This window comes from Bdellovibrio sp. BCCA (genome assembly GCF_037996825.1).
In the GTDB taxonomy this organism is placed as follows: domain Bacteria; phylum Bdellovibrionota; class Bdellovibrionia; order Bdellovibrionales; family Bdellovibrionaceae; genus Bdellovibrio.
In genome coordinates this window covers 3,545,550-3,601,309 of the sequence record NZ_JBBNAC010000001.1, presented here as the reverse complement: position 1 = coordinate 3,601,309, position 55,760 = coordinate 3,545,550, and the positions used below count along the sequence as shown (strand labels likewise).

General features: G+C 43.4%; 60 protein-coding genes and 2 other RNA genes (2 of these 62 cut by a window edge). 36 read left to right on the top strand and 26 right to left on the bottom strand.

The genetic code is table 11. The annotated features are described in order from the left end of the window. A protein-coding gene (locus AAAA78_RS17495; RefSeq protein WP_340593421.1) for a GH3 family domain-containing protein crosses the window boundary here: on the bottom strand, positions 1 to 987 show its 5' portion. Its footprint begins 570 nt before the window's first position; 987 of the gene's 1,557 nt are visible here — the first part of the coding sequence; the start codon lies at positions 985 to 987; its stop codon lies off the left edge, out of view. After that, positions 984 to 3,782 (bottom strand): FG-GAP-like repeat-containing protein, encoded by a 2,799-nt coding sequence (locus AAAA78_RS17490; RefSeq protein ID WP_340593420.1) that lies wholly within the window; start codon positions 3,780 to 3,782, stop codon positions 984 to 986. Before AAAA78_RS17490 ends, AAAA78_RS17495 begins: the two co-directional genes overlap by 4 nt. Positions 3,783 to 3,883: 101 nt before the next feature. Between AAAA78_RS17490 and AAAA78_RS17485 the strand changes: the two genes are divergently transcribed. Both AAAA78_RS17485 and AAAA78_RS17480 read left to right on the top strand, forming a co-directional pair. Beyond that, the gene (locus AAAA78_RS17485) at positions 3,884 to 4,636 is read left to right on the top strand and encodes a hypothetical protein (RefSeq protein WP_295903566.1); all 753 of its coding nucleotides are present in this window, start codon (positions 3,884 to 3,886) and stop codon (positions 4,634 to 4,636) included. Positions 4,637 to 4,757: 121 nt separating this feature from the next. Then, positions 4,758 to 5,291: a YceI family protein gene (locus AAAA78_RS17480; RefSeq protein ID WP_340593419.1), complete on the top strand. Its 534-nt coding sequence runs from the start codon at positions 4,758 to 4,760 to the stop codon at positions 5,289 to 5,291. 23 nt (positions 5,292 to 5,314) lie between these two features. Here AAAA78_RS17480 and AAAA78_RS17475 read toward each other — a convergent pair whose 3' ends face one another. Then, on the bottom strand, positions 5,315 to 6,319 hold the full coding sequence (locus AAAA78_RS17475) for a fatty acid desaturase family protein (protein WP_340593418.1): 1,005 nt from the start codon (positions 6,317 to 6,319) through the stop codon (positions 5,315 to 5,317). 15 nt (positions 6,320 to 6,334) lie between these two features. On the opposite strand from AAAA78_RS17475, the gene AAAA78_RS17470 reads away from it, so the two are divergent. The 3 genes from AAAA78_RS17470 (at position 6,335) to AAAA78_RS17460 (ending at position 11,916) form a co-directional block, all read left to right on the top strand. Continuing rightward, on the top strand, positions 6,335 to 7,042 hold the full coding sequence (locus tag AAAA78_RS17470; protein WP_340593417.1) for a phosphatase PAP2 family protein: 708 nt from the start codon (positions 6,335 to 6,337) through the stop codon (positions 7,040 to 7,042). Between the two features lie 2,160 nt (positions 7,043 to 9,202). Further along, entirely contained in the window at positions 9,203 to 10,693 is a 1,491-nt protein-coding gene (locus AAAA78_RS17465) for a hypothetical protein (RefSeq protein WP_340593415.1), read from the top strand. Further along, positions 10,693 to 11,916, top strand: coding sequence for a spinster family MFS transporter (locus AAAA78_RS17460; RefSeq protein WP_340593413.1), 1,224 nt, complete (start codon positions 10,693 to 10,695; stop codon positions 11,914 to 11,916). Before AAAA78_RS17465 ends, AAAA78_RS17460 begins: the two co-directional genes overlap by 1 nt. Here AAAA78_RS17460 and AAAA78_RS17455 read toward each other — a convergent pair. Next, entirely contained in the window at positions 11,854 to 12,963 is a 1,110-nt protein-coding gene (locus AAAA78_RS17455; RefSeq protein WP_340593412.1) for a hypothetical protein, read from the bottom strand. The genes AAAA78_RS17460 and AAAA78_RS17455 overlap by 63 nt on opposite strands. 29 nt (positions 12,964 to 12,992) lie before the next feature. Between AAAA78_RS17455 and AAAA78_RS17450 the strand changes: the two genes are divergently transcribed. The 5 genes from AAAA78_RS17450 to AAAA78_RS17430 all read left to right on the top strand — a co-directional run bounded on the left by AAAA78_RS17450 (position 12,993) and on the right by AAAA78_RS17430 (position 17,208). Next, the gene (locus AAAA78_RS17450) at positions 12,993 to 13,877 is read left to right on the top strand and encodes an acyl-CoA desaturase (protein ID WP_340593410.1); all 885 of its coding nucleotides are present in this window, start codon (positions 12,993 to 12,995) and stop codon (positions 13,875 to 13,877) included. 12 nt (positions 13,878 to 13,889) lie between these two features. Beyond that, the gene (locus tag AAAA78_RS17445; RefSeq protein WP_340593409.1) at positions 13,890 to 14,750 is read left to right on the top strand and encodes an acyl-CoA desaturase; all 861 of its coding nucleotides are present in this window, start codon (positions 13,890 to 13,892) and stop codon (positions 14,748 to 14,750) included. Beyond that, positions 14,734 to 15,555: a fatty acid desaturase gene (locus AAAA78_RS17440; protein ID WP_340593407.1), complete on the top strand. Its 822-nt coding sequence runs from the start codon at positions 14,734 to 14,736 to the stop codon at positions 15,553 to 15,555. Before AAAA78_RS17445 ends, AAAA78_RS17440 begins: the two co-directional genes overlap by 17 nt. Before the next feature lie 178 nt (positions 15,556 to 15,733). Beyond that, entirely contained in the window at positions 15,734 to 16,465 is a 732-nt protein-coding gene (locus AAAA78_RS17435; RefSeq protein ID WP_340593406.1) for a L,D-transpeptidase, read from the top strand. A gap of 104 nt (positions 16,466 to 16,569) precedes the next feature. Further along, positions 16,570 to 17,208 (top strand): hypothetical protein, encoded by a 639-nt coding sequence (locus AAAA78_RS17430; RefSeq protein ID WP_340593405.1) that lies wholly within the window; start codon positions 16,570 to 16,572, stop codon positions 17,206 to 17,208. On the opposite strand, the gene AAAA78_RS17425 is transcribed toward AAAA78_RS17430, so the two are convergent. Beyond that, the gene (locus tag AAAA78_RS17425; RefSeq protein WP_340593403.1) at positions 17,209 to 17,505 is read right to left on the bottom strand and encodes a hypothetical protein; all 297 of its coding nucleotides are present in this window, start codon (positions 17,503 to 17,505) and stop codon (positions 17,209 to 17,211) included. It lies immediately after the preceding gene. A gap of 142 nt (positions 17,506 to 17,647) precedes the next feature. Next, entirely contained in the window at positions 17,648 to 18,223 is a 576-nt protein-coding gene (locus AAAA78_RS17420) for a hypothetical protein (RefSeq protein WP_340593401.1), read from the bottom strand. A gap of 126 nt (positions 18,224 to 18,349) precedes the next feature. Between AAAA78_RS17420 and AAAA78_RS17415 the strand changes: the two genes are divergently transcribed. Further along, positions 18,350 to 18,919 carry a histidine phosphatase family protein gene (locus tag AAAA78_RS17415; protein WP_340593400.1) on the top strand — a complete coding sequence of 190 codons (570 nt, stop codon included), beginning with the start codon at positions 18,350 to 18,352 and terminating at the stop codon, positions 18,917 to 18,919. A gap of 56 nt (positions 18,920 to 18,975) precedes the next feature. Here the strand turns inward: AAAA78_RS17415 and AAAA78_RS17410 are convergent, their stop codons facing one another. From AAAA78_RS17410 to ffs, 8 genes are all read right to left on the bottom strand, one after another. Next, positions 18,976 to 19,368, bottom strand: coding sequence for a hypothetical protein (locus AAAA78_RS17410; RefSeq protein ID WP_295904204.1), 393 nt, complete (start codon positions 19,366 to 19,368; stop codon positions 18,976 to 18,978). A gap of 67 nt (positions 19,369 to 19,435) precedes the next feature. Further along, positions 19,436 to 19,963, bottom strand: a complete 528-nt coding sequence (locus AAAA78_RS17405) for a 4'-phosphopantetheinyl transferase family protein (protein WP_340593399.1) — start codon at positions 19,961 to 19,963, stop codon at positions 19,436 to 19,438. Between the two features lie 22 nt (positions 19,964 to 19,985). Next, the gene (gene nadA, locus AAAA78_RS17400) at positions 19,986 to 20,951 is read right to left on the bottom strand and encodes a quinolinate synthase NadA (RefSeq protein ID WP_445292007.1); all 966 of its coding nucleotides are present in this window, start codon (positions 20,949 to 20,951) and stop codon (positions 19,986 to 19,988) included. Positions 20,952 to 21,065: 114 nt separating this feature from the next. Next, complete coding sequence (mglA, locus tag AAAA78_RS17395) at positions 21,066 to 21,659, bottom strand: GTPase MglA (protein WP_063205482.1); 594 nt, start codon at positions 21,657 to 21,659, stop codon at positions 21,066 to 21,068. After that, positions 21,659 to 22,273: a recombination mediator RecR gene (gene recR, locus AAAA78_RS17390; protein WP_340593393.1), complete on the bottom strand. Its 615-nt coding sequence runs from the start codon at positions 22,271 to 22,273 to the stop codon at positions 21,659 to 21,661. The genes mglA and recR overlap by 1 nt, the downstream gene beginning before the upstream one ends. 53 nt (positions 22,274 to 22,326) lie before the next feature. Continuing rightward, positions 22,327 to 22,650: a YbaB/EbfC family nucleoid-associated protein gene (locus AAAA78_RS17385; RefSeq protein ID WP_295904211.1), complete on the bottom strand. Its 324-nt coding sequence runs from the start codon at positions 22,648 to 22,650 to the stop codon at positions 22,327 to 22,329. Positions 22,651 to 22,652: 2 nt separating this feature from the next. Further along, entirely contained in the window at positions 22,653 to 24,494 is a 1,842-nt protein-coding gene (gene dnaX, locus AAAA78_RS17380) for a DNA polymerase III subunit gamma/tau (protein ID WP_340593392.1), read from the bottom strand. A gap of 19 nt (positions 24,495 to 24,513) precedes the next feature. Beyond that, an RNA gene (gene ffs / locus AAAA78_RS17375) (signal recognition particle sRNA small type) lies at positions 24,514 to 24,612 on the bottom strand. Between the two features lie 374 nt (positions 24,613 to 24,986). On the opposite strand from ffs, the gene AAAA78_RS17370 reads away from it, so the two are divergent. The 3 genes from AAAA78_RS17370 (at position 24,987) to AAAA78_RS17360 (ending at position 27,081) form a co-directional block, all read left to right on the top strand. Next, entirely contained in the window at positions 24,987 to 25,355 is a 369-nt protein-coding gene (locus AAAA78_RS17370; protein WP_340593391.1) for a hypothetical protein, read from the top strand. A gap of 56 nt (positions 25,356 to 25,411) precedes the next feature. After that, positions 25,412 to 26,305: a hypothetical protein gene (locus AAAA78_RS17365; RefSeq protein WP_340593390.1), complete on the top strand. Its 894-nt coding sequence runs from the start codon at positions 25,412 to 25,414 to the stop codon at positions 26,303 to 26,305. A 170-nt stretch (positions 26,306 to 26,475) separates the two neighbouring features. Then, the gene (locus tag AAAA78_RS17360; protein ID WP_340593389.1) at positions 26,476 to 27,081 is read left to right on the top strand and encodes an ankyrin repeat domain-containing protein; all 606 of its coding nucleotides are present in this window, start codon (positions 26,476 to 26,478) and stop codon (positions 27,079 to 27,081) included. A gap of 55 nt (positions 27,082 to 27,136) precedes the next feature. Here the strand turns inward: AAAA78_RS17360 and AAAA78_RS17355 are convergent, their stop codons facing one another. Continuing rightward, positions 27,137 to 28,363 (bottom strand): NADP-dependent isocitrate dehydrogenase, encoded by a 1,227-nt coding sequence (locus tag AAAA78_RS17355; protein ID WP_340593388.1) that lies wholly within the window; start codon positions 28,361 to 28,363, stop codon positions 27,137 to 27,139. A 175-nt stretch (positions 28,364 to 28,538) separates the two neighbouring features. Continuing rightward, positions 28,539 to 29,861, bottom strand: coding sequence for a hypothetical protein (locus AAAA78_RS17350; protein WP_340593387.1), 1,323 nt, complete (start codon positions 29,859 to 29,861; stop codon positions 28,539 to 28,541). Positions 29,862 to 30,263: 402 nt separating this feature from the next. Between AAAA78_RS17350 and AAAA78_RS17345 the strand changes: the two genes are divergently transcribed. The 4 genes from AAAA78_RS17345 to AAAA78_RS17330 are packed head-to-tail and all read left to right on the top strand — an operon-like array spanning position 30,264 to position 33,641. Continuing rightward, complete coding sequence (locus AAAA78_RS17345) at positions 30,264 to 31,091, top strand: DUF4382 domain-containing protein (protein WP_340593386.1); 828 nt, start codon at positions 30,264 to 30,266, stop codon at positions 31,089 to 31,091. A gap of 20 nt (positions 31,092 to 31,111) precedes the next feature. Continuing rightward, entirely contained in the window at positions 31,112 to 31,963 is an 852-nt protein-coding gene (locus AAAA78_RS17340; protein WP_340593385.1) for a DUF4423 domain-containing protein, read from the top strand. Positions 31,964 to 31,968: 5 nt separating this feature from the next. Beyond that, the gene (locus AAAA78_RS17335) at positions 31,969 to 32,808 is read left to right on the top strand and encodes a hypothetical protein (RefSeq protein WP_340593383.1); all 840 of its coding nucleotides are present in this window, start codon (positions 31,969 to 31,971) and stop codon (positions 32,806 to 32,808) included. 44 nt (positions 32,809 to 32,852) lie between these two features. Next, positions 32,853 to 33,641: a M48 family metallopeptidase gene (locus tag AAAA78_RS17330; protein WP_340593382.1), complete on the top strand. Its 789-nt coding sequence runs from the start codon at positions 32,853 to 32,855 to the stop codon at positions 33,639 to 33,641. A gap of 29 nt (positions 33,642 to 33,670) precedes the next feature. Here AAAA78_RS17330 and AAAA78_RS17325 read toward each other — a convergent pair whose 3' ends face one another. Continuing rightward, entirely contained in the window at positions 33,671 to 34,273 is a 603-nt protein-coding gene (locus AAAA78_RS17325; RefSeq protein WP_340593380.1) for a TetR/AcrR family transcriptional regulator, read from the bottom strand. Positions 34,274 to 34,337: 64 nt separating this feature from the next. On the opposite strand from AAAA78_RS17325, the gene AAAA78_RS17320 reads away from it, so the two are divergent. Next, positions 34,338 to 34,784 carry a DoxX family protein gene (locus tag AAAA78_RS17320; protein WP_340593379.1) on the top strand — a complete coding sequence of 149 codons (447 nt, stop codon included), beginning with the start codon at positions 34,338 to 34,340 and terminating at the stop codon, positions 34,782 to 34,784. Next, complete coding sequence (locus AAAA78_RS17315) at positions 34,781 to 35,362, top strand: NAD(P)H-dependent oxidoreductase (RefSeq protein WP_340593377.1); 582 nt, start codon at positions 34,781 to 34,783, stop codon at positions 35,360 to 35,362. The genes AAAA78_RS17320 and AAAA78_RS17315 overlap by 4 nt, the downstream gene beginning before the upstream one ends. Before the next feature lie 32 nt (positions 35,363 to 35,394). Here the strand turns inward: AAAA78_RS17315 and AAAA78_RS17310 are convergent, their stop codons facing one another. Together AAAA78_RS17310 and AAAA78_RS17305 are read right to left on the bottom strand one after the other, a co-directional pair. Beyond that, a complete protein-coding gene (locus AAAA78_RS17310) occupies positions 35,395 to 35,694 on the bottom strand; it encodes a hypothetical protein (protein ID WP_295902167.1) in 300 nt (99 codons plus the stop codon). Positions 35,695 to 36,115: 421 nt separating this feature from the next. Continuing rightward, positions 36,116 to 36,982, bottom strand: a complete 867-nt coding sequence (locus tag AAAA78_RS17305) for a LysR family transcriptional regulator (RefSeq protein ID WP_340593376.1) — start codon at positions 36,980 to 36,982, stop codon at positions 36,116 to 36,118. Between the two features lie 224 nt (positions 36,983 to 37,206). On the opposite strand from AAAA78_RS17305, the gene AAAA78_RS17300 reads away from it, so the two are divergent. Next, entirely contained in the window at positions 37,207 to 38,016 is an 810-nt protein-coding gene (locus tag AAAA78_RS17300) for an extracellular medium-chain-length polyhydroxyalkanoate depolymerase (protein WP_340593374.1), read from the top strand. Here AAAA78_RS17300 and AAAA78_RS17295 read toward each other — a convergent pair. Then, positions 38,007 to 38,984, bottom strand: coding sequence for a serine/threonine protein kinase (locus AAAA78_RS17295; protein WP_340593373.1), 978 nt, complete (start codon positions 38,982 to 38,984; stop codon positions 38,007 to 38,009). The genes AAAA78_RS17300 and AAAA78_RS17295 overlap by 10 nt on opposite strands. Positions 38,985 to 39,044: 60 nt before the next feature. Between AAAA78_RS17295 and AAAA78_RS17290 the strand changes: the two genes are divergently transcribed. Next, a complete protein-coding gene (locus tag AAAA78_RS17290) occupies positions 39,045 to 39,821 on the top strand; it encodes a M48 family metallopeptidase (protein ID WP_340593372.1) in 777 nt (258 codons plus the stop codon). Here AAAA78_RS17290 and AAAA78_RS17285 read toward each other — a convergent pair. Then, positions 39,818 to 40,510, bottom strand: a complete 693-nt coding sequence (locus AAAA78_RS17285; RefSeq protein WP_340593371.1) for a phosphatase PAP2 family protein — start codon at positions 40,508 to 40,510, stop codon at positions 39,818 to 39,820. The genes AAAA78_RS17290 and AAAA78_RS17285 overlap by 4 nt on opposite strands. A 124-nt stretch (positions 40,511 to 40,634) precedes the next feature. On the opposite strand from AAAA78_RS17285, the gene AAAA78_RS17280 reads away from it, so the two are divergent. From AAAA78_RS17280 to AAAA78_RS17255, 6 genes are all read left to right on the top strand, one after another. After that, positions 40,635 to 41,987, top strand: a complete 1,353-nt coding sequence (locus tag AAAA78_RS17280; RefSeq protein ID WP_340593369.1) for a hypothetical protein — start codon at positions 40,635 to 40,637, stop codon at positions 41,985 to 41,987. 238 nt (positions 41,988 to 42,225) lie between these two features. After that, complete coding sequence (locus AAAA78_RS17275) at positions 42,226 to 43,125, top strand: hypothetical protein (RefSeq protein WP_340593368.1); 900 nt, start codon at positions 42,226 to 42,228, stop codon at positions 43,123 to 43,125. 161 nt (positions 43,126 to 43,286) lie between these two features. Further along, positions 43,287 to 44,426, top strand: coding sequence for a TIGR02147 family protein (locus AAAA78_RS17270; protein WP_340593366.1), 1,140 nt, complete (start codon positions 43,287 to 43,289; stop codon positions 44,424 to 44,426). Between the two features lie 486 nt (positions 44,427 to 44,912). Further along, positions 44,913 to 45,258, top strand: a transfer-messenger RNA (tmRNA) gene (gene ssrA, locus AAAA78_RS17265). Between the two features lie 164 nt (positions 45,259 to 45,422). Next, positions 45,423 to 45,776 carry a four helix bundle protein gene (locus tag AAAA78_RS17260; RefSeq protein ID WP_340593365.1) on the top strand — a complete coding sequence of 118 codons (354 nt, stop codon included), beginning with the start codon at positions 45,423 to 45,425 and terminating at the stop codon, positions 45,774 to 45,776. Positions 45,777 to 45,781: 5 nt separating this feature from the next. Next, complete coding sequence (locus tag AAAA78_RS17255) at positions 45,782 to 46,228, top strand: restriction endonuclease (RefSeq protein WP_340593364.1); 447 nt, start codon at positions 45,782 to 45,784, stop codon at positions 46,226 to 46,228. Between the two features lie 197 nt (positions 46,229 to 46,425). Here AAAA78_RS17255 and AAAA78_RS17250 read toward each other — a convergent pair whose 3' ends face one another. Continuing rightward, positions 46,426 to 47,163: an SDR family NAD(P)-dependent oxidoreductase gene (locus tag AAAA78_RS17250; RefSeq protein WP_340593363.1), complete on the bottom strand. Its 738-nt coding sequence runs from the start codon at positions 47,161 to 47,163 to the stop codon at positions 46,426 to 46,428. 11 nt (positions 47,164 to 47,174) lie between these two features. Then, on the bottom strand, positions 47,175 to 48,482 hold the full coding sequence (locus AAAA78_RS17245; protein WP_340593361.1) for a family 1 glycosylhydrolase: 1,308 nt from the start codon (positions 48,480 to 48,482) through the stop codon (positions 47,175 to 47,177). Between the two features lie 170 nt (positions 48,483 to 48,652). Here AAAA78_RS17245 and AAAA78_RS17240 point away from each other — a divergent pair, with 170 nt between their 5' ends. From AAAA78_RS17240 to AAAA78_RS17220, 5 genes are all read left to right on the top strand, one after another. Further along, entirely contained in the window at positions 48,653 to 49,654 is a 1,002-nt protein-coding gene (locus AAAA78_RS17240) for a PAS domain-containing protein (protein WP_340593360.1), read from the top strand. Between the two features lie 137 nt (positions 49,655 to 49,791). After that, the gene (locus AAAA78_RS17235; protein ID WP_340593359.1) at positions 49,792 to 50,238 is read left to right on the top strand and encodes an SRPBCC family protein; all 447 of its coding nucleotides are present in this window, start codon (positions 49,792 to 49,794) and stop codon (positions 50,236 to 50,238) included. Between the two features lie 3 nt (positions 50,239 to 50,241). Further along, positions 50,242 to 51,099, top strand: a complete 858-nt coding sequence (locus tag AAAA78_RS17230) for a class I SAM-dependent methyltransferase (RefSeq protein ID WP_340593358.1) — start codon at positions 50,242 to 50,244, stop codon at positions 51,097 to 51,099. A 9-nt stretch (positions 51,100 to 51,108) separates the two neighbouring features. Next, on the top strand, positions 51,109 to 51,303 hold the full coding sequence (locus AAAA78_RS17225) for a hypothetical protein (RefSeq protein ID WP_340593357.1): 195 nt from the start codon (positions 51,109 to 51,111) through the stop codon (positions 51,301 to 51,303). A gap of 69 nt (positions 51,304 to 51,372) precedes the next feature. Continuing rightward, a complete protein-coding gene (locus AAAA78_RS17220; protein ID WP_340593355.1) occupies positions 51,373 to 51,651 on the top strand; it encodes an SDR family NAD(P)-dependent oxidoreductase in 279 nt (92 codons plus the stop codon). A 60-nt stretch (positions 51,652 to 51,711) separates the two neighbouring features. Here the strand turns inward: AAAA78_RS17220 and AAAA78_RS17215 are convergent, their stop codons facing one another. Both AAAA78_RS17215 and AAAA78_RS17210 read right to left on the bottom strand, forming a co-directional pair. Next, complete coding sequence (locus AAAA78_RS17215) at positions 51,712 to 52,128, bottom strand: VOC family protein (protein ID WP_340593354.1); 417 nt, start codon at positions 52,126 to 52,128, stop codon at positions 51,712 to 51,714. An 18-nt stretch (positions 52,129 to 52,146) separates the two neighbouring features. Beyond that, positions 52,147 to 52,500 carry a GFA family protein gene (locus AAAA78_RS17210; protein ID WP_340593353.1) on the bottom strand — a complete coding sequence of 118 codons (354 nt, stop codon included), beginning with the start codon at positions 52,498 to 52,500 and terminating at the stop codon, positions 52,147 to 52,149. An 81-nt stretch (positions 52,501 to 52,581) separates the two neighbouring features. On the opposite strand from AAAA78_RS17210, the gene AAAA78_RS17205 reads away from it, so the two are divergent. Beyond that, positions 52,582 to 53,205 (top strand): TetR/AcrR family transcriptional regulator, encoded by a 624-nt coding sequence (locus tag AAAA78_RS17205; protein WP_340593352.1) that lies wholly within the window; start codon positions 52,582 to 52,584, stop codon positions 53,203 to 53,205. A gap of 59 nt (positions 53,206 to 53,264) precedes the next feature. After that, positions 53,265 to 53,762, top strand: a complete 498-nt coding sequence (locus AAAA78_RS17200) for an FBP domain-containing protein (RefSeq protein ID WP_340593351.1) — start codon at positions 53,265 to 53,267, stop codon at positions 53,760 to 53,762. Here the strand turns inward: AAAA78_RS17200 and AAAA78_RS17195 are convergent, their stop codons facing one another. Next, positions 53,763 to 54,536 carry an exodeoxyribonuclease III gene (locus AAAA78_RS17195; protein ID WP_340593350.1) on the bottom strand — a complete coding sequence of 258 codons (774 nt, stop codon included), beginning with the start codon at positions 54,534 to 54,536 and terminating at the stop codon, positions 53,763 to 53,765. Positions 54,537 to 54,616: 80 nt separating this feature from the next. On the opposite strand from AAAA78_RS17195, the gene AAAA78_RS17190 reads away from it, so the two are divergent. Then, positions 54,617 to 55,760, top strand: partial view of an MBL fold metallo-hydrolase gene (locus AAAA78_RS17190; RefSeq protein ID WP_340593349.1) — the 5' portion only. It continues 206 nt past the right edge of the window; only the first 1,144 of its 1,350 coding nucleotides appear in the window; it begins with the start codon at positions 54,617 to 54,619; the stop codon falls past the right edge of the window.

The following is a 55,760-nucleotide window of genomic DNA, read 5'->3' as shown; positions in this document are numbered from 1 at the left end:
GAAGTGACTTTGAGAAGCCAAAGTGTAATGACCTTGAAATGGAATCGTTACAACACCTTCCGTCGCCCAAAGGCCTTTTCCGATAACTTTGAGTTTCGGAAAACGATTCTCGATATCTTTCGCAAAAGCAGAGCTTGTCGACGTCGTCCAACAGCTTAAAGCTTTTAATTGAGGCCAAAGTTCTTGCGCATTCGTGGAAGACAAAAGCTCGCGACCTCTTTCAGGATTGTGCGGACACTCTAACATCGTAAGTTCATTTGCGTAAGCTTGCCATTCCCCTTCCATCAGGGAGTGCGCTAAAGATTTTTGATGTGTTTCTAAAATCTTTAATAGAGTCAGCCAATAGGTCGGACTCCACACTGAGGCAAAACTTAGATCGTCGCGATCTAGCAAGTATGCAACCGTCGCAAATAAAGAGCTTTCACTGCTTCCGGCAAGATCCACAGGTGCCATTACCGCCATTGTTTGTTTTAACAATAACTTTTTCCACGCAGGGAAAAGTTCGGTGTCATTGAGTCTCACACCTTCATCACGCAGATCCTGAGGAAGCCATGAAAGAGACCAATAGTGAGGCCCTCTTAAAACTTCAGGATAGGAAGAATAAAAATCATAAAGCCAAGGCCCCAGCGCTGCATCGAAATCTTTTAAGAGCCCTTGTGTGTACGGAATCCACTTTAAGTTATCCGTAGATCCGCTCGTAGGTTGAAAACGAACGACTTCTGGCAAGGTTTTATTGTTCGTTTTTCTCTCTGAAGAAAAAAGTTCGCGATAATCGTGATAAGAAGTGATAGGAAATTTTTCGTGAAATTCTTTGTAACCTGCAACGTCAGCCCGGGAACCCAAATAGGGTTTTAGATACGACAAAGTGTCTTGCAGTTTTTGTTTCTGCAAGGCCTCTAATTCAGAAAGACCTTTTACAAATCGTTTGTAAGAGGCCTTTTGATAAACCTGAATGGCTGCGTGAGCCGTTTGAGACAGAAAACTCATGGAGTCGTCACAGGGCTCATTTGAATAAGGTGATATTTATCAATATCTAAAGTGCGCGTTTCTTTTCTTAAGCCGCACCAAGTGATTTCAATTTCAACGGGTTCTGCGAAATCGCCCAAGCCAAAAAGAAGTCGTTCATCACTTTGTGCAGAAAATCCTGTGGCAAGCTGAACTTCTTTAATTTGCACGGTGTCTTGGCCTTTGATTTTATAGTGCATTTTAACTTGTGTACCAACCGCACGCGTATTGCATGTCTTGCCGTCACCGCGAAGCTGCAGACCCACCCAGTGAGGAGTGCTCGCACCTTCTTTTAAAACATTTCGAACCAGAGTAGGTGACGCATACATGTGAGTGATCACAACATCCCTGCGTCCGTCATTATCAAAGTCCGCCGAAGCAACACCGCGGCTGTTTGTTTCTTCGGTCAAACCAACGAGGTCCGCGACGTCGACAAATTTATTTCCAAGAGACGTTCCCTGATTGATGTAAACGCGGTTTTTTTCTTTTCCATAAATACAACGTCCGCGAATATCGCCCCACTTGTTAGCCAGGCGATGATAACTAGGAGCACTGCGCGCAACTTTTTCGTTCACGTACCAATAATCAGGACAGCTCTCGAATTTTTTGTCAGGCGTATCATCCACCATGCCGTTGGCTTGGATGATATCCACCCAACCGTCGTTATCGAAGTCTTCAAGACTTGCGCCCCAACCAAAACGATCTTCATTCAAGGCGCCCCATTGTGTCGCCATATCCTGAATAACCATGTTCCCGTTTTTGTCTTTAGAGAAAAGCCACAACAAAGAACCTTCTGCTTGCAGAGCATGGTGCACGTTTGAAACATACACGTCGAGGAATCCATCATTGTTCACGTCAGCAATACTTGCGTTCATGCCTTTGTAAGTATCCTTGCCGATACTTCCAAACATCGTGCCTTTGTGGTTATAAAGTTTTTTTCCTTCTTGATTGAAGTACAAATCATCCGGGCCGAAATCATTTGCGATGTAAATGTCGGTCCATCCATCTTGATTGAGATCCGCTGTCCCAATAGCCAAAGACCAACGAGTTTCCGGCATTCCAATTTCTTTGGAATCTAATTTAGTAAAGTGACCGTTCTTATCTTGAACGAAGACAACGTTTTCACCGCCATTGTTCGCCAAGTGCCAGCTTGCGTGCATAAAGTCGAACATTCTTTCATCGCCATCATATTCGGTTTGTGGAAGGTGAAACAGATTCAGTGGCGTTGGCTTGTTGTAATTGGGAAGATGATCCGGCCATACGTTCCCAATATAAAGATCCAAAAGTCCATCACGGTTGAAATCAAAGAAGTTTGCTGTGATGGAGTTATTATAATCCTCAAGACCTACTTCCGCCGTCACATCAACGAATTCGGCCTTGCCGGTTTCGGTCAGCATATTTTTCAGCAGGCGGGATGATCCAAAAGCCACGGAAATAAAAAGATCTAAGTCATTGTCGTTATCATAGTCGACAAAAAGCGCATTTGTCGGAATACCATTGTCTTCCACGTGAGTGAATCTTGTCGTGATTTCAGGCAAAGCAACGCGAGTGAAACGGAAACCGCCCTCATTGTGATAAAGAGCCGCTCTTTCAGAATCTTTTTTCAACATATTCGTCAAAAAAATATCCATCTTACCGTCATTATCAAAATCACCAATGGCGACGCTGTCTCCCACGCTGAAAACCCATTTTACAATGTGTTGAATGCGCGGGTCGACACGTTCAAAAATATTTCCGAACTCTGAATGCAAACCGCTTTGTGACTCGGGAATATGATCAAACTTCCAGTTTAAAACTTTTGAAAGATGCGCAGGACTTGAGGCGACACTGTAAGTTCCAAAAACCAAAGCGGCTGCGACCAATGAACCAGTGAACTTGCGTGGGTATTTATATTCAATGAGGCGTTTTTTAAACCCGGCAAAACCACCGCCATCGCGAAGAGCTTTATAGTGAAACCACAAAAAGCGAATGCTCGCGACTGTAAAGCCCGCAAAAAAGAAAGTGTAGTAACTTTGGAAGATATGAAAAATCAAATCCAACAAAGCAATGGAAGCTCCCACAATGATCTGATCTTTTTTTGTTTTTGGCGAAGTCATAGGATCTGTGATCATAAAGAACGTAAAAAGGATAAATGAAGGCGACGTCAAAGTTCCCAGAAAAAGAGTTTCAAAGGGAAGATGATGACGCATGATCAACGCGCGCAGTGCCGTTTGCGCTGTGAAAGTTGCAAGGAAAGAAATCACAAGCCAGTGGCGATTGATTTTTGGAAGCAGAAAGAAAACTCCCAAGAACGTCATAAAGACCCAAAGATTTTCAATGCCTGTCCACTGGTACGCTGGAGCCGCCGTGATGAATTTGCTTGAAAAGAGCAAACAGAACACAACACCCGTCAAAGCAGGATTAAAAAAGTGTCGGCCATTAAGACTTAAGAAATATTTTGAACCGATCGCGAAAAAAACCGGGACAGTTAAAATCCAATAGCTGTGCGAATAGTTTAGCAAAAGACTTAGCGAAAAACTTGTGATGAGCGCGCTTAACGGAAAAACCCATTTGCGTTGCACCCAGTAACACAAAAGAAGTTCCAGCAGACAGGCCATGATGGAAGTCACCACCATTTGCATGGGGGAACGATTAAAACCAAGAACGGTAAAGCCCAAAATATTATAGGAGCCCAAGATTATCGCAATAATCCAGCGCGGATCTGCTTTTGCGTAAATTTTTTCAAGCGCCGCTGGCAGAGTGAATATATTGAATGCTAGAGCTTTTTCTGAACTCATAAAATAGTTCCTCATGTCAAAATAAGATAAATTAGCTTCCCACGGTGAAGTGTCGCTTTACAAGGGAATTACAGGGTGATTATATCCAAGATAGGTATTTTATGGATTTGAGTTATACGTTGCTTCCTGTATCACAAATTGATTCCACTCTTCGTCGACGCATGTTCGATCTTTTCGGTAAGTATTATTTCGACGTGGAGTTTGAGCGTTTTAATTCTGATCTTTCAGAAAAAACCAGCGTCATTATGCTTTGGGATCGAAGCAAATCTTCTGAACCATTTTTATTTGGTTTTAGCACGATCTTGATTCGTGAACTTCCTGAGGGCGGTCGCGTAATTTATTCTGGGGATACTGTCGTTGATAGCGACTATTGGGGCTCACGCACTTTGCAATCTGCATTCACTCGCGTGCTTTTTCTAACTCGCTTACGTCATCCTTTTGCTCCACTTTATTGGATGCTTATCAGCAAGGGGTTTAAGACCTACATGTTGATGCGTCGAAATTTTCCACGCTCCTATCCATCGTTGGAAGGAGCCATTCCTGCGGATCTCGCGTCAGTGAAGCATACGTTCTACAACGGAAAATTCAGCGGCTATTATAAATCAGAAACTTCATTGATTGATTTTGGAAAGTCTTTAGGCCGAGTCAAGGATCAGATGGCAGTGCCAACGACACGTGATCTTTCAAGCGCTGACGTTCGTTATTTCCTTGAGAAAAATCCTCGTTACCACGAAGGCGTGGAGCTAGCCTGCATCGCGGATATTCGTTGGACTGACATTGTACACATTATCTGCAAATACACTGTCCCATTTTATGCCAAAGTCCGCAGTCGTATCGCGGCTTCCAATACTTAATAAGGGCTTCTTATGCTTGGATACAAAATTGCAACAATGTTTTGCATTCTTGTGTCCTTTTGCAACAATTAAAACCGTGCGATTCTAGGTTCATCGATAACACGTTTCCTTGGAGGAACATATGTCTATGACTACCTGGCAAATTGATTCGGCTCACTCGAGCGCAAACTTTTCTGTTAAACACATGATGATCGCAAAGGTTCACGGTGGCTTTGAAAAGCTTTCTGGCACACTTCAGTACGATCCTTCCGATATCACAAAATCTTCCGTTGAGGCGACAATTGATGCCGCTAGCATCAACACTCGTGAAGCTCAACGTGACGGTCACTTAAAAAGTGCCGACTTCTTTGATATCGAAAAATATCCAACCATCGGTTTCAAATCTAAAAAGATCGAAAGAGATGGTGATGATCTTAAAGTGACAGGTGACTTAACAATTCACGGAGTGACGAAAGAAGTCGTTCTTGATGTCGAAGGTCCTTCGGCAGAAATGAAAGACCCTTATGGAAATACAAAGATTGGTATTTCAGCAACGACTAAAATCAAACGCAAAGATTTTGGTTTAACGTGGAATGCGGCTCTGGAAGCAGGCGGCGTACTTGTCGGTGACGACGTTTCGATTTCTTTAGATGTGCAATTCGCAAAAAAAGTTTAAGTTCATAACGGCTCAAGAATGAATTAAGTTTCTTGAGCCGTTTTCTTTTCAAGCATGGTGCCGTCAAAAATAACGGCTTCAAAAGATTTGTCCAAAGTGGGAGATGGCTCCGTTGCTAAGCGTGGACCTGTCAAAAATTCCCATAGCTTTGAAGTAAAACTAGGCATGGGATCATTCAAATCTAATTTTTTAGGCAAATGGATCCACGGAAGATTCGGATAACGGTGATGCACCAAATGCAGGTGATAATTCAAAAATACTTTCTGCATGATCGGATTTACTTTTAGGTTCCAGGCACCTTCGCGAATGTCACGTTTCGCACCGACGTGGTCAGCATACTGCAAAGAACCCCAGTTGATACTAAATGCCCAATAACACGCAAGCCACGTGCCCCATGAAAGGCCTAAAAAATAAATAATCGCTGCTTGGAAAAGAATCGTAAAGATGATTTCTGCTCGAACGATTCCTGTTTTTACCAGAGCCTTATCGAGGCCACCCAACATGTGATCCGCACTTAAAGCCTGCATCATTTTTGAGTCTTTAAACTCCGAACTCAAAACAAGTTTGGGATTCACAAGAAAAAAGAGGCATGAGATAAAAGGCGAAGACCAATAAATTCCAAAGACAGTTCCATAAATCACGAATCTTTTCATCGCGATATTGTCGCCCGGATAATAAAGATCAAACATCTCTGCATCGGTGCGGTTGCGACGATGATGTCCCAGATGATAAAGCTGTTGCATCGTAAACGACGTCGGAAAAAGAGCAGCAACGACACGGCCTAGGTTGTTATTGATTCTACGATTTTTATGAAGAATGCCGTGAGTGGCTTCATGCAAAAGTGAAAATGCCGTGTTGTTCGCAAAAGAAAACGCGATAGCACCAAGAATAAACAACAACCAAGACGTTTGCTGCTGAGTCCAATAAAGAATTCCCAAGCAAGTAGCGACAGTGACAATCGTAATGACGATATTCAGTGTACCGGGAATAGGAAAATCTTTACGGTTGATTTGCACGATTTCTTTCATGAATAATATTTAAGCATGACACATCCAAAAGAAAAACCATTTCCTCTGTTTTCTCTACCTGATCAAAAAAGACTGTGGGTCTTCCTTACATGGGGCACTGCAGCCCTCTTGGGATTTCCTTTAGTTTATGGGTTCACAAACTATTTGGCCGCGCAAAGCACTCAACACTACTCATGGTATTTCGGTTGGGAGACTCAAGCGCCGTTTATCCCTGAGTTTGTATGGCTTTATTTGAGTTTGAATATCGTGATTTTTTTGCCGCTGTTTATGTGCGATGCGGATCGCCTTAAAAAATACTGTCAGACAAATCTGATCACGCTTTTCGCGGCGGCAGTAGTGTTTATTGTTTTCCCAACTCAATTAGGATTTGAAAGAGTCATTCCGGCGGAATCGCCGTTTCGCGAGATCTTTCAGAACATTCATACGCTGGATAAACCGCACAATCTTGTGCCGTCATTGCATGTGACTTTTTCAGCCTTGGCTCTTTTCGCGGCGGCAGAAATGCATCGAAATAAAAAATGGCTGACGGTCGTGTTTTCTATTTGGATGCTAGGAATTGCTGCTTCCGTCGTGTTCACCCGCCAGCACCACATTGCTGATATTGTGGGAGGCTTCGTGCTCGCGGCTCTCGGAATCCGATTCTTTTACCTCCGTGAAATAGTTGAGAATCCACAGGTCGCCGATCAACATCAACAAAGCTCCGAACTCCATGAGCCCACTTAAAATACGTGCGGTGCGGAAGTAAGAAAGCAACAAAATCAAACTGATTAAAGCAATCGTTGAGACAATCATAAGGCCCACAGGCAATAACTCTGTGTGGCCTTTTTTCCATCGGCCCTTGCGATCAAAAAGTAAAAACTGAACGGCATTGTCGCCGGAAAGTCCGATCATCAAATCCAAAGCAAGACATGTGACGACATTGATCTTAATTTGGAAAACGCTAACGAAAATCATCAGCATAAGCGGCGCCCACACTGAAGATAAAATCAACGGCCAAAACACGCGACCACTTACAGCAATGGAGAGCAAAGCCAAAAGCAAAGAGACCGTGGCTAAAGATAAAATAAAACTCGAATACAATGTCTTGAGCATCGAAAGAGCATAGTCTTTAAAGGCCACAATCTCTCCCGAAAGATAGCAGCGTCCGGCACAAACTTTATCTGCATATTGAGTGAGCGCATCTAGAGACTGCATGTCGTATTCTTTGATAAAAAGTATCGCGCGGCTTTTGCCGTTTTGTTGGAAATCTTTAAGACTCGTTGTTTCTTTGATTTCACTTTCAATCATGCGCTTTAAGGCAGGATCTGCTTCTGCGGGCATGAGTTCTTCTGTCATCTTGCGTGGATCTTTATAAGAAACTACTAGAGCGTGCTTTGCGACCTCAGCGATAAGCTTTGAATCTTCTTCTGTCAGATTCTCGTGATTAAAAATAAGACTGACGTCACCTTCGAAACCTCTTTGACCTTTCACATAATCGCGGAATTGCAAAAGCGGATGTGAGGACGGGAACATATCAAAAGGCGTGTAGTTGATATTGACCTTGTCATAAGTAAAAAAGATCAAAACCAGAGGCAGCGTGAGGGCAATCACCAGTTTTCGCGAGGGACTAAAACTTCCGATGGAGCGAAACCAATTCGGTAAAAAGATATTTCCCTTCCACGCGAGTTCATCAAGACGAGGAAAAACTTTGCAAACGGAAGGTAGAAGCAAATACACCAAGGCCCATTCCACCATCGCGCCGACACCTGTCCAAAATCCAAGGTTCTGAACGCTCATGTTTGTCGAGGTTACAAGTGAGCCCAAGCCAATAGCCGTCGTCAGACTTGTAAAAAAACTTGGAAGACTCATGCGTCTTAAAGCAGTCCTTAAACGAACTTTTTGTGCTCGGGAAAAAAAGAAGGAGAAAAAGAAATCTTCGACGATAGCAATCGTCATAATGACGAAAATACTGGAAGAAAGAGGGTCGGCGATATTACCCTTAAGCGTCATCCCCGTTTGCAAAACAGACGTCGTAAAGACAATCAAGCAAACAAGAATAGCTCCACTCAGCCATGTCCCTAAGAACAGACGACAGCAGATGGCAATAACAAGGGCCGTGAGGATATTGAGTTTGCTGGCCCATAGAATTCCTTCTTTCGTGCTTTCTTGAAAGAACAGACTTCCACCAAAAAGACTTGTGGGCTCCAATTGTTTTAAATGGGCGATCCATTTTTCAACTTCTTGAAAATCTGTTTTTCCCCACTTTGTTGGCGTTTCCAACTCTTCAAACGTAAATTTAAAAAGAAGATCTTTGCCAGGCTGAATGCTGAATGAATCGGTGAGGGGATGATGCTGTAAATTCTGAATAGCGGCTTCTGAAAACTGGCAGTTCTCTTCGAGTTCGCGCGGATAAATCAGGGTTTCGTTTTCGCTATTATATAGAGGGCGACGCAGTTCGAAGATCGAAGAAATTTTTTGCAGACGGTTTTCTTCATTGGCCCAATTGAAGTGACGACGTTGCTGCTCACAAAAGTTTTTATAATTCCACGGGGACGAAACAATCCACGACAGTTTGTCCTCGGAGCCAAACGTCTCTTTCATCTCAAGATACAGTTTTGTACTTGCAAGGCTTTGGTCTAGCCAATCCTCCGCGCGAATTCCAATTTGCAGTTTCGTCGCGGAAACCAAGCAGGTGGCAAAAAGCACCAGGGCGAGGATGAAGATTTTTCGTGGATGACGCAGAAGAGCTCTCTGGCTTTGTAAAAGCCCATAATGAAAAAGACGGAGAGATTTTCTGCAGATAAATTTCATTCCCATATAATCCACGAAGGTTTTGATTTTCTCAATCGACAAATACTTTCCGACTCGCTTATCCTAATTTGGTAAACAACTTGGAGGATATAAATGAGAACGTTATCTGTTGCAGTTTTTGCGGCGGCTTTGTCGGCAGGGATCGCCGTTCAAGCAGCTGCTCCGAAGGGCCAAGATCTATCTTACTATAAAAAACTCAATACAGCGGCCCCAACGGCACCTGTAGTTGCGGCACCGGATGTGACGGTTCCGACTTTGAAACAAATCATTGAAAAGTCTGAAAGTCGTCGTTCTCCAGCACAAGCAGGAAATATCAGTGAAGCGCAGATGAGTCCTGAACTGCGCGAGATTCGCGATCGTTTTTTCAAAGTAAAAACGTCGGATGAATTGGCTCAAATGCTTTCTGATTTGGATGCTAATTACGACAAACTTCCAAGTGACGCGAAATTCTTTGCAGCGCAAATTCTTCCAGCACAAGCACTTCGCGGTTTTGTTTTCCGTGCAAAAAGTGTTTTTGAAAAACGTTCTCCAGGTGTTCACTCTGCTGTTTTGACAGTGGCGAAAAATACAGCGACAAACTTCCGCATTTATCTTCCTCAAGATAATATGGCTGTTGTTGAGGAGTACTTTATGTCTCCTTACTATGAAAACGGTAAACTTGTTTCTACATTCAACGATGAAGCGGATATTCAAGGATGGCTTGCAGGTCCTTTCCGTGAGCAGATCTTGAAGGCGGATGACCGTCTTGGAAAATTGAATCTTTCTGAGCCTGTTGTTTGGGATCAACGTTTCAGCTTCGGTCCGGATTCTTTCAAAGACGGCGTGAATCGTTTCCGTTTGATCGGTGAACTTGAAAAATCAATGGTTCGTTCTGCGATGATGACTTCTGTTGCAAGCTTGTGCTTCCTCAGAGCGTACAACATCCGCGGCTCTATCGATCTTTCTCGCGACTTGGGTCGCCTTTACGGTGTCGATGGTTTCTTAAGCCAAGTAGATGGTGTTTCTGCTAGAAAAATCACGAACACAATTAATAAGTATCCACAAATCGGAACACTTCTTCCTGATGGTGAAGCGTGGATGAAGTCTTCGTTGAATGCTTCTCGTTGGGCGGTGGCTCACGCGTGGTCTGCATGGCAAGCAAGTTCTGAATCGCGTAAAAATGAAAATCTTTATGCGATTGACTCTGGTTACTGGAGAGTGAACAGACACGATGTCGAGCAAAACCTTGAGCTTCTTTACCGTGTCGTGGCTTCAGACTCTTCTGAAAAAATGAGAAGTTCTGTGACAGGTGAAGTGATTGAAATCCGTTACGCTGATTTCTTTAACAAACCACCAAAAGACTTAAAAGCCTTCTTGCCAACAGCTTTCGATACCCGCAGCAAAGTGACTCGCGAAGCTGTCATCGATGCCAAAGGCAGCAAGAAAGCTCTTACTTACAGAAACTACGCTGAAGGAAGCCCAGAAAAGTGGAATGTGGCTGCATACTCGCCGTATTTCCCAAGTGTTAAAAAAGACGACGACGTATTTAAATCGGTCAGAGTTCTTTCGCACTCTGGCGGTAACTGGTTAAACATCACTAAATAATGACGTTTCGATTTGTTCTTATTCTAACGGTCCTGAATTTGTTTAATTACGTGGACCGTTTTTTGATGTCCGCCTCACTGAGCAAGGTGAAGGCGGATTTTGTTTTAAGTGACTTCCAAGGTGGAATTCTTTTTTCTTCCTTTGTTATTCCCTACGTTATTTTTTCTTTGATCCTTGCTTATCGTGCTGACCGCACAAACCGCATTCATATTCTAAAAATGGGAACACTGCTTTGGAGTTCTGCGGCGGTTCTAACGGCTCTTTGTCAGAACTATTATCAACTTTTGGCATGTCGTTCTTTACTGGGTGTTGGCGAAGCGGCTTTTGCAGCAGTAGCTCCTGCGGTTGTTCATCATCTCTGTCCCGTTAACTCCCGTGGACGTTTGATGGCCTTATTTACTTCAGCACTTCCTTTGGGAATGGCGCTAGGTTTTGTTGGCGGTGGATTTTTAACGGACAGTTACGGATGGCGTTCGGCTTATCTCGTAATGGGAGTTCCGGCAGTTTTATTAAGTCTGATTTTCTTTTTTACGACCGCTTCTGAAGATCGTATCCCTGTCCAAAAAATCAGTATCAAAGATGAATTCATGTCACTACTGTCAAATTCTCAGTACATGCTTTTAGCTTTGGGATATGCAGCTTACACATTTGTAGCGGGTGGCGTGACTCACTGGATGCCGACTTATATTGAAAAGCAGCACAGTGTGAGTCTTGCGATGGCCAATATGATTTTTGGTGGAGCTGCGATTGGTTTTGGTCTTTTAGGAACATGGGTGGGTGGAATTATTGCCGACCGCTGGAAAAGGGACAAAGGCGGATCTTATCTTGAAGTGAGCGCGATCTCCTTGGCGATTGCATTTGTGCCTTTCGTGATGGCGTTTTACTCGCGCTCTATTCCAGAGTTAGTTCTATGGATTTCTTTAACACAGTTTTTCTTTTTTATTTCAAACAGTCCCGCAACGATTGCAACACTCCATTCTGTGACAGCTTCACAGGCAAGTTTTGCAATGGCGTTTCAAATTTTCTTAAGTCATATTTTAGGGGACGCTTTAAGTGCGCCTATGATTGGAAAAATTTCTGATGTTAGCGGTGATCTGCGTTTAGGCGTTCTTACGTCAGCTCCGGTGATTCTTCTTGGAGCGTTCTTGTGGTACTTGCCTTTAAGAAAGACTCAACGTCATCAAAAAGTGGCGGGAGTGCAGGGACTTCCGGTCGGGGAGTGAAGCGCGACTTCCTGACGATTCTGCATTGAGTGCTGAAATCACCAATGGATAGTCGTCAGGGTTTACTCCTGTGATCATGGATGTTCCCAACTTCGCCATGGCCCATTTAATCGGACACTCTTTTCTTTTTGCGACATAGACTAAAAGCAAAGGATTTTTTTTAAATTGAATGCCCACGAACAAAACTAATTTGTTCAGCCATGTTGGCATGAAGGATTTGCGTTTATTAAAACGACGGATTTCTTCTTGGATATCAGAATAACAAATCGTAAATGCCACTGTTTTTCCGTCGTATTCTAACATTTTTACGTGACGAGGCTTTAAAAGCGGTTTCATTTTTTCTGAGATGTCTTTGAAGATCTTAAAATCAATTTCGTCGTTAGTATTTGTAAGATTGTAAGCTTCCATCGTGATGTCATAGACGTCTTGGATTTCTCGATCCCAGTTATTTAAATCCAGCGGACGACTCACGATTTTTGGATCTTTCCAAAACTTCTCAAATTTCTGTTCGATTGTTTTGTAGAAACTGTAACCATAATAAGGTTCAAAGCTGTAGGAGTCCCAATACTCTCCGATTTGAAAGCCCCATTTTTTCCAAAGCTCAGGATAGGAATCGCGATGAAGAGTTTCTCCTAAAAACCTGGGAGCATCCGTTTGCTCGCGGAAACGGTATCCTGCAAAAAGACTTCCTTGAATAGGACCGATCACGGTTTTTAACTGTGGATATCTCTGTTTATAAGCTGTGATGTCTTGAAGAAGACTTTGGTGTAAAGCCTCTTCTTCGCCGTCGCATTCAAAGTATCCCAAATAAAGTGAATCAGCGACAGGACTCATCGACAGCAAATAGCGTCCTGAATTTCCAAGAAGTACCGCTGTCCAATCCATTTTATTTGCGAAGTAAGAATTTTTTCCGAGAAATAATTCCAAGTCGCTCAAATCTTCAGAAATAAAATCAGGATGAGAAGCGTAAAGACGATTTCTCAGTGCAACAAAATCTTTAAAAAAGGAATCGTCCCACGATGTGACTGATTTTTTTTGAGCTTTCATAATAATCCTCTGTTAGGATTCTATAAGCGATGGAATTAAGTCAACAGAACAAAGATCAGATTCTTGATATCAAACCAACCTTTGCAAAAGCTCTTCTTGTGCCGGCACTTTTGTGCGTAGGTCTTGGTGTTTTTGTTTTGCAAAGACCGGTGGTGTGGCAGGATCTTTTTGTTCTGGTCGTTTTTTATCAAATAGCTTTGTTTGGAATCTCTGTCGCCAATCATCGCTATTTTTCCCACAAGGCATTTAAAGCAACTCCATTTTTTGAATTCATTTTATTTTTAACTTCAGCTATCGCTTTTCAAACGCCTGCTTTGACGTGGGCCGCAGTTCACAGAAAACACCATCAATACAGCGATAGGGAAGAAGATCCTCACTCACCATGGTTTAAAAACGGGCGTGAACTAAGTTTTTGGCAAGGCTTCTGGCATTCACACGTATACTGGATTTTTGATCTTAAGATCTTGGCACTTATCAAAAAATACACGCCGGATCTTTATCAAAACTCCCGACTCGTAAAATGGCAGCGCTATCATGTTCTTGTGGGAATTGTCGGCGTCATTATTCCCGGATTTATCGAAGCGGCGATGCTAGGATCATGGGACGGATTTATTCGCGGTGTTTTCTGGGGAGGCTTCTTCCGAGTGATGCTTCTTCATAATGCGATTTTCTTGGTGAATTCCTGGGGCTGCCATTATGGTTGGGGTCGTCGCGCCCACGAAACCACGGATAAGAGCACAAACAATGCTTGGCTTTTCCCTTTCATCTTAGGGGAAGCGTGGCACAACAATCATCACGCTCATCAAGCCAGCGCAACCACAAGTCATCACTGGTACGAACTAGATCCGCACTATTGGATGCTCAAAGCTTTTGAAAAAATCGGCTGGGTGTCGGACTTACGGACTCACGCTTAAAAGGGAATTGTCTTGAAGAATTATTCTCTAAAGCATTGCTTACGAATTCTTACGATGCATCTTATAGCTCTTGCCGGAGTTCTCATCTACGGTTGGTCGTGGACGGCGGTAGGGTTTGCGCTATTCACTTTTTATTTCCGTCACTTTGCCGTCGGTGGATTCTATCATCGCTATTTTTCTCATCGCAGTTTTAAAACATCACGTCCATTTCAATTCGTGATGGCGTTTTGGGGAACAACATCAGGGCACAAGGGACCTCTTTCATGGGCGACCAGTCACCGCATTCATCACAAGTACGCGGAAAAACCAGGAGATCCTCATTCACCTAAAGTGTTGGGATTTGGCAGAGCCTATATCGGATGGCTTTTGCAAGAGGACGCCTTACCGACTGATATGACTTTGATGAAGGACTTTTCCTCTTATCCCGAAATTATTTGGATCAACAAATATCATTTTCTGGGGCCACTCACATTTCTAGGCTTCACGGCAGCGGTGGGATATTTTATTGAAAATAATTTTCCGTCTTTGCAAACAACCCAAATGCAAATCATCGTCTGGGGATTTTTAGTTTCAACTTTAGCCAATGCTCATATCGCAATGGTGATTAATACTTTCTGCCATCTTTTCGGAACGAGAAGATATGAAACCAGAGACGAAAGTTACAACATCTGGTGGCTCATGCCGTTTTCTATCGGGGAAAACTGGCACAACAATCATCACGCTTATCCGAAGCTAGCAGCTTCAGGTCTTAAATGGTGGGAGCTAGATCCTATCTACTGGGGCATTCAGCTTTTAGCAAAGCTCGGATTGGTGTGGGACGTGTACGACAGATCATATGCGAAAGAGAGAACTTTGGATGAAACATCTCTCTGATATCCGCAGTTTGATTTTTCTGAGTGTCACTTGGGCTTTTCAGCTATTTGTAATGCTGTCTCCGAAAAGCACTTTCAGCATTGGCGAGTTAGCAGGTTTATTCTTGCTCAACATCGTTTTGGTTCTTCAAGCTTCTTTGATTAATCACAATCATCGTCATTGCGGAATTTTTACTTACGCATTTTTAAATAGATTCGTAGATCGTTTGATCTCACTTATTTTGTTTTCACCATCGACACGTCTTCACGCTGTTCACATGTTCAACCATCACACTCACTACCGATCGGGTGAAAAAGATTGGGCAAGCTATAAGTTGGCGACAAAACATTCTTCAGGTTTATTGCGCAGTCTTGAGTATTTAAAAAAGAGTTCTCAAGAAATGACAAAAAATCGTCCGACATTAAATCTGCCGGAAGATCTCCGGAAAAATCAGAAGGTAGAAAGAATTCTCATTCTTCTCTATGTCATAGCATTGCTTTACGTAAATCCTCTTATGACACTGTTTTGGCTCGTACCTTCTTGCCTGATCGGATTGTTTCTTTTGCTGCTGGCAAATCTCGTGAACCACGATCACTGCGATCTGCAATCCGAGTTCAATCACTCTCGCAATTTTCTTTCACGCTTTGAGAACTGGTTTTTTTGCAATAACGGTTACCATACGGCTCACCATCTAAAACCCGCTATGCACTGGTCGAAGTATCCTGAGTTTCATGAAAGGGAACTCATTGAAAAAGTGGCTCCCGAATTAAATAAAGGCTCTCTTTTTATCTACTCTTTGAAGAACTACCTCCTCTCTGGAAAGTAGGATTAGATCTCTATGGCGTGAACTTTTTTCCAAAGAGGGGAAAGCCGCTGTTATATGAGTTTTGAGTCGCATTCCGCGTAGAAATTTCTAGATTAAACAATTGTTACACAGTGCCCAAAAATTGTACGTGCAGTGAAAAATTTCTGCTAAACATCCGGCATCATTTTTAGGAGTATTCATGAGACAGCTTTTAACTGTGTTTTCTTTGCTTTTGCTTGCAACTGTTTTCTCTGTTCAATCTTTCGCGGATTCTCGCGCTGAAGCTGAAAAACGCTTGATGGTCGAAGATTCTTACGAGGCTGCTTATGGCCGCCTTTTCGACGAAGTGGCTTACTTCCAAGGTGAGACTTACCTTAACCAATACACAAACGTGATCGTGATCAACAAAGCCGCAAACAAACAAACTTTGCGCCTTTATACAAACCGTCAGTTGATGCTTACGACGAAAATTTCTAGCGGTGCTGAAGACATCGAATACGTTGGCGCGGTTCGTGGCGTTTTCAATAAAATCTTTAAAGGCGCGACACAATCTCACTGGAGACACACAACTCGTGGTTTCTATACAATCAAACGTGTTGAAGGTGCGAACTACCGTTCTGGCGAAAACAAATTCCACATGCCTTATGCGATGTTCTTTAACGATCTTCGCGGTCTAGCAGTGCACCAAGTTCCACCGGATCTTTCTAGCGGTGAAGCGGCAGGTGAGGCAGCTTTGGGTTCTAGAGCTTCTTCTGGTTGCGTGCGCGTTCATAAAAACTACATCCAGCAAATCCACTCTGCAGTTCTTGCTGCGGATAAAGGCCAAGTTCCTGTTCTTAGCACTAAAACAGGTCAACCTCAGCTTGATGAATACGGCCGTGTTCGTTATGAGCGTGGTTACAAAACAATCGTCATCGTTGAAGAATACTAAGATTTAGGCCCGACGGGCTTCGTCTTGACCTCCCTCTGAAAGGGACATAAAAAGGCTGGGTTAATTACCCGGCCTTTTTGTTTTTTTGAGCCATAGGAGTCCCCATGAATCTTCTAGAATTAGTAAACGTCCCTGATGAAAAACGCGATCATCAATGGGAAATCGACTTCTTTATGGCGATCACTCAGAGCAATCTTAAACTTCTTCACGAAGCTCCACAAAAAGGTCCCGATGGTTGGCCGTATCTTTTGGCAGAGACTTCTGCTGAAGCCACGGAACCGGCAAATAAAATCATGCAGTGGTTGGCAATGAAAGGCGTGGGCCTGGTTGTAAATCCAATGAAGTCTTATCCGGATTATGTTTTCACTTACGGTATGCTTTGGCACTTCAAAGAAACGGGCTTGTTTTATAAAACGGCTGAAGAGTCTCCAGTAGGAACTGTGGAGATGGAAAAGGGCCAACAGCTTCACGCGGGTCCTCCGGCACCTCACTACTTGCCACAGTACGTGCGCAATATCTTAAAACAGTTTTTCTTTGATCAAGGTGTGCACCGTCCGCGCATTCTTGTGATGAGTGCGGATCGCAAACACTATGATCTTGCGTTCTCTTTAGAGTCTTTGGGAAATCCACCGACAAAAGAACATCAAGGTATTGCGGAAGCTATTAGCTGGTTCTTGCCTCCGCATTATTCTGTTGTGTTGGTATCTGAAATTGGTCTTCCACAGTTTGTGGATTTGGCTTAATTAAAGATCGTTTTGCGAAATCTGAGTTGCGACTTTATCGTCGCAACGATTTTGCCCGTCTGTAGGTTTCAAAATACATTCAACTTCGACATGAGTGAGATCGTCTCCACCCAATGCTTTTGAAGCGGCTGCCGAGATATTTTTAAGATCTGATTTAAGTTTTGTTGTCGGATTCGGGCGCAGAGAATCGCAAAGCTTCGCTGTTTCAGAAGAGGACATTCTTACTGCCTTACCCTGAGACACGAGAGGTGTGATGAACAAAGCGATAAAGAATCCGATACTTTTTGTCTTAACCATGACCTTAAGACAATCAATATCGGTGCCACCAAAAGATCGTACGGCTGCAAATAAAAAAGAGTTGAGGTTCCGTGAAACCCCAACTGACTAATGTATTTTTGACAGTGAGAACTCTTTAAACAGCTCTCTTTTGTGAGATCCGTTATCGATCAAAAAGTCCCAATACTTTCGCTTTGAAAAGTTGAATCTTCGATTGAACTTCAGGAGAACTTTCCATCAGTTTGAATGAACGGATCAACAAAGTTGGCTCTGCTTTGCAAAGGCGAAGAGCTTCCTCTTTGCTGTAAGGACCGCGATAAGCTTTGATCGCGCACTCCGCATTGGCAAGAGTTCCGCCTCGCGTGCAAAGTTGCAAAGATTCTTCTTTTGAAAAGGGTCCGCGGTAAGCCGTCGTGGCGCAGTCAACAGGTCCTGTTGCTGAAGTCGCTCTCACGCAAAGAGAAATAGATTCTTCCTTTGAGAAAGGTCCACGATAAGCGGCCGTCGCACATTCAGCGGGAGCTTTCGAGGTAGCGCCACTACAAATGCGCATTGATTCTTCTTTGGAAAAAGGACCGCGGTAAGCTGTATCCACACAATCCACGGCGTCTCCGGGATTTCTTGGCTCGGTAGCCGTACATATGTACTCCTTGCCATCACGAATAGTAGTAAAAGAATCAGCGTGAGCTGTGTTCGCCATCGCTACAACAAGAATCATCAATGTGAAAAGTGGTTTCATTTTTCCCCCGTTTTATATTCCGAAGTGGAGGAGTGCAGAGCTTATGCCAAGCAAAATGCACCGTCTTCTATTGGTAACCATATGATGACGTTGCAACTAAGAAAAACTTCTGCGAATATAAACATTATGACATTTGATCCAAAGATTTATAAAACCATCGTCTTTGTCCGTCACGGTCAGTATGAAAAAGATCCTGAACGCTTAACTTCTTTAGGAAAAGCACAAGCGCATTTGGCCTCGCAAGTGGTGCGTGATCTTAAGCCTCATCGAATTTACTCAAGCACAATGCCACGGGCGATCGAAACGGCTTCTTACATTGAAAAGCAATGTCAGATGAAATCAGTTAAACGCGATATGTTTCGCGAAGGTATTTTGCCCGGGTTAGAGGCCGTCACTAAAATCGATAAAGCCGCGCGCGAAACGATGAAGAAAAACCAAATACACGCTGACAAAGCTTTTGATTTTCTTTTTAAAGCTCCCAGAAGTGGAACGAGCACTCATGTCGTCGTCGCTCATGGCAATGTGATCAGATATTGGGTGTGCAAAGCTTTGGGAATAGATCATAAGAAGTGGGTGAAGATGGATATGCACCAAGGATCTCTCACCACAGTTCGTGTTGATAAAGAGGGGAATGCCATCCTCTTAGGATTTGCCGATATCGGCCATGTGCCTTTAGAGCAAAGAACATATATTTAAATAAAAAAGCCTAAGGCGAACCCTAGGCTTTTTCTTACAGACTTAAGTTTTCAAACTTAGTCCAACTCTCCTGGTTTTGGTAGAAGATCCATCAAGCATTCTCTCCAGTATTCAGGAGCTTCATCGCTGTAATCGACAGCCACATAGAAACCCTTTTTGCCTAGAAGCTGTGTGCGAGTGATTACACCGGAAACTTCCAGATTCATTTCTTCAAGATGCATAAAGACTCGATCGCCTATTAACACATCCAGGGTCAAAGTTTTACGAAGCGCCGTAGGAATTAGATCATCACGTTTGATCAAAAGTAAAAGTCCTGTTGACGAAGCTTCTACGATCTCACAGTTCTTTGCGATCTTTGCAAAGTCATCGAGTGAAGTGAGATATGAAATATGAATGGGAGAGACTTCTTTCCTTGGAGCCACTCTGCGGTTGTATTTTGTACTTCCCATTAGTCACCTGCCTTAATCAGTATCATTAACTCTGGTTAATAAACTCTTCGGCAGGACCCGACCAAAGTTAAGAGGGAAAAACAAAAAAGCTGTAAGTGTGTTCCCCGAAATGCATCACAACACCTCTGTTTTCAGAGGGAGAACCATGAATTTCCGGGTGTAAAAGACGGTATGTCTCAGTCTGAGAATCAATATTTTTCCAGGCCCCTACAGAAATTTTTGAAACCACCGAGGGCTGATTATACGAGCGAAGTGCTTTGAAGATCGCTTCTTTTGCACTCCACAAAGAAGCGGGACTTGGTGCTGCTAAAACTTCTTCATTTGAAGATACACGAGCGACGATTTTTTCTTCAACATGGGCACGAACTTCCACATCCACACCAAGAGGCGAGCGAGAAACGACAACAACACCCATACCCTCACAGTGAGAAACGGAAGTTTTTAAATCCGTATTAGAAAAAACCTCTGCCAACTCGGTACGTATCAATTCACGGTGAGAGGGATTCTGACTTCCCCATTCAGGTTTTGCAAAAACTTGTAAATCAGATACTAAGGACTTTTGCAGGAACTCGATTGTGCTTTGAGAAAGAGCCATGAATCGAGTTCCTTTAAGAAAATTAAACGGTAAATTCAGCAGGCCAAGTCACAGCCTTGCCGCTTGTGATATCCATCATGCGATCCAAAGACACTTTGGCTTTTAAGCGAAGGTCTTCGTTTAAGCCCACTTGAGGTTTGAAAGACTCAAGAGCGTATTTGATCTTTTCCATGGAGTTCATCTTCATGTAAGGACAGTTGTTGCAAGAGCAACCCGAATCCAAAACAGGCGCTTGAATCAACGTCACATCAGGACGTTTCTTCTGCATTTGATGGAAGATCCCTGTTTCTGTTGCCACGATAAATTTCTTCGCAGGATTTTTTTCAACTTCTTCAAGCAAACGAGAAGTTGAACCAATCACAGAAGCATATTGCAAAACAGACTCATCGCACTCTGGATGCGCAATCACCACTGCGTCGGGATGTTGGGCAATCAGTTCATGCAATTTCTTAGCGTTGAAAAGTACATGGACTTCACAAGCTCCCGGCCACAACACAAATTCACGATTTAGCTTTTTAGAAAGCCAACGACCCAAGTGTTGGTCCGGCCCGAAAAGAATCTTACGATCTTTAGGAATGGATTCCACGATCTGTTGCGCATTGGATGAAGTGATAATCACATCAGAGATCGATTTTACTTCCGCACTCGAATTAATGTAAGTCACAGCAATTCCGTCGGGATGCTGACGGCGCCAAGCCAAGTATTTTTCGTAGGGTGCACCCTTAACAAGCGAGCAGCTTGCTTCCATGTCAGGAACCAAAACCGTTTTTGAAGGATTAAGAATCTTCACGCTTTCAGCCATGAAGACCACACCTGCAAGAAGGATCACATCTTGTTTTACTTGCTGGCCCATTTTCGCAAGATAAAAACTATCACCGACATAATCGGCCACATCTTGAATATCACCATCTTCATAATAGTGAGCCAAGATCACAGCATTCTTTTCTTTTTTCAGGCGCTGAATATCAGCAACAATATCATATGACATATCAACCTCGGGCTTATTGTAACCCAAACGAATACGAGTGGCCTCATATAACATGGCTACAGGCAAATGCAAGCCAGCCCAAGGCATGGCTTAAAATGAATTTTCCGAGGGAAATTAAAGAGTGGTTCCACCCTTTAATACGTTAATAATCGATTTAGAAACGGTCTTTAAAGATTCAAAAACGCCTTTGCCTTCAGAAGCGCAGCCTTCAATTTCAGGTGCGTTGTAAGGGTTTAATGCGCTTCTTAGCTCAGCCAAAGAAGCCACATTCGGCAAATCACGTTTGTTGTATTGCATAATAAGAGGGATCTCGCGGATGTCGTAGCCTTGTTGTTCCAAGTTTCTCTCTAAATTGCGAAGGGATTCTAAGTTTTCATCCATACGCTCAATTTGAGAGTCCGCAACAAAGATAACTCCATCAAGACCCTTTAAGATCAACTTACGAGAAGCATCGTAAACGACTTGGCCCGGAACTGTGTAAAGGTGGAAACGTGTTTTAAATCCACGGATGTCACCTACGTTCAGAGGCAAGAAGTCGAAGAACAGAGTGCGCTCAATGTCCGTGTTCAATGCCACCAGCTTGGATTTTTGATCCTCCGCCGTTTTTTGATAAACCCACTGGATGTTCGTTGTTTTACCGCCCAAGGAAGGACCGTAATACACGACTTTGCAGTGAATCTCTTTGGCATTGTAGTTAATAAAGGACATTACAGCTCCACTCTATTTTGCAGGGCACGACCCATAGTTCTATCATCTATGAAATCGATGTCGCTGCCAATAGGAACTCCATGGGCAATGCGAGAAAGTTTCAAACCTTTCCCTTGGAGTTGCTTAGCAAGGTACAAAATTGTCGTATCACCTTCTAAATCGGCATCCAAAGCAAGGATGACCTCTTTAATCACAGGTCCGTCGCCTTCAATTCCGGCGTCGATACGTTCAATCAGTTCTTTGATTTTTAATTCTTGAGGACCAATGCCTTCCAGCGGAGAGATCGCTCCATGCAAAACATGGTAACGACCGCGGAAAGCACCGGAAGATTCGATGCGCATGATATCCGAGGGCTCTTCCACGATACACAAAGAATCATCAGAACGGTGAGAGTCTTCGCAATAACGGCAAAGATCCGTGTCTGTATAGTTAAAACAACGAGGACACTCATGGACCTCGGCCTTCACACGCAGAAGAGCTTCACTCAAACGTTCTGGATACTCATTCTGCGACTTCAGAATAAAATACGCCAAGCGCTGAGCTGTCTTAGGCCCGATTCCGGGAAGACGACTCAGCTCGTGCGTTAATTTTTCTAATGCAGAAATATGTAACAAAATTTACTCCAGCCTACGCGCCATCCGGCGCTACGGCACTGTGGCCTCGCGGCCTAAAACATTCCAGGGATATTTAATCCGCCAGTGATTTTTTCCATCTCTTTTGCGGATGTTTCTTTAGCAACTTTAACAGCTTCGTTTGTTGCAGACATAACCATGTCTTGAAGCATTTCTACGTCGCCCGCTTTCAAAACTTCAGGATCGATAGTCAAAGCAGTGATCATGTGATCGCCGTTCACTTTTACTTTTACAGCGCCACCGCCAGAAGTTGCTTCGTATTCTTTTTTCGCAAGCTCTTCTTGGGCTTTTTTCATTTTCATTTGCATCTGATTAGCTTGCTTCATCAGTTGCGCCATTCCGCCTTGCATGCCTTTCATAACTATCTCCCTGCGCTGTCGCGCTTAGTTTCCACTATGGATTTGATATGCCCTTTGAAAACATCTTGGGCCGCTTTCACCATAGGGTTTTCGGCGATCTTATTGCGGATTTCTTCCTCGGCCATTTGCACTTTTTTCTGCTGCATGGCTTGGGCCGATTCTCCAACCTGATCGCGGCTCATTAATACCTCAAAAGAATACCCAGCACCCCAGTACGAATCAATAAATCCTTGCAGTTTTTTTCGCACTTGAGCATCAGCCATTTGCTCTTTTAAGAAGGCCAATTTAGCCGGAACGCCAAGGCTGACAAGCTTTCCCTCTTCTTTTACAAAAAGTAAATTTTCGACCTTCGCCGCGAAAAGAGCGTCATCTTGGCGAAGAAGTTCCACGAAATGAACCCACTTTTCCGTCGGAGTTGCGCCTGTAGCCACTTTCGGAGTCACTGGTGCACTCGGAGCTGGTGCCGCTGCTGGTGCAGACGCCGTTTTCGCCGTCGCAGGAGCAGGACTCGCAGATTTTGAGTTTACTGAATTCAAAGAGGGCTTCGCTTTTTCCAAAGCGGCCTTCATGGCCTCAAGTCCTTTCGGACCATCCATCACTTTTTGCGATTCGTGCAGTCGATCATGTCCCGGAACGGCGGGAGCTACCGGCGGTGTGTAGGGCCGGGCCCCACCTGCGCTGTGAGAGGTGGAAGCTCCATTTTGCAATAGAGTTTTAAGGTCCACCAACTTCGGCGCAGAAGCCATTCGGAGAAGTGTGACCTCTAAAACAATACGCGGATCTTGAGCACGAGGAATATCAGCACCGCCCTTAAGAGCCATGTCGAAGAGCAAATGAATGTCTTCTTCAGAAAGACGTTGAGACATGTCAGTCAAAGCCTGAAGTTCAGAATCCGGCATTTCTAAAATCTGCACGGCCTGCGCTTCAGAAACTTTTACCAAGAGCAAGTTACGGATCATCTCAAGCAAATCTTGAGAGAACAAATGTGGCTCAAAACCAGCGGACGCAATTTTCTCAATCACTTTCATGATGGCTTGAGAGTTGCGATCAATGAGGCCATTCAAAGTTTCAAAAAGAAGAGCCCGATCCGTGAGCCCCAGAATTTCTACAACATTGCTGCGACTCAAAGGTCCGTTTGCAAATGTGATCACTTGATCCAGCAAACTTTGTGAGTCGCGCATAGAACCATCACCCTGACGAGCGATCACCCAAAGAGCTTCCTCTTCAGCTTGCACGCCCTCACGATCACAGATGAGTTTTAATCTCTCTGTGATTTGACGAGTGGGAATTCTTCTAAAATCAAAACGCTGACAGCGAGACAAGATCGTTTGAGGAATCTTGTGAACTTCTGTCGTCGCCATAATGAAAATCACATGGGGAGGTGGCTCTTCCAAAGTTTTCAACAAAGCATTGAAGGCACTTGTAGAAAGCATGTGAACTTCGTCGATGATATAGATTTTGTATTTTCCACTGGAAGGCATGAAAGCCACAGTGTCGCGAAGTTCACGAATGGCATCGACACCGTTGTTCGAAGCACCATCGATCTCGATCACATCAACGCTGGAACCTGCTGCAATTTCCTGGCACGAAGAACACTCGTTGCAAGGAATGAAATCCTTCGCATTCGGGCAACGCAAAGCTTTCGCTAAGATACGCGCCGACGAAGTTTTTCCAGTTCCGCGAGGACCTGTGAAAAGCAAAGCATGTGGAAGACGTTGATTATTAAGGGCATTGGAAAGAGTTTGGGTAATATGATTTTGCCCGACAACGTCAGTGAAAGATTGTGGACGCCATTTGCGTGCAATCACCTGATAAGACAAAATACACCCCTCGAACTTATTCACGCCATTCTAGCGCAAAAAAAGCGGCCGAGCACCCCATATCACATAGACTCTCGAGTACCGTTGCTTCCTTCCGGACCTAGCGGAGTTCGTCAAGGGTGCTATTGTATGGGACCCGGCCAGGCGCAGGTGTATCTCATGGGGTCTGGGATTTCATTCGATAACTCATCGTGCCATAGAGGTAATTTCAAGTATTTACCTCTGCTGATCGGCACGGGCCTCCAGCCCTCGCTGCTTCGCCTTCGGCGAGGGCCATCCAGGCCCCGCAGAGGCCGCTCATCCGAGGTAAATACTTGAAATCACCTCTATGGAAGAAGCTCTCGGATTCCCAAACCTAAAAAGGTGCCTGCTTCTTTTTTCTGGCGATGGTGCGTTAGGGAAGGTGCCAGGGGATTTTTTACGTCTACGGTGCATTAGTTAGAAACAGTAAATGGGGCTTGGGCTTTTCTTGTTGGGGAGAGGTGCTACCATAGAGCGGTCATAAGGAGTTTTTCTATGAGAAAAGTTTTGGTTTTGCTTTTGGTGCTTCCTTTTTTTGCTCAGGCGCAATCTGTTGGTGTTAAGGATATTCCTGCTGGGGAAGATACGACTATTGAAATTAAAAAAGGGTCGAAAATTTCGGATCGTGAGTTTGAAGTTGTTACTGAGGAAGAAGACATCGAAGGGGAGGCGGCTCCGCTTTTGAAAGAGGCTCGTGCTAACTGGAAAAAGGCCTGTGCTGATTGGAAGAAAGATGTGAAAGAACTTAATAAAGAAAATCAGGTTCTTTCTTTGAATTGCGGGAAAATGGAATGCTCGACTGTTTCTATGGAGTCGACTTGCCAGTCTAAGGCCAAATATAAGTTAAAAGTCCGCGTAAAATAGCGAAAAATTTTCCGAGTGTATTTTGATTTGAGCTCAACTTGACTAGGATGCCGGGCATGTTGAGCTTTATTTTTGCCTTATTTTTATCGCCGTCAGCCCACGCCACTCCCAACTGTCCTGAGGTTTCAGGTGTTGTGAAAGAAGTTATTTTCCTGAAAGAAGATGACTGTAAACTCGCAGCAGATCTGGCTAACACGTTTAACACCATGGCCAAAACTTTCGGAGTTGCTCCCGAAATCACTCTTGTCGTCGGTGGTCCGATGGACAATGCAAGTTTTGATAACGGGCACATCATCGAAGTCCCTTATCGCATGGCTTTCTTCGGTCGTTATGGTCAAGAATATCCAGTCTCACTATTAAGTCTTATCACGAGTGCCGCGCACGAATACGGACACGCCATCTTTCATGAGTATTTAAAACAATCTTTGCGGCAAGAATTTGGTTCTTTGTTAAAAGAGATGGAAGACATTTCGATTCGCAAAGAGAGAATTTTAAAAGGCGCTGCAGACGAAACATTCTCTGATGACATGAAGAAGCTGCTGACTTCTCCAGAATATCAACGCTTCACTTCTCTTTCTCCTTATTCAGAGTTCTATGCTGACGTGCTTGCGGTGTTTAATGCCAACGATAAGAGTGCGATGCTTTCGGCTCTTTACTATAGCGAGATGGACACCTTTCAATACAACTACATTCGCATGAGAGATTTCGAAGGCGATCCCGATCCTCGTTGGGAAAATTTGATGTATGAAGAACATTCGAAGCTCGCTTACACACGCGCTTATGTTGGAAAAGAACTTTGGCCAGAAAACGCTGAACAAGCAGGACACATTGCCGATGCTATCGTGCGTGCTATTTTGCGAGTTGCCAAAACCAATTTGGACCAAGACGCAACTCCTGATGTGCAAAATGCCAATGCACAACTCATCGCTGAGCTTAATAAGGTCCATTAAGCTTTAATCTAATCAAATTTTTTTTTTTATTTTCCAAATGCCTGATTGAATTCAGGTGTTTGGGAAATTCACCTTCGCGCTTCTGTCATTAATCAGGTCACGCATCTTCGGCACTTGCCCTTACAATAAAGTCAAAACGACACTTCGGGGGCTTATCAAAGGAGAACGATGTGGAAGCCTATCCTCTAACTCCGTCTTTGTTGGAAGCTGTGAAAAATCACGACGTAGAATTGGTAAAATCCGTTCTAAAAAAGAAAACGAACCTAGAGGTGACGGATTCACAAAAGCGCACGCCCTTGCTCATTGCCACGCAAAACAATGATGTAGAGATTGCCTGGCTTCTCATTGAAGCCGGTGCTGACGTGAATGCGCAAGATCAGAAACAAGACAGTCCTCTTTTGTATGCGGCGGCCGAGGGGCGTTTGCAAATTCTGCGTTTAATATTGAAATCAAAACCTAATTTTAAAATCTACAATCGCTACGGAGGCACGGCTCTTCTTCCGGCGGCCGAGCGTGGACACGTTGATATCGTCAAAGAACTTTTGAAAACGAAGATCGATATCAATCACAAAAACAATCTGGGTTGGACGGCATTACTAGAGGCGATCGTTTTAGGTGACGGTGGTCCCCGTCAGCAAGAAATCGTTCGGCTTCTGATAAGTTCCAAAGCTGACGTGAACATTCCCGACAATGATGGAATCTCACCGCTTGCTCACGCAAAACGTCGCAAGTTTACAGAGATGGTGAAGATTCTTGAAGCCGCCGGCGCGAAATAAAAAAGCCCCGGGTTTTACGCCGAGGCTTTTTGCAAATCAGAAGTTAAATTCTAAATTACATCGCAAGAGCTTTTTTCAAGTTCTCGTCCAGTTTTGCAAGGAATGGCTCTGTGTTCATGTATTTATCAGCAGGAACTTTGTCGCCATAGATGCAAACTGCAAGATCTTTTGTCATGAATCCAGCTTCCACTGTTTCAACGCAAACTTTTTCCAAAGTTTGAGCGAACTTTACAAGATCTTTATTTCCATCCAAGTTTCCACGATGCTCAAGGCCACGAGTCCAAGCAAAGATAGAAGCGATTGGATTTGTTGAAGTCGGTTTACCTTGTTGGTGCTGACGGTAGTGACGAGTCACTGTTCCGTGAGCCGCTTCAGATTCCATTATTTTTCCATCTGGAGTTACAAGAACTGAAGTCATCAAACCAAGAGAACCGAAACCTTGAGCAACCGTATCAGATTGAACGTCACCGTCGTAGTTCTTACAAGCCCATACGAAGTTACCGTTCCACTTAAGTGCTGATGCAACCATGTCGTCGATCAAACGATGTTCGTAAGTGATGCCAGCAGCATCGAACTTCGCTTTGAATTCTTTTTGGTAGATGTCTTCAAAGATGTCTTTGAAACGACCATCGTACTTTTTCAAGATTGTGTTCTTAGTAGAAAGGTACAAAGGCCATTTTTTAGAAAGAGCTTGGTTGAAGCAAGAACGTGCGAAACCAGAGATAGACTCATCCGTGTTGTACATTGCCATCGCAACGCCATCACCTTTGAAGTTGTAAACTTCATGTTGAATCTTTTCGCCGTTTTCACCTTCGAAAGTGATCGTCAATTTGCCTTTACCTTTAGTCACGAAATCAGTTGCACGGTATTGGTCACCGAATGCGTGACGGCCGATACAAATTGGCGCTGTCCAGTTAGGAACAAGGCGAGGAACGTTTTTGCAGATGATGGGTTCACGGAAAACAGTACCGTCCAAGATATTACGGATAGTTCCGTTTGGTGATTTCCACATTTGTTTCAAGTTGAATTCTTTAACGCGAGCTTCGTCAGGAGTGATCGTCGCGCACTTGATACCAACATTGTACTTTTTGATGGCTTCAGCAGCATCAACAGTCACTTGGTCGTTTGTAGCATCACGATGTTCCATGCCCAAGTCGTAGTACTTAATGTCGATTTCTAGGTAAGGAAGAATCAATTTTTCTTTGATGAATTTCCAGATGATTCTTGTCATTTCATCGCCGTCGAGTTCAACGACGGGATTTGCAACTTTGATTTTGTTCATAAGTCGGTCCTTTTGTCTTTGGATTGCTAAAGCCTTGAAAATATAGAATGAACTTTGAACTCTTTCAAAGAAAAACGGGATTTCTTAAGGCATCATTTCGGCGAAAAGGCCTAATGACGAGGTAGGTCACGACCAAAGAAATAAAAAGGCCCCCGATTTAGGGGGCCATTAAGGTCTATAAAGATTTGAGGAATTCTACGAGATCACCTTTTTCTGATTCAGCGAGATTAAGGCTGAAGTGAGAATCATAGTGATCAACAACCTCTTTGAAATTCGCAAAACGTCCGTCGTGATAGAACCCACCTTTTGCGTGCGCCCAAGCTCCCTTCAAAGGAGTCGTTCTGTAGCGCTCATCCGGAGATCTCTTGGCTTGGAAATCATCAATGCCAATGGCAGAGGCCTTATGCATATTCCAACCGGGCTCAGTATAAAGGGGAGGAACGTGGCAAGTTGCACACTTCGCTTTTTCGTTAAAGATTTTTTCTCCACGAGCCGCCATGATTTTATCATAAGAAGTCGCTGGAGCCTTCGGAGCTGGCAAAGACAATTGATAGTAATGCAAAGCTGCGAGTTTGCTTGTGATCATATCAACAGGAGCTTTCGTGTGACCCATGCGCGCACGAGCTGCGACTGGAAATTTCACAGGATCATCTAAGCGAGGATCATAAAAAGTTCCTTGTCCGTGCATTTCAAGATTAGCTACAAACGCGTTCCAATAAGTGACAGAACCCCAGCCTGTGTAAGTATGAAGATTTACACCCGCAAGTCCGAAAGCTGCTGGAATAAGAGTCGCCGCTGTCTTTCCATCAGGACGGAAGCCTTTTCCATCTAAGAAAAGTTCAGCGTCAAACTTTCCGGGTCCCCATGCCATAATCACTTTGCGAGTTGTGGCATCACTGACTCCTAAAAGTTTATTCACGACACTTAGGTCAGGAGAAAGATTGATGATCGCTCCGACATTCAGATCACGATTGGGCCAACCATCAAGTCGATGTCCAATGCTTGGAGCAAAAGAATTATCAACAGTGGAGTGGCAGAGTGAACACTGAATACCAATGGAAGTCATTTGTCCGGATTTATTAAAGATGCCCTTTACACCAACAATCGCATCTTCTTTTAAAAGAGCTAAGCTGACGTTTGGATCATTCAAATCCACTTTTCCTTCTTTGATAGCTTTAAGAACATCAGGAGAAAGAGCATCCACATCGACTTTAAGGCCCACAGCCAACGCCGTTTTCGGGCTGACACCGGGACCGACACCGCCATTCTTTTCTCCCTTAATGGCTTGATGAAGTTTAAGAGTGTCGCCCCAAAATTTTTCACTGCCAAAAGTGTCGAAGCGAAAAATCTTACGGCCCTCGGTCAGCATTCGTGAGGAGTTGCTACTAATGACGTTATCAAATATTTCCGTGAGACCCGTTCTGCCAATCGCGAATGCCGTTAAGGCGGTGGTCATCACAAAAATAGTGGAAGCGAAGTAAATCTTCTTTTTGCTCATGTTATTCTCCTGCCTTTAATTTGATTGCATGAGCCCAGATCGTGGACTTTGAAGGTAAGTGCTTCAAATTAAATAAGTGATACGAAAAAGTGGAGATGAGTAACTAAATATTGATGATCAAAACTTATGATATAAAAGATGTTCAGTGTTTTTCATCTCATCCTGAGACATTCTTATTGATCACAAAATTTGTTAATTCTCAAAATAGAATAATAAATTTTCAATCTTAATTATTTGAAATTACAGTATTTATTTATAAAATATAAATTATATTGATCACAAAAGTGAACAAAAAGTTTAAAAATGCCGAACAGTAACATATCCTGATTTCAGAACAGTTCGATGACCCAACAGCCTGACAGACACCAAGACAGGACGTCGGATAAAACAGGGAGGGATATCATGAGAAATGTGAAATCAGTAATTGCGGGTCTTGTGGCGCTTAACATTGTAGGTTGCTCACAATCACCAACAGAAAGTGTAAGCACATCGTTATCAATGACAGGATCATCACAAGCAGCGACGGTGGCAAAATATAAAATACAACATCCTTGGCTGAGTTTATTTATGCCTAGTGCGGTGGCATTAACTCCACCAGCAATGACGGATTCTTCAGGTCGCAATGTAACTTTGAATAAAGCGTGGGTTGTGATTAAAGAAATTGAATTCAAACCAAACGAAACTTCGGATGCGGCGGAAGTTGATGGTGATGAAATTAAATTCCGTGGACCTTATGTTGTGGACTTACTTTCATTAACTCCACCATCATTCGGAACGGCGGAACTGCCGACGGGAGTATATCGCCGAATTAAAATGAAGCTTGAAAAAGATGCGACGTTGCCAGCGGAAGCACCTGTGGGGCTTAGCGGTAACAGTATCTACTTCGAAGCGACGGTCGCAGGGAATCAAATCACTTATTCCGCGGATGACGGTACTGAATTTAAAATCAGTGGGGCTGGTGGAATCAATCTTAATGATAATGCCAATCTTTTAGTAACAATTCGTTTGGCTGATTTATTTAAGATGATTGATCTATCAGGAGTAAATTCAAATATCACGATCACTTCGTCATCACGTCAGCCAGGCGCTAATTTATGCCCTTTGATCGATAGTTCCGCTGCAGATTTATATACATGTATTCGCAAGGGACTTGAGAAGGCCGGAAAATTCGGAAAAGATGATGACGGAGACCATGAAATTGAAGCCGGTGAAGACGAAGTTGAAGACTAACGGTATGACAAGAGGTAGTTATGAAACCTAATATTCAAGAATATCATGACTACCTCGAGTTTCTAAAAGACTGGATAGAGTTTCTTAAGGAAAGAGAAAAAGGATTCAGTTTAAGGAAGATAGCGAAAGAGGCAGGGATTGCCTCTGGCTATCTTCCCATGTGTTTCAGTCGCAAGCGCGTTCTTTCGTTAAGGACGTATGAAAAAATAAAACCGTTATTAAAATTATCTGCAAAAGAAGAAAAGTATCTGGATCTTTTAAGAGTGATTGCGGAATCAGAAGAACCCAAGATGCGCGTACAGGCGCTTACAGATTTGCAGAAACTCAAAGATTATAAAGAGTCGAATCGTTCAGAGCTGGAAGTGCATCAATACTTGAGTCGATGGTATTACGTCGTAATCCGAGAAATGGTGAATATGCCAGAGTTCAATGGAAAAGCTGAGTGGATTCAGGAAAGATTGCGTGGTCGTGTTTCGCAAAAAGAAATTGAAGAGGCATTGCAGTTTTTAGTGAACTTTGGATTCATCGAAAAAAACGATCAAGGAAAATACTCCGTGGTCGACAAACAGCTGAATTGTGAAGAGGGCGTATTTAAACTTTCCCTCGGAGAATTTCATCGCCAGATGTTGGATTGGGCCAAACTTTCAATCGAGGAGACGCCGCGAGCAGAGCGACTTCTTTTGGGGCATACCGCGACTCTGACGGCGAAGCAGTTTGAACAAATTCAGTCTCTCCTAAGAGAAACAATTGGAGAGGTTGAGATTGTGGACAATAAATCACACTCTGAGGATATGGAAGTATATCATATTGAGTTAACAGCATTTCCGCTCACAAAAAAGAAATCTTTCTTGAGCGAAGATGTGGGAGAATAGTTTGTATGAAAAGAATCTTGCTTGTTTTATTACCGTTGATGGTGGGGCTGGGTGGATGTCAAAAGACCAGCGAAGGTGGTACGACCACAGGCAATCCATTGATCAACTTTAAGATCACGGGTTCTTCGTCTGCTGCGACGGTGGCGTTTCATCGTCCGAATTTTGTATCGCCGTGGCTGTATGAAATATTAAAACCTGCCATGGCATTGCCGCCACCTTCATTGGTGGATTCAAATGGAGTCACAATCAATCTGTCGGAAGCATGGATGGTCGTGAGATCGGTGGAATTTAAACCTTCGGAAACTCCAGATGCTGGTGAAGTTGATGGAGATAGTGTCAGCTATGAAGGTCCTTATGTCGTGAATCTGTTAACGGCGACACCAGAATCTTTGGGTCAGGTCCGTGTTCCAACATCAACTCTTCGCAGAATTAAAATGAAGCTTCACAATGCGGATTCGTTACCTAACACAGCTCCTCCGGCATTGTTGAATAAAAGTATTTACTGGAAAGGTTCCATAAGCGGTCATGATTTTACGATTTCAAGTCGTGAAGGTTACGAATTTGAGTTGGCGGGCCCGAACGGAGTGACTTTGTCAGATAACTCCAATGTCTTGATGAGTATTCAGATTGCAAATCTGTTTAAGAAAATGAATTTCTCTGGAATTACCTCGACAACTGACATTGATGAGAACAACCGATTCCCGACCGCAAATCCATGCCCTTCCATTGACTCGTCGGCCACAGATTTATATACGTGTTTTACTAAGGGCCTAAAATCAGAATCTAACCTTGGTCGCGATGACAATGGGGACGATGAACTTAGTGGAGATGACTCTGTTAAATAAACTCGTCCGTTGATCTTTATGCTAAATCTCGTTAGATTTGGTTTATGAAAAAGTTTATTTTTGTCATATCAGCATTTTTGGTTTCATGCGTGACCTCCACTGAACAAGGAGCGATCGGCGTAGAGCGCCGCCAGCTCCTCCTTGTTCCAAGTGAACAAATTGTTTCTATGTCCGCGCAAGCGTACGTGCAAACAAAAGAGGAAGCACAGAAAAAAGGTCTGTTAGATAAAAATCCGCAACAAGTTCAAAGAGTCCAAGCTATAGCCCGTAAAATTATTCCGCAAACAGCGACCTTCCGCAGTGATGCTCCATCATGGGCTTGGGAAGTTCATGTGATTACATCAAAAGAGTTGAACGCTTACTGCATGCCCGGTGGAAAAATCATGTTCTATTCTGGCATCATTGATCAGTTAAAACTCACAGACGCAGAGATCGCGGCGATCATGGGGCATGAAATTGCCCATGCTTTGCGTGAGCATGGTCGCGAAAGAATGTCGGAGGAGCTGATCAAGGGCGGCATCGCACAGGCGGTGTTGCTTTCTGGAAAAGTTGATCCAAAGTATGTCGGCCTTGCCGATCAAATCACAACATTGACTGTTTCCTTGCCACACAGTCGTGGACAAGAGTCTGAAGCCGATGATATTGGTCTTGAGTTGATGGCTCGCGCTGGTTACAATCCACAAGAAGCGGTTACATTGTGGAAGAAGATGGCCTCTGCAGGTGGCGGAAAGCCACCCGAGTTTTTAAGTACGCATCCAGCGGATGAAACACGTATCAAAAATATTTCTTCTTTGATCCCAAAAGTTATGCCTTTGTATCAACAATCGAAATAGTTTTCATAGCGGCTTGCCGTGCAGGCCGCTTACTTTAGAACCGCTCGTTCTAAAAATTCCAAATGCTGATCAATGGCATTCTTAATTTCATTTTTAGATTTAACGCTTTGAAACTGTCCATCTAAAAGCAGAATCGAAAACCCGTGAATGCCCGACCAAATAGAGCGGGCTACCGAAAGCGGATCTTCTTTTTTAAAGACCTGCGCTTTCATTCCGTCTTGCAGAATGTTGAGTAAAGATCCAAAAGCTTTTGTGCCGATTTCATCAAGTTCCTTTCGTTGTACCTTTGAGCAACGAAGCTCTTGATGGAACATGCTCCGATAGTGTCCGGGATTCTGCAGAGCAAATTCAATATAAGCGCGACCGGACGCTTGGAGTTTTTGTCGGGGAGTGCGTGCGTAGGGAAGTTCTCTTTCAAATGACTGAATCAACGCTAAGAAGCCGTCTTCTGCAATATAAGAAAGCAAATCTTGTTTGGATTTAAAATGTCGGTAAACAGCCGTGTGGCTCACTTTGAGGCTTTTAGCGATTTCACGTAACGTAAAATCGACTTCGCCCTTTTTCTGAATGATTTCAACTGTCTTTTTAATGGCGGCACTTTTCAGATCGCCATGATGATACGACTTAACCATGAAAAAAAGCCTAACAGACTTTTTCTATGTTTACAATGGTCACATTAATGTTAACATTGGTTACATGAGAAAGTTAAATGCCTTCTACCGTATGTTGATCTTGTTTTCCGTATTGGCTCTCCTGGCCAAAGGCTTTGGGCTCTTAACAACATGGAATGAAGTTCCTTTATGGATCATGATCCAGGTGTTTCTTTTTACAGGCGTCAGTCATTTCACACCGCTTCGCCATGAGTTTGTTAAAATGATCCCGCCGATGGTTCCAGGTAAAATGTTTTGGGTGTATTTTACCGGCGTCGTTGAGATTCTAGGTGCGATTGATCTAATGGATCCGAGAACACGACATTATGCCGCGTGGGCTTTAATCGGTCTTTTGGTTGTCATGTTCCCAGCAAATTATTACGCGGCAAAAAATAATATTTCGTTCCGCGGAACAAAACCGCAACCGGCGTTGCAAAGGGGATTGGTGCAGATTCTTTTCATAACAGCTCTTTATGTCGGAGGTATCCTGTGAAGAAAAAGATTTTAGTTATCAATGGACATCCGAACGCGGAAAGTCTTTGCGCTTCACTTGCTGCTAACTATGCAAAAGGAGCTGAACAAGCGGGACATGAAATAAAGCTCGTGCACTTATCGCAGCTTTCCTTTGATCCGATTTTGCACAAAGGCTATCTAAAAATTCAAGATTTGGAGCCAGATCTAGTTCAGGCACAGAAAGATATTTTGTGGGCGGAACATTTGGTTTTTGTGTATCCAATTTGGTGGAGTTCTACTCCCGCATTGCTAAAAGGATTTTTAGATCGCGTCTTTCTGCCGGGCTTTGCTTTCAAATATCATAAAACAGATCCCTTTTGGGATAAGTTGTTAACGGGTCGCACGGGAAGAATTATTCTTACCACTGATGCACCTTGGTTGTGGAATCTTGTGATGAATTGGGACCCCGCCATTCGCACAATGAAAAAGGGTGTGCTTGAGTTCTGCGGAATTAAACCTGTCAGCGTCACACAATTTGATTCGATAAAAAATAGAAAGCCTGAAGATATTAAAAAATATCTCCAAAAGGTTTTTGAGTTAGGTCAAAAGGCTCTTTAAAACAGGGGACCCGAGGGGTCCCCCCAAAAGAATTACCTCCAGGAATAAGGATTCTTTATTTGGGATTCAAGCCGATGAGTCGACACATCCACGGTCTCAAAGACACGTTGTGGACATGTGTAGCGCACAAGTTGCGGTCCTCTAAAAATAGCAGACGCTATTGCAAGCATTCCTCCTAAGAATTTGTACACTAGGTACGCGAGGAAGCTTGTTACAAGACCGGCCCTTTTTACGCTTTCGACAGACATATCAGCTGAGGTTTCAACGAGTTTTAATAAATATCGCTCGTTTTGGAATTCCCATTCTTTTTTCTTACGCAATAATGCGTTCATAGCTTCCTCCTCAGGATTGATAATGCTCGCAAAAGCGCTATTCAAAAGGCCGCTGAATAGAACTCATGCGAGAACTGTTTTAAGTTTTTTTGGGTTAAGACCAAGAATGAAAAAACAAGCGTAGAGCAAGTCTTTAAAAACTTGGGACTAATAGTTAACTAATGTAGTGAATTGAAACTTTGTACGTAGCTAGAATTGACCGATGGAGGCCACGCCTTGTCCGTTCACTAGGGATAGTTCGGATTGATTTAGATTTTGAATATGCATCATAGTCATGATGGCCTCCTTTCATTAGAGTTATTTCTAATATCAGAGAAGTTGCATAAAAAGTAAACTAATATTTTTGAAATTCTTTGTGAGAGCCAGTTCCACGTTGGAACTGCGGGCGCACAAAACGCTCCATAACGATTTAAATTTGTTTCTAAGATTTTTTTGTCAGCGCTTCGAGCAGACTTTTAAAGTATGGCGGCATTTCAGAGCGCGGATACCACGCCAGTGCCACAGCAGAATCCAGATGCATCTCAGAGCTTAAGCAAAAAAGAGATCCGTTCTTCACAAAGGGTCGCGCGAATTCTTCTGTCAGAGCGGAAAATCCAACACCCTCTGCAACGAGTGAAGCCAGCGCATCGATATTGTTAGCATAGTGACGGTGCTTAGAAATTTTTGTGATTTTATATTTCTTCAATAGATCCAAGGTGACGTTGTCGTTCGGATCAAAATCAACAACGGATTCTTTCGCAAAGATATCTTCAAGCTTTCTTTTCTTCCACGCCGTAGAAGCGAAAAGATAGTAGCGCTCTGGCGACAGGGTTTTGGAATCAAGCTCTTTGCCCACTTGGTTTACGGGAAGGGCGCCAATTTGAGCAAAGCCTGATTTTAATTTTCCTATCACACTTTCAGAGTCTGAAAGATCAAAGCGCACCCGAAGTTGCGAATACTTTTTCATCACGACACTCGCTTTCGGAATAATCCTTGAGCGCATGAGTGCTGAAGAACCACTGATGCAGATTTCCTGCACGGTGATTTTCTTTCCTCCAAGAGTCGAAAGAGTTTCCCCTTCTAAATCGCGCGCCGCTTGAACGTAGCGAAGCAGCGATTCTCCTTCACTTGTTAAACGCATTCCTTTTCTGGAGCGGGTAAATAGTGTCACGCCCAGTTGCTTTTCCAAGCTCCGGATTCTTTGTGTCACCCCAGTCTGGGTGAGATCCACCATTTTAGCCGCTTCCAGGACCGTGCCCTTTTGGACGACGGCCCAGAAAGCTTCAAGGGAAGGGCTGAGTAAACTCATTAAAAATGATAATAAATGAAAATATATGAATTATACAAATACTAAATTTAAGATTATGAAAGATTTTTTCTGCGCGAATTTTCTCAGTGAATGAAAATGTGGATATGTGGATAAAGTGCGTGCGCGCAGTGTGAAGTCGGTAATTACCAGGAGAAGGTTGAATCTTCAGAAGTGCTTTTGACAAAGCTTGGAGAAGTCCATCAACTGCTTCGTAGGAGAGACTTATGAGAAATTGGATTCTAGGAATTTTGGGCGTTTTATTTGTCACCGTAAATGCACAAGCAAAAGAATCTATGTGCACCACAACGGGAGTGCTTGATCGTATTACGTGCCCTTCGAAATCTGTTGATGTAGCGGGGCCTCACCTTACTCGCGCTGTGAAATACTCTGTGCCAGAGGGAACAACCCCGCGCGGTGGTTGGCCGACTGTCATTATCTACCAAGGAAGTTTCTTTGAAGTGGAATTTTCTCGTCAGCGTCTGATGCCATTTGGTGGTTACAATGAAATCCGCTTGATTCAATCTCTGCTGGATCATGGATTTGCTGTGATTGCTCCACCAGCCATCAGCGGAGTTGCGTGGATGACCAACATCATCGGCGTGACTTATGAAACTTCCGAAGATTTTTATTTCGTCGAAGAACTTCTAAAACAAATGAAGGCGGGAACTTTCGGGAAACTCAACATGAAACGCCTTTACGCTACAGGTATTTCTAGTGGCGGTTATCATTCAAGTCGCATGGCTGTGACTTTTCCAGGAACCTTTAAAGCGTTGGCTGTGGAATCTGCCTCCTACGCCAACTGCAAAGGCCCTTTGTGTTTTGTGCCAGAGCAAATTCCTGAAAACCATCCGCCGACTTTATTTTTGCACGGTGAACTTGATACGGTCGTTCCTGTCGGCACGATGCTGGAATATTATAAAAGACTGAAAGTCGCAGGAATTGAAACAGAAGCTTTTGTCGACGTAACGGCAAGACATCAATGGATTAACGAAGCGCCAGAATTAATTACGAATTGGTTCTTGGCTCACCCTTGAATCTGCCACGCGATTTTTTCAAGAGCTTCCACCTCTTCCGCCCAATACCTGAAAGTATTAAACTCAGGGAAAAGACGGGGGAAGCTTGGGTCTTCCCAGCGTTTTGCAATCCATCCCGCGTAAGAAATAATTCTTAAGCCGCGCAAAAGCGGAATCCACGACCACTGATGGTCGGGAAATTCACGAAGCTCTTCATAGCCTTCAATGATTTGAGATTTTTCTTCATCCAGCATGTCAGCGTCACCAGAAAGCAACATCCAGAAATCCTGAATGACGGGGCCATTCACAAAATCATCAAAATCGACCAAGAAAAATTCTTTGCCGTTGTTTAAAAGATTTCCTTTATGACAGTCGCCATGAATACGAATAAATTCAGACGGATCAAAAAGATCATCAATCGCAAATAAAATATCTTCTGCGGCAATCGTGTAGCGCTCGCGCAGTTCCGGCGTCACCCAGTCTTGCAAGAAATCAAGCGTGTTCCATCCGCCGTAATAACTTGTATCTAAAACCGGACGGTGCGGAGCTAATTTCTTTGCTCCGACATTATGAACTTGGGCCATCAAGCGACCGACTTTGTGAAGTTCGCCAGTTAAAAACTCTTGCGGCATTCGTCCTAAAACTTTTGGGAAAAACGCAACGAACATTCCATCGGTTTCAGAAATCGTACTGTCGTGTCCTTGAAAAAGGGGAGCTACAGCGGGAATGCCTTCGTTTTTCAAAGATAGAAGAAACTCATGTTCTTCTAAAATCGCTTCTTTGCTCCAGCGGTGCGGGCGATAGAATTTTGCAATCACGTTTTTATTTAAAGATGTCGAGTCAATGGGCTGTTCTAGCTTGATATCAAAAACGCGATTTTCGTAGGAATTCAGTTGTGTGAACTCGCCCGTTGGATAAAAGCCCGCATTTTCCGCTGCTTGCAGAACTTTTTCTGGGTCTAAACTATAAAAAGAAGAGCTTTTATCCATTTTACCTACTGCCGTGCGATGCAAAAAGGTACGGCGTACCTCCAAACTTGCCAGTTTTTGGTGGTTAAGTCATTCTCTGACTTGATGAGCGGCAAAGAAACCTTTCTCTTCGCAAAATGGCCTGTAGAAGTGCATCGACGACCTTTTCGTCGTTCGGTTTCTATTTATCTTTATCCGAATAAGCCGATCAAAGTGATGGCGGCCAGAAGTACGTCACAAAAAATGATCGTGGACTTTTTGATGGTCAAAAAAGACTGGATCGAAAAGACCTTTAATAAGTTTTCTGAAATCGCAGAAAAATTTCCTGAAAAGAAAATCAAAGCTTACGAAAACTTTCCGTTCTTGGGGAAAGATAGAAAACTCAAAGTCGTGATCACGCTTCACAAAAAACCTTTTGTCTCTGTGACAGATGACCATTTGCTTTTGCATATTCCACGCAATGAATGGAGCGCAAACTCTCTTATTGAAGAACATCCAACAGCTCTGAAAGAAATCCGCCATTTCTATAAAAGAGAAGCCGTGAATTTTCTTAATGAGCGACTCACGTTTTGGTCTGAGCAAATGAATCTTAGACCTTCGCAAGTAAAATACCGCGAACAAAGAACGCGGTGGGGAAGTTGTTCTTCAAAAGGAATTATCAACTTAAACTGGCGTCTGATCGTTTTTCCTCAAGAAATTATCGACTACGTGATCGTGCATGAGCTTGCGCATCTTCAACACATGGATCACTCAAACCGATTTTGGTCGCTCGTTGAAAGATATATTGAGAACTATAAAGCCATTATGAAGTCTTTAAAAGAATCCCAATATCTCGTCGAATTTTTATCAGAAAACTAGTAAAGACCGTTTTGCGTTTTCGTGCGCATAAGACTCAATGCCAGCAAAGTTCCTACGTAACCCACACAAGCACCGAAGATAATATCGCTTAAGAAGTGATCGTGGACTACGATGCGAGTCACGCAAATCAGCATCGCAAAAGGAATCCAGAACCAACGAAATCTTGGAAACGCGACACTCATCATTGTTGCTGCCGTAAAGATCACTTGCGAGTGACCCGACGAAAACGAATGCCAGTGCCAGTGAGTCGTAAAAGGATTAAAAACAAACGGATCAAAGTTCGGTGTTTTATGAGGTCTTTGGCGTCCAGCTGTGAATTTAATGATGTGAGTGATTACGCCTGACACAATCAGCGCCACGAAAAAGTTCAAGCCCCAACGACGGTAGAAATCGACTCTGTTAGAATGTTTTTTAAGCGCAGAAATACGCGGAGCCACCCACTTCGCAAAAGCCCAAGTCGCTAAAGCCAAAATAAAATAATATTCTGAAAGACCGATGTCCGTGAGAATGCGCGCAGGTCCACGGAAGGTTGCTTTAATAGAAGGCTCTGCAAAAAAAGCAGAGAACTTTTGATCAAAGAAATATCCAGCAACAACCGCTAACGAGAGCGACGTAAGAATCACCTTAATAATATGTCTTGTCAGTTTCTGTGGGTCGCTGATGAGCTCGCCGAATTGTTGTACAGGCATGTAATTCCTTCCAAAGCAGAGTCTAAAACGTAACCGTATTGCAATACAAGCCCTGATGAGGGGTGACGAATATTGGCCCGAGGCTTGCTTAATGGTCCAGCGACAGAATACTTGGAGGTTTCTAATGTTACCAATGCTTCAAAAGCACACATTGATTACGGCCGCTTTGTTAGCGACTTTGACGTTAAGTGCGTGCGGTAAGAAAAAAGATGTTATTTCAGCTCCGCCTGAAAATTCTAAAAAAACAGGTGAGGCGAATACAAATGGTCAAATCGGTGGTGGTCTTCCTGATCCGAATAAACCAGATGATTATAATCCACCACTCCCTGAACCAATTCCTGAGCCTAGAAAACCAACGCCAGGTGGTTCAACTCAACAACCAAATCCACTGCCTCCTCCTCCGACGGCTCCAGCTCAGCCGCCGAAGCCAACAACTCCTCCAGTGGTAGACACTCGTCCAGCTCCGGCTCCGGGTTCTAATCAATTGCCTCCTGACTATCGCACGAATGATCCAGGCAATGCGACTCGTGATAATTTATCTAAGCGCATGACGGGTGGCGTGACGTCAGACGGTCTTGTTTATACTTCTTCTTCAACCGACGATCTTTTAAATTATTTAAGAGCACGTAACGAAAAAGTCGGTTATGAAACTCGTCGTGCAAATTTAGAAGCTGCTTCTTCTGTATTGTCTGCGAAAATGACAATCGATGGAATGTCAGGTGATGCGATTGTTACTTTGAAAGTTCAAGAAGGTAACGACGTTAAAGTTTATAACGTTGCTGGTGCAAGTTCTAATGGCGGTTATGCATCTCCATTAAGATCTGTGCGTGCAGGTAACGGTGAGAAGTCGACAGGTTCTCGCGCTCTTGAAGGTACTTTGAAGTGCGTGGATCTTGACGGTGGTTGTGAAACTACTTTCGTAAGACTTAAAATCGGAACATCTCCATCAAGCGCGATCATCAACGTGGTGTTCAGAAATTCAGCGGCTGATTTATACTTCCAACTTCCAGGCGAATACTCTAGCAATCCAGAGTATCTTGGTTTGAGAGACATCATCCGTGCAACGATCCAAGGTTTGAATGTTCCTGAAAGAATCAAAACTGTTCGTATGAGTTCATTTGAAGTTGTGAATGGTCGTTCAGGTGTTGCGCTTTCTATGAAGACAGCAAACAACGAACTTCTTGCATTCGCAGGTCCATTGCTGGCTCCTGAAGCAGGTACGGGTGTGAACATCAATCTTTCTCGTATCGCAAAAGATCAAGAAGACACTTTGGATTTGATCTCTTTGGATAATACGAAATTGAACCTTGCGAACACGATCGGTGAAGCTCGCATGGTTGCTAACAACGGTTTGGGTCAAGTGCGTTTGGCTTTGAAAATGAGAAAACGCGGCTCTTATGCTCAAGACCAGTTCCTAGTAACGTTCATGAGAAAAGTAAAACCTCTCATCGACCTTACTGACGATAATTTGAAATAGTTCCCAATTTGTTCCATAGCGTTCCTATGTTTTGGGCTTCCTGCCCAAAACCCCTTCGGGGCTGTCGCGAAAAAATGCCAGCCTGGCATTTTTTTGTTTAGGGCCACAGACCTCCAAGCTGTGGCCCTTTTTTATTTGTTTTAAAGCACATATGTGGTGTCGAATTGTCCCGAAAATGGTTGGTATACGAGTTGCTTAAGGGAGAGGTGGGGAACTACCAAAACCTTTGGGGGACAGAATGACTCTAAAAAACTCTTTATTAATCGCTTTTGCAGCTATCACTCTTACTTCAATTTCTGCGGGTGCTTACATTGTTCCAGGCGGACCTCGTCCTGCGGAGCCAGCTCCTTTTCCAGATGAGGGCGGTTTTCCTCCAGGCAATCCATTCCCAGGACAAGATGACTTCGGTAACGGAGGCATTGGCAACGGTGGAATCGGTAACGGCGGTTTTCAAAATGGTCGCCAAGAGCAAAAAGTTATTTATTTGAATCGCCGACTTTCCAATGAAACTTTGGCTCTTCGCCAATTGGCTGGAATCGGTGAAAACTATCGCGGTTACACAATTCAATCTGTGATCGTCGATGTTCGTCGCAGCGGCCCTCAAGCGCAAGTTTCTTTGCTTGCTGATGGTCGCGAAGAAGATACTTCTTACTCTCCACAAGGTGCGGTTCAACTTGTTCCTCGTTACAGAGCTGTGATCGGTGAAGATGTTCGTTCACTTCAATTGTCTGTGCGTGGAAATGCAGAGATCGCTTCGATCACAATCAATTTGTTAGATAACGATCGCGTTGAGCGCCCAGGTCGTCCTGGCCGTGGCGTTGATGTTCCATTGTTTGTGTCTCGTCGCATGTACGGAAATGATCGTTTGGATCTAACTCAGTACATCGATATGTACCGTTACCGTGGTTACAGAATCCAAGAGATCGTGATTGAGGCGACTCCGGTTTACAACACAGCTTTGATTGATCTTGTGATCAACGGTTTCAACCAAGGTCAAACTTTGCAAGTGGATCGCTACAACTCTCGTCAAACTGTGCGCCCACAAAATGCCGTGCTTGGCCAAGGGGCTGATAGCATCGTCCTTTACACTCGCGGTGATCTTGACGTGCGCCAAGTGACTTTGCGTCTATCTCGTTAATAAATAGAAGCTTTTTAAAACTCGACGACTAGAAAGGGACTCCATATCGGAGTCCCTTTTTTATGCTTTGCGATAACGTAAGGCCCTTTGTGCACAAATCAGCTTGTTTTGAAGATTTAAATCGGGTGAACTATTTGGGTGCAAAAGGAGATCTGATTTCTATGCAAAACAGTCATCTTGAGTTTAGCAAAGGCAAAGAAATTTCAATGGGTTCCGCGAATCCTCCAGTTCTTTCTGATTACATGAACTACCGTCAGTTCTTGGCGGATTTTTATCAGTTCAAACGTAAGTCTTCGAAGGGATCGTTGAGAGCTTATAACTATGCTGTGTTTTCAGCAGCGGCGAATATTAAATCTCCCAATTATCTAAAAATGATTATCGAGGGAAAAAGAAATCTCTCGGAAGATATGATTGGCAAGTTCGGTAAAGCTTTGGGCTTTATGAAAGATCAGACGGACGAGTTCCGTTTGCTTGTGCAATTCACGCAAGCCACTGATCCTGCTGAGCGTAACATGTATCTTAAAAAACTAAGCGAGCATCGTGTTGCTGGAAAACTTAAATCCGGCGAGATCGATCGCAAAACGTGGGAGAAAGTTCCTAACTGGGTTGCGTGGATCATTTACGCGATGGTGGATCAAGAGGGAGTTTCTTTCGACACAGCGGCGTTGAAGACGCTTCTTCGTGGTAAAGCTTCTGAAGATGAAATCGAAACGGCGTTGAATACTCTTATTACTTCTGGCGAACTTCGTCGTGATGAAGTGACTGGGGAGTTGAAGAAGAACAGAAGTTTGATTGAGTCTCCGGAAGAAATTCCTGTGGCTCTTGTTCGTAAGCTTCAATCTCAATTGATGTACTTGGGTCTTGAGTCTTTGTATCAAGATCAACCGACTGACAGAGAGTTCGGCACATTGACGATGTCATTGACGAAATCTGAGTTTGAAGAAATTAAGTTCAAACTTCGTCAGATGAGAAAAGCTTTTCACAAAGACAATTCAATCGCGCGCATGAAGGAAAAAGGGGAGAGAGTTTATCAACTTAATATCCAACTTTTCCCTGTGACGAATGCAGTTGAAGGTGTTGAAAAAGCTCCGGTGATTAAGCCTGCTCTTGATTTGAAAGCAGAGACAGCGATTGTTGAAACTCCAGTGGCAGCACCGGCTCCAGCTCCGCAAGCTCAACCAGTTCCTGCTTCTGCACAAGCTGTGGCGACGGAAACTGCGAATGCATCTGCGAACAAAGATCGTTCGAATGTAAGTTCACTGGCAGCGACAGCAGCTTCTGCTGCAGATCTTTTCCGTTAATTCTTGTGAGCGGTTCTGTTTTTGCGGAACCGCTTTTAATTTTCAATTTTGATGAAAAAAGCAGCTTAATCGCTGCTTTTTTTGTATCTAAAAATGTGAGTCCGCTCGCCATAAAAGCGGACGCATTCGCCGTTGATTTCGTTAAACTTAGATAATTTGCCTAAAAAGAGGGCTCGTTTTAAACGCGAAACACATTCATAAAAATTTAAGATTCTTAAATTTTAGTGTCATTATTGCCCCATTTTTTGTGCACAACTGTGGATAACTCTGTGGAATAGGCCTATAAATGGTGGATATCTCGACCTTTTGGCGTAAATTGTCTCGTGCTAACGTTAAGATCTCGTTAGGATGACACCACCTCTGCAAGACAAAAGTCCTGCGTCATTAAAAATTTAATCGTTGAATGTGAGGGTCAAAATCGGAAGGATAAACGATTTTCATTTTGCCGCAAATCTTGTGGTAAGATGATTTGATGTTTTCACACATGGGGGCGTACTGGCTTCGACGTGGGTGCTGAAACATAAGGAGCATACCGGGGCGGATGAGGACCTCGTTAAAAACGTCCATTTTGTAATTGGCAACGATTACGCACTTGCAGCTTAATTAAGCAGCACGATCAACCTTGTGGTGGTTCCGCACTTGGATTGATCGTCATTTAGGGACCTCGGTGAGTTGGGTTTTCTCCAGCAGACTCGCTTAAATTTACTGGGGGAGTGTTCAGTCTGATTTTGTTAGTGGAAGCTGGCTGAACAAACTAAAACACTGACTAAGTATGTAGCGCCTTATCGCGGATCACTTGCGGACGCGGGTTCAATTCCCGCCGCCTCCACCAATTTATACAGATATCTGATATCTGATATCTGACATCTGATATCGGGTTCTACGGTTCTATCAGAGGATGTGACCGAAGTGCGGATCTTCGGTTTACTCTGGTTAGTCTGTTTTTATTTTTACGTTGTTATTTCTTTTGCATCGCCTCTGAGTTCTGGAGGTTGCATGGCTGAATTTCGCACCCTAACTTTGGCAAAGATATATTATTCTTTAGGAAGTCGTCATAGTTTGCCTTCTCATCTAAGAGATCAGTTTCTTCGTTCATCTTCTTCCATATCTCTCAATCTGGTTGAAGGTAATGCAAAAACATCTTTGCGCGATCGTTTGCGTATTTTTGAAATCGCTTACGGGTCGTTCCGTGAGTCACAAACAATTCTTGAGATTGCGGCAATCGACAATAAAGAGCTTTTGGTTACTGGTGATGAGCTGGGCGCAAACCTCTACAAGTTAATACAAGCTTTAAAAAAGAAGATTGAACAACAAAGACATGTCGACAATGCCGGTGCAATGAAGTGTTAAATTTTGTGGTTGGTGCGTTGGTCATTCTTATCCAAATTGCTTATGTAATCTTTGTTATCAAAAAATCCTTTAATAAAGATGCAAGGGCACAAAGAGCACTTGATAGATATTTGCGCCGCTACCTTTCTGCTGAGGAAATTGGAAAATTTTACGAGCGGTATATCGGATACTTGTATGAATCAAAAGGTCACGACGTTAACTATCACGGCGCGCTTAGTGGTTACAACGATATGGGCCGCGACCTTATAGTAAGACGCAGAGACGAAACACTAGTTATTCAGGCGAAGTGTTGGTCGAAAATCAAACTAATTCAGGAAAAACACATTTTTCAAATTTTTGGTACGATGACTCACTTCAAGCTTGCGTCTGGCAAGACAGGCGGTCCAACGAGAGCGGTTTTTATACCACGGCGAGATATACCGACGTCGCAAGAGATGTCGCCAGAGTGTTGAGGGTTGAACTTAGAACTGAAGAACTCAATCGGTCCTATCCAATGATAAAGTGTAGTATCACTGCGAAAGGAGAAAAATTTTATTATCTGCCGTTTGATCAGGATTATGACAAAATCAAAATTAATCTTCATAAAGGTGAATATTTCGTTAAGACGGTACAAGACGCGGTTGATAAAGGATTTAGACGGGCATAGATTTTAAATCTTCGCTAACCGCCCTCCGTCGACTCGAAGGGTTGCGCCAGTTACGAAACTCGAATCATCTGAAGCGAGAAACGCGATGGCTGAAGCGATGTCTTCTGGTTTTCCGATGTCGCTTTGGTTGATGACTTCTAATCCTGATTTCACATTCGGATTTTCCCAAAGCATGGGTGTGTCGACGGCTCCTGGCAGAATAGCGTTTACGCGGATTTTCTTTTCTTTGCCTTCGATGGAACCTGAACGAGTTAATGAAAGAACAGCGGATTTCGCTGCGGCGTAAGATGATACAAGCGGTGTTGTCTCTACGGCGTGAATGCTTGAGACGTTTACGATGGAGCCGCCGTTTTTCATATGCAAGAAACCTTGTTGCATGAAAAAGAGAGTTCCTAAAAGGTCCACGCCAAGAACTTTCATCCAATCGTCCACGGATTGTTGTTCTAGGGGTTTAAAAACCATCAGTCCTGCATTGTTGATAATAATGTCGATGCTTCCGAATTTATCCATAACGATTTTAGCTGACTGTTCTACATTTTGTGAGCGACTAACATCGCAAACACTTAGCAGCGGTTTTAATCCGAAGTCTTCGATTTCTTCCGAAGCTTTTTTCAAACGGTCCTCTTTAATATCAACAAGAACCGTTTGCGCACCTTCTTTTGCTAAGTGAAGAGCGGTGGCAAGTCCGATACCGCTGCCGGCTCCGGTCACGATGGCGACTTTGTTTTGAAATCGGCTCATCTTTTTTTTCCTCACTGATTGATGGAGGGAGCTGAAGTGCCAGATCCCTTGCGTCTTTGCGCTTCTTCTTTTTGTGTTTCTGCTTCACCTTTAGAGTATCCATGAGGAGAAACAACCGGAACTCGCAGGCAAATACTTTGTGTTGGTAAAACTTGCCGCCAGCTTTTAATTAATTTTTTATAAGCTTCACCAACGGGACGGATTTTTCGATCAAGATCAAAGAGCCCTACGGGATGGACTCTGTTTCTTTCTTCGCGAAGAGCAATATCCCAATCAATTTGATCGGTCAGCGAGTACCAAGTAAATCCGACGACGGGAATTCCTTTGTTTCTGACTCTTAGAACATTTGCCCATTGTTTCCAAAGCCAGTTCACACCTTCGTCGCCTTGCGCACCTTGGGCGATATTCGTTTCTGTATGCATGACCGGAATTAAATAGCGTTGGTAATATTGGCTTGTGATTTCATCGTAACCGAAAACCTCTCCGGCGGCGCGAGTTGCTCCATCAGAGGAAACTCTGTGTTCGTTCGTGACGTAATAATCGTTCCCCATGATGCAGTTGTGCTTAAGGCCCCAACCAAAAAAGAAATGATATTCCTCGCGAGTCATTCCATTATCCATCAGATATTCATACATCTGCGAGTCCACGCGTCGCCCGTAATTGAGATCTAAAGACAGAAACCGCTTCGCATTGAGGATTTCGGCAGGTTTGATGGCCTGCGGATCTTCGGCGTGAAAATATTCCGAGGATTCACTCTGAATAAAGATGGCGTCAGGACGGACCTCAAGGATGGCGTTCATGGCAAGGACGTTGGCCTTTGCAATATTCTTAAGTGCATTGACAAAACTGCGATCACTTTTTTCCTGCTCGTTCCACCAGCCGTAAGCGGCAGAAAACAAAGCACAAATAAACATTTCATTAATGGGAGTATAAAGCTGCACCCATGGAAAGCGGCGAGCAAAGTCGCGGCAGTATTTTGTAAAAAGATTCGGGAATTCAGGGTTTTGAAAGTTTCCAACCCAATCAGGAACGCCGAAGTGACAAAGGTCAACGATGGGAAATAGGTTTCGTCTTTGCAGATCGTGAAATGTGAGGTCCGCAAAATCCCAATTGTATTTTCCGTCGCCAAGCCAAGTTAGATGAATGGGCGGGCCATATCTCAGGTAATCAATCTCAAGTTCTTGTAGAAGATCAAAATCTTTGGACCAGTATTTGTAATGGAAACACTTTTCCATCTGGTCAATGCGGGTGCGTCCGCCATTGATGGTGGGATAACTGTTTTCAATACCTGTTGCGAACATAAATGAACCGACAGACATGCCGTTATTTTCGAATGGCCTAGGGGGCGCTTCAATGAAAAGAGTCCGCTCTGATAAGTTACATTGTCTACGACTTGTTATGCGGCCCTTGTGAAGTTCTCGCTTGTAGTCTGCCAAATTGATAGATACACATGTTATATATTAACAAATGAACTGGTTGAGAGGCACTATTGAGTCCGAGCGAAAAGAATAGAACGTTAGCATATTTCAGTGTCTGGAGACTGCAAAACAAAATCACACTGTTTTCTTTGGTGGCGATTTTGGTTTTATCGGCGCTCTTTGCGGCGGCGAGCATCTTGCTTCCATCTATTGGGACAACTGAATTTATTGCTTTTATCGTTTTGATTCCGGCTCTGGCATGTTTAGGAATTGCGACTTGTCATTCTTCAAACCTTGAATCTGCAAAAGCGCAAAACGAATATAAAAAACTGGTATCGCGCATGCTGGAAGCGGAAAGTTTTCAGATTTCGTTGGATCGCTTTTTTTCGATCTCTAGCGATTTGATGGCCGTAGCTGGCAAAGATGGTTTTTTAAAGAAGGTCAGTAAGTCACTTGTTGATACTTTGGGATACAGCGAAGAAACATTGCTGACGACGCCGTTTTTTGAATTTATTCATCCCGATGATCGTGAAATGACACGTAAAAATATTGAAGCGCTGAACATGGGATTGCGCTCTGTGGGTTTTGAAAATCGTTACCGCACTGCTGATGGCAGTTATAGAACACTGAGCTGGAGTGCGGCTGCGGACGCGGACCTAGGTGTGCGATTTGCTTCGGCTCGCGACGTGACCGACGAACGCAATTTTAAAAGTCATGTACAGCAAATACTAGGTTCGGCCCCATTTTTGTTGGTGGTGAAAGACAGCGAGGGAGTAATTACAAACTGCAATGCTGCTTTCGCTCGTGTCATTGGCTTTTCGCGCGAATCAATAATCGGAAAAAATGTAAAACATTTTCCGAACTCCGAGTTCATTTCTTCTTTCTTGGAAAAAGAGCCAGTTGTTCTTAGATCGCAGCGTCCATTTACGTTTGATGAAGTTTTAGTAAATCGGGGAGTCCAGGAAAAATATCTTTCGACTATTTTTCCGATTCTCGATCACGAAGGAAAAGCTGTGTCCACAGGAAAAATCTCCTTGAATATTGATTCAGTCGCCGAAAAGTATTTCACTTAAGGTAAGAATCAAAGTGATCTGTCTAGTGTCAAACTAAGTCCAGCAAAATAGTCCCCAATGGATTCAGTTGTTTCTTTTTCGGGTTTATCTAGAATAGATAAGGCTGAAAATTAAACGTAAAAACCTAGGAGGAAATTATGCCGGGTACAGTTCAACTTCACAGAGTATTGGCGGCTCCGCCAGAGAGAGTGTTCAGAGCATTTACCAATCCGGATGCTATGGCGAAATGGCTTCCTCCGCATGGGTTTGTTGGAAAAGTTCACGAGATGGATTTTCGTGTCGGTGGCGGCTACAAAATGTCATTCACGAATTTAACGACGCAGAACAGTCAGTCATTTGGCGGGAAATACACTGAAATTAAAACTAATGAATTATTAAAGTACACCGACAAATTCGATGATCCCAATCTTCCTGGCGAAATGCACGTGACGATTTCATTTCGTAAGAGTGTCGGCGGAACGGAATTAAAAATCACACAAGACGGCATTCCCGACGTCATTCCAGTAGACATGTGTTATCTCGGTTGGCAGCAGTCGTTAATGCTTCTTACCCAACTTGTTGAGCCAGAAATTAAAGAAGGATAGACAATGACAGCAAAGTCCTCAGAGATACCAGATAGTACGGCCGTTCGAGTTGCTCTTTGGAGAGCCATGCATGTTCAGATCGATGCGGCTCCTCATGTGCTTGATGATGAGATCGGCCTTAAACTGGTTTCTCCGCCAGAAGGTTGGCGTGAACGTCCTGATATGCATCCACAAGGAACAGCTCCGTTTCGTGCTTCGATTGTGGCGCGTGCTCGTTTCATTGAAGACTTAGTTGCTGAGCAAGTAAATCACGGCGTCACTCAATATGTTATTCTTGGAGCGGGGCTTGATACATTTGCTCAGCGTCGTCCTGAGGTTGCTTCAAAGATTAAAGTTTTTGAAATTGATAAACCGGATACACAGGCTTGGAAACGCCAGCGTTTGATTGAAACTGGTTATCCAATTCCAGAATGGCTTCGCTTTGTCCCCGTGGACTTTGAATTAGGTGATTCGTGGTGGGATCGTCTAATTGCCGCTGGTTTTGATCCCAAAAAACCTGCGATTGTGACTTCTATTGGTGTGAGCATGTATCTGACGATGGATGCGATCAAAGATACTTTACGTCAAATGATGAAGCTCGCTCCCGGTTCGAAATTTATCATGACGTTCATGTTGCCTTTAGATCTTGTCGCATCTGAAGATCGTTTTGGTTATGAAAGATCCATGAAGGGCGCTCAGATGTCGGGAACTCCGTTTATTAGCTTTTTCTCTCCTGAAGAGATGCTTAAACTTGCGCGCAGTATAGGGTTTCAAAAAGTGGAGCATCTTTCAACGGCAGATATGGTGCCTCGCTATTTTGCCAACAGGTCGGATGGTTTAAAGCCTTCTACGGGAGAAGAGCTTTTGATCGCGACTATATAGGGATCAACAATGGATAAAGCAAATTTTGATGGAACTTTGGTTTTAGAAAAGCTCGCTGAAATTGATAAGCTCGACGAATTTAATGATGCGATAGACGCCGATGATTTTGTTAAGGTGAAATCGTTAATGAGAGAAGCACACATTGATTTCGAGACGATTGCGAATGTGATGAAAAAGATGGCTGACGCTGATGGAAAGCATTGAGGGATAAGGTCCGATTTCTGCCAGTAAAGAGACTTGAATTTGGTTACCTTCGTACCTACGGAGGTCATTATGCAATTCAAAGAAAAAATAGTTTTTATTACTGGAGCCAATCGGGGTATTGGGAAAGTCCTTGTTGAGGCCTGTCTCGCTAAAGGTGTAAGAAAAGTCTATGCAGCCTCACGAAAGATTGAAAATATTCCCGCATTCAACGATCCCAGAGTTGCTCCTGTACTCCTTGACATTTCTAACGATGAGCAAATTAAACTCGCTCTCGATAAATGCGCTGACACGCAAAAATCGCCCAAAGATTTGGAAGAGCTTTCTAAGAAAATGTATTTTGGAATTTAATAGGACGACGTAAATAAAGCACGGGCTGGAGAAATCCAGCCCGTGTGGAGTCTATATTTACTAACCCTTCGGCATTTTGCTCATGTCCATGAAAAGCAAATTCCAACGGTGACCGTCTGGATCAACAAATCCACAACCATACATCCATCCGTCTTTATAGCCAGGCTTAGCGTAAAGAGTTGCGCCAGCTTTGACTGCTTTTTCAGCCCATGCGTCGACTTCTTGTGGAGAGCCCGCACCTAGAGAAAATAAAACTTCATTGGATTGCTTGCCATCTGTGACCTGTTGGCCGCCGATAAATTCACGAAACATGTTTTCAGGGAAAACATTCACGACAACCTTTTTGTTGCCCAAATCCATACTCACCATTTGTGCATTTGAGTGAACGGTGTCCATGTGAAAGCCAATATCGGTAAAAAACTTTCTTGTTCTCTCAAGGTCTTTAGAGGGAAGATTCACCCAGAATTCGTTTTGCATAAATGTCTCCTTCGATTTTTATATTTGAATACTTTTTCCGTCGTAAAACTGCGTTTTAATTTCGTCTAATGCAAGATCTTCAACACATCTTAAATTGATCGCCTTAATAGGTTCACCCGTAGGCATTTTGCCGGACGCAAAAGCTGTGACTCCGCAGACTTTACAGAAAGTGTGGTGAATGGATTTCTTGCCGAATTGGTAGTCGGTTAAAGAGTCACCGCCAGAGATAAGTCGAAAAGCGCTGTCTGGTACAAATGCTAGAATGGTGCCTTTGCGATTGCAGATCGAACAGTTGCAAGTTATTCCTTCTTTGAGGTCTGCGTCGACCTCAAATTTCACGGCGCCACAATGACAGCTTCCTTGATGTTTCATAGTTAAGTCTCCTTATATGAAATACGCTAACATACTAAATAGTATGTTGTAAAGATCGGAATTTTTTGCTAGATTCTTTATATGGTTGATAGAAAAAAAAGCCCCAAAAAGACACGAAACCTCGAAGAATCCCGAAAAGAGATCTTAGAGGCCGCTTTCTGGGAGATTTTTACCCGCAGTTTTCAAGGTGTCAGCGTTGACGATATCGTTGGTAAAACGTCCCTGACGAAAGGAGCGTTCTATCATCAGTTTCCAACCAAGCTTGATTTAGGATATGCGCTTGTTGATGAAGTGATTAAGCCGATGACTTACAGTCGTTGGATTGATCCTCTTAAAGAGTATGAAAATCCTATTGAGGGAATTCTTGCGCAACTCAAGAATCTTATTGGCAAAGCAAAACCCAGTGAGCTTCGTTACGGATGTCCTTTGAATAATCTGGTTCAAGAGATGGCACCTGTCGACAAAGGCTTTAAAGAACGTCTGGAAAATGCGTTGAATTATTGGATCGACGGCATGGAAAAAGAATTAAAACGCGCCAAAGAAGGCGGATATCTTAAAAAAGATGTGAACACCCGTCAGGCCGCGCACTTTGTGGTTATGGCACATGAGGGTTTCTATGGAATGCTGAAAGCTCTCGATGATCCTAAGGCTTTTGATGCTCTCTATGATTCACTCAAGCGTTATTTCGCGACAATACGGTCGTAGGGCTATATCACTGGACAGTCGGATTTTAGCCTCCTAAGATAAACCAAGGAGTAAATCCAGTGCAGACTCAATTAAATAATTTCGTAAAAGAGAACTCATTTGCGATCGAAAGTGAAGCAGAGCTTATTCAAGCCTTTCGTCCTCGAGATCAAAAGAAATTAGTTCTTCCTGAAAAGCTTAAATTCCCTCTGAATGTGCGCTCGTACTTCACGTGGAAAGAGCCTTCGGGTGTTTATACTTATCTTATTTTTAAAATGCCAAACTGGGATTTGCCAAGAGGTGTAGCGTTTAAGCGTTCTGCTTCTACGGGAGAGCCTGTCGGTGGACTGTGCAGTTGGTGCCACGCTTACGGAACGTCGGATGAAATTGGAATGCTTTCTGTTTCGATGAGTTCAAACGTGAGCAGCTCTTATCTCATTTGTCATGACTTAAGCTGCATTGAAAAAATCGAAGACAATGCCGCCATGTCGGGAAAAGAGCCGGACAAATATATCGCAGAGCTTTACTATCGTATGGAAAAGCTCTTTGAAAACATCAGCGGCTACAAACCGGAATAATTATTTTTTCAGAGTCAGTCGAACAGGGCAGTGATCTGATCCCATCACCTCAGGACAGTGAGCTGCTGCTTTCAAGCGATCAGAAGCTTCTTTATTCACGAGGAAATAATCAAGACGCCAACCCACGTTCTTTTCCCGAACGCCCGGGCGATAGCTCCACCATGTGTAATGGCCAGGACCTTGTTCAAATTTGCGGAAGGCATCGACCCACTCAAGTTTGTCTTGGAACTTTGTCATCCACGCACGCTCTTCAGGAAGAAAGCCTGCGTTTTTCATATTTGATTTTGGATTTTTTAAATCGATTTCTTTGTGAGCGATGTTAAAGTCACCGCAAATAACAACCTCACGGCCTTTTTTTCTAAGAGCTTCCAAACGTTTTTCAGCAGCCGCGCAGAATTCCAACTTAAAAGGCAAGCGGGCATGGTCGCGCTGACTGTTGGGCCAATAACTGTTAATAACTGTGATCGGACCGAAATCCGCTTCCAGCCATCGACCTTCGCTATCAAATTTAGGAATGCCCATTCCGATACGAACCTCGTCGGGTTCTTTTTTTGAATAAAGAGCTAAGCCAGAATACCCGGCTTTTTCAGCAAAAGCCCATTGTGAATGGTAACGGCTGGGATGATAAAGAGTTTCATCCTCTTGAATAGCTTCTTCGGAAATTTTAATTTCCTGCAAGCACACGACGTCCGCTTTTTCTTCTTCGAACCATTCACGAAAATTCTTACGTTGAACCGAGCGCAAACCATTAACATTCCATGAGATCAATTTCATGTCCCTACAATAGACCTCGCAGCTTCAGAAGGTCAAGACCGGCTTGTTTCCTTTGAAGGACTGTACTAAGTATTTAGTCTATGAGTTTAAAGATTTCGCGTATTTTGCATGCGGGTTACGTTTTTGAGTGCGGTGGAACTCAAATCGCCTTTGATCCGGTTTTTGAAAATCCGTTTAGCCGGAACTGCCACGCTTTTCCTAATGTGAAGTTCCATCATGATGAGATCAGAAATCTTAATTTTGATGCGGTTTTTATTTCTCACTACCATGATGACCATTGTTCCCTAGAAAGTCTTAATTACCTGGATCGCAAGACGCCGATCTATATGTTCTGTGTTTTTGAAGAAATGTTTTCTTTGATTCGTGAGTTAGGTTTTCAAAACGTGCATTCACTGAAATTAAACGAAACTCTCAAAATCGGACCTATCGAAATCACTCCGCGAAGAGCTTTGGATGAAGATGTGGACTCGATCTTTCATATTAAGGCTGAGGGAATCAATATTTTAAACGTCGTTGATTCATGGATCGATTACGAAACTTTGGACCTTCTGGTTAAAGGCAATTCTTGGGACTTAGTTTTGTGGCCGTTTCAAACTATGCGCGAGCTCGAAGTGCTTTCTCCGTCGCGTTTCCCAGAGGTGTCTTTAACACTTCCGCCGGAATGGTTAGAGCAAATCAAAAAGCTTAATCCTAAATATATCGTTCCAAGCTCTTGTCAGTTCACGATGGAGCCTTGGTCTTGGTATAACGGCGCTTTTTTCCCAATCACTTATAAAGATTTTCAAAAGGAAATTAAAACGATTTTGCCGAAGACGGAGGTAATTCGTCTTAATCCTTCAATGTCAGTAACTTTCGAAGAAAATTTATTGAAGAACTCTTCTTCTTTATCTTGGATAGAGCCCGTTGGTGAACAAAATGGAGACTACGAATACAATCAAGATCTGAAGCCACCATCGACAGCCGAAGTAGCGCAACATTTTGAGCCACTTACAAAAGATCAGAAGGATTTTGTCATAGAATATTGTAAGAACGGCCTAATCAAAAAATTCCAATCTATGGAGTCGTCGGCAGATCCTTATTTCGAAAAATCTAGAAATTGGTGTCTTTCTTTGTACGATAGCGACGGAGCTGCGACGTCATTTTATTACCATCTTCAGGGGAATAAAATCACACTTTTATCTGCATCGACAGAATTTATCTCTTGGAAAACAGAAGTGCCTCTAG

Excerpts from the sequence above, each read along its gene's own strand:
- AAAA78_RS17345 (WP_340593386.1), top strand. The coding sequence starts at position 30,264 with ATGAGAAATGTGAAATCAGTAATTGCGGGTCTTGTGGCGCTTAACATT.
- AAAA78_RS17285 (WP_340593371.1), bottom strand. The coding sequence starts at position 40,510 with ATGCCTGTACAACAATTCGGCGAGCTCATCAGCGACCCACAGAAACTG.
- AAAA78_RS17470 (WP_340593417.1), top strand. The coding sequence starts at position 6,335 with ATGACACATCCAAAAGAAAAACCATTTCCTCTGTTTTCTCTACCTGAT.
- AAAA78_RS17430 (WP_340593405.1), top strand. The coding sequence starts at position 16,570 with ATGAATCTTCTAGAATTAGTAAACGTCCCTGATGAAAAACGCGATCAT.
- AAAA78_RS17250 (WP_340593363.1), bottom strand. The coding sequence starts at position 47,163 with ATGAGCCGATTTCAAAACAAAGTCGCCATCGTGACCGGAGCCGGCAGC.
- AAAA78_RS17435 (WP_340593406.1), top strand. The coding sequence starts at position 15,734 with ATGAGACAGCTTTTAACTGTGTTTTCTTTGCTTTTGCTTGCAACTGTT.
- AAAA78_RS17305 (WP_340593376.1), bottom strand. The coding sequence starts at position 36,982 with ATGAGTTTACTCAGCCCTTCCCTTGAAGCTTTCTGGGCCGTCGTCCAA.
- AAAA78_RS17340 (WP_340593385.1), top strand. The coding sequence starts at position 31,112 with ATGAAACCTAATATTCAAGAATATCATGACTACCTCGAGTTTCTAAAA.
- AAAA78_RS17335 (WP_340593383.1), top strand. The coding sequence starts at position 31,969 with ATGAAAAGAATCTTGCTTGTTTTATTACCGTTGATGGTGGGGCTGGGT.
- AAAA78_RS17205 (WP_340593352.1), top strand. The coding sequence starts at position 52,582 with ATGGTTGATAGAAAAAAAAGCCCCAAAAAGACACGAAACCTCGAAGAA.
- AAAA78_RS17275 (WP_340593368.1), top strand. The coding sequence starts at position 42,226 with ATGACTCTAAAAAACTCTTTATTAATCGCTTTTGCAGCTATCACTCTT.
- AAAA78_RS17215 (WP_340593354.1), bottom strand. The coding sequence starts at position 52,128 with ATGCAAAACGAATTCTGGGTGAATCTTCCCTCTAAAGACCTTGAGAGA.
- AAAA78_RS17260 (WP_340593365.1), top strand. The coding sequence starts at position 45,423 with ATGGCTGAATTTCGCACCCTAACTTTGGCAAAGATATATTATTCTTTA.
- AAAA78_RS17210 (WP_340593353.1), bottom strand. The coding sequence starts at position 52,500 with ATGAAACATCAAGGAAGCTGTCATTGTGGCGCCGTGAAATTTGAGGTC.
- AAAA78_RS17355 (WP_340593388.1), bottom strand. The coding sequence starts at position 28,363 with ATGAACAAAATCAAAGTTGCAAATCCCGTCGTTGAACTCGACGGCGAT.
- AAAA78_RS17195 (WP_340593350.1), bottom strand. The coding sequence starts at position 54,536 with ATGAAATTGATCTCATGGAATGTTAATGGTTTGCGCTCGGTTCAACGT.
- AAAA78_RS17450 (WP_340593410.1), top strand. The coding sequence starts at position 12,993 with ATGGAATTAAGTCAACAGAACAAAGATCAGATTCTTGATATCAAACCA.
- AAAA78_RS17280 (WP_340593369.1), top strand. The coding sequence starts at position 40,635 with ATGTTACCAATGCTTCAAAAGCACACATTGATTACGGCCGCTTTGTTA.
- AAAA78_RS17320 (WP_340593379.1), top strand. The coding sequence starts at position 34,338 with ATGAGAAAGTTAAATGCCTTCTACCGTATGTTGATCTTGTTTTCCGTA.
- AAAA78_RS17490 (WP_340593420.1), bottom strand. The coding sequence starts at position 3,782 with ATGAGTTCAGAAAAAGCTCTAGCATTCAATATATTCACTCTGCCAGCG.
- AAAA78_RS17440 (WP_340593407.1), top strand. The coding sequence starts at position 14,734 with ATGAAACATCTCTCTGATATCCGCAGTTTGATTTTTCTGAGTGTCACT.
- AAAA78_RS17325 (WP_340593380.1), bottom strand. The coding sequence starts at position 34,273 with ATGGTTAAGTCGTATCATCATGGCGATCTGAAAAGTGCCGCCATTAAA.
- AAAA78_RS17310 (WP_295902167.1), bottom strand. The coding sequence starts at position 35,694 with ATGAACGCATTATTGCGTAAGAAAAAAGAATGGGAATTCCAAAACGAG.
- AAAA78_RS17480 (WP_340593419.1), top strand. The coding sequence starts at position 4,758 with ATGTCTATGACTACCTGGCAAATTGATTCGGCTCACTCGAGCGCAAAC.
- AAAA78_RS17410 (WP_295904204.1), bottom strand. The coding sequence starts at position 19,368 with ATGGGAAGTACAAAATACAACCGCAGAGTGGCTCCAAGGAAAGAAGTC.
- AAAA78_RS17365 (WP_340593390.1), top strand. The coding sequence starts at position 25,412 with ATGTTGAGCTTTATTTTTGCCTTATTTTTATCGCCGTCAGCCCACGCC.
- AAAA78_RS17350 (WP_340593387.1), bottom strand. The coding sequence starts at position 29,861 with ATGAGCAAAAAGAAGATTTACTTCGCTTCCACTATTTTTGTGATGACC.
- AAAA78_RS17230 (WP_340593358.1), top strand. The coding sequence starts at position 50,242 with ATGACAGCAAAGTCCTCAGAGATACCAGATAGTACGGCCGTTCGAGTT.
- AAAA78_RS17425 (WP_340593403.1), bottom strand. The coding sequence starts at position 17,505 with ATGGTTAAGACAAAAAGTATCGGATTCTTTATCGCTTTGTTCATCACA.
- AAAA78_RS17405 (WP_340593399.1), bottom strand. The coding sequence starts at position 19,963 with ATGGCTCTTTCTCAAAGCACAATCGAGTTCCTGCAAAAGTCCTTAGTA.
- mglA (WP_063205482.1), bottom strand. The coding sequence starts at position 21,659 with ATGTCCTTTATTAACTACAATGCCAAAGAGATTCACTGCAAAGTCGTG.
- AAAA78_RS17300 (WP_340593374.1), top strand. The coding sequence starts at position 37,207 with ATGAGAAATTGGATTCTAGGAATTTTGGGCGTTTTATTTGTCACCGTA.
- AAAA78_RS17225 (WP_340593357.1), top strand. The coding sequence starts at position 51,109 with ATGGATAAAGCAAATTTTGATGGAACTTTGGTTTTAGAAAAGCTCGCT.
- AAAA78_RS17455 (WP_340593412.1), bottom strand. The coding sequence starts at position 12,963 with ATGAAAGCTCAAAAAAAATCAGTCACATCGTGGGACGATTCCTTTTTT.
- AAAA78_RS17465 (WP_340593415.1), top strand. The coding sequence starts at position 9,203 with ATGAGAACGTTATCTGTTGCAGTTTTTGCGGCGGCTTTGTCGGCAGGG.
- AAAA78_RS17220 (WP_340593355.1), top strand. The coding sequence starts at position 51,373 with ATGCAATTCAAAGAAAAAATAGTTTTTATTACTGGAGCCAATCGGGGT.
- AAAA78_RS17485 (WP_295903566.1), top strand. The coding sequence starts at position 3,884 with ATGGATTTGAGTTATACGTTGCTTCCTGTATCACAAATTGATTCCACT.
- nadA (WP_445292007.1), bottom strand. The coding sequence starts at position 20,951 with ATGTCATATGATATTGTTGCTGATATTCAGCGCCTGAAAAAAGAAAAG.
- AAAA78_RS17475 (WP_340593418.1), bottom strand. The coding sequence starts at position 6,319 with ATGAAAGAAATCGTGCAAATCAACCGTAAAGATTTTCCTATTCCCGGT.
- AAAA78_RS17420 (WP_340593401.1), bottom strand. The coding sequence starts at position 18,223 with ATGAAACCACTTTTCACATTGATGATTCTTGTTGTAGCGATGGCGAAC.
- AAAA78_RS17270 (WP_340593366.1), top strand. The coding sequence starts at position 43,287 with ATGCAAAACAGTCATCTTGAGTTTAGCAAAGGCAAAGAAATTTCAATG.
- AAAA78_RS17295 (WP_340593373.1), bottom strand. The coding sequence starts at position 38,984 with ATGGATAAAAGCTCTTCTTTTTATAGTTTAGACCCAGAAAAAGTTCTG.
- AAAA78_RS17235 (WP_340593359.1), top strand. The coding sequence starts at position 49,792 with ATGCCGGGTACAGTTCAACTTCACAGAGTATTGGCGGCTCCGCCAGAG.
- AAAA78_RS17415 (WP_340593400.1), top strand. The coding sequence starts at position 18,350 with ATGACATTTGATCCAAAGATTTATAAAACCATCGTCTTTGTCCGTCAC.
- AAAA78_RS17245 (WP_340593361.1), bottom strand. The coding sequence starts at position 48,482 with ATGTCTGTCGGTTCATTTATGTTCGCAACAGGTATTGAAAACAGTTAT.
- AAAA78_RS17370 (WP_340593391.1), top strand. The coding sequence starts at position 24,987 with ATGAGAAAAGTTTTGGTTTTGCTTTTGGTGCTTCCTTTTTTTGCTCAG.
- AAAA78_RS17330 (WP_340593382.1), top strand. The coding sequence starts at position 32,853 with ATGAAAAAGTTTATTTTTGTCATATCAGCATTTTTGGTTTCATGCGTG.
- AAAA78_RS17460 (WP_340593413.1), top strand. The coding sequence starts at position 10,693 with ATGACGTTTCGATTTGTTCTTATTCTAACGGTCCTGAATTTGTTTAAT.
- AAAA78_RS17385 (WP_295904211.1), bottom strand. The coding sequence starts at position 22,650 with ATGAAAGGCATGCAAGGCGGAATGGCGCAACTGATGAAGCAAGCTAAT.